Genomic DNA, 56,220 nt, shown 5'->3' on the forward strand with positions numbered 1-56,220 from the left:
CGGTCGTTGTCGCATCCGCGACTGCAGTCTTGGCGTCAGCCTTGGTTGCAGTGGTCTTCGTCGCGGGGGTGGTTGCGGCACTGGGGGTGGCTGCGGCCGCGGTGGCGGCTGCCGACAAGGTCAGCGACTTGGTCGAACTGGCCGGCAGCGCCGCCGCGGTCGAGGTCGGCTTGACCGCTGCTGCGGCTGCGGCTGCGGCACTGGAAGCACTGGTCTGGGCCAACGCCTGGGCGATGGTGGTGCGCACGTTGAGCAGGCCGGCGATGATTCCGTTGGGGCCGACCAACGTACCGATGACGGTCTTGGTGATGTTCACCGCGCTGTTCACCACGGCGTTGTAGACGTTGCCCAGGTTGCCGGACTTGATCGCGGCCCCGAGGGTGTCGATGCCGAGACCGACGGACTGCAATACGTTGGCAACCGGGCTGATCAGTCCGTTTGCCGCCACCTGAAGGATGACGCCCGGCAAGGCCTGGATGACGTTCGCTGCGGCGATGAACGGACCGGAGAGGATCTTGGTGAGCGTCAACTGTGGGCCGTAGAGATTGATGCCGAGGCCGACCAGCGGAGTCAGGATGTAGCCGAGTGCGGTTTCCCAATTGCCGGCCCTGGCGTACTGGACGAAGCTCTGGATAGAGCTCGGTATGTCTTGTGCCAGTCCGTTGAGGACCCCCGAGATCGCTGACTCGCCGGTGCTCAAGAGTTGCTTCACCGTGTTGATGGTCTGCGGGACGACCACACCGGCGATCGGGAACGGGTTGGCCGACAAGCCGCTGATGAGCTGTTGTACGTCGGTCACGGTGCTCTGCACGATCTGGCCGATGGCTGAGAACGGATTCACCAGGCTGGCCAGTTCAACCGAAGTGGTGACGCCGGGTAGGTCTGGCAGTGCGGGCATGTTGACGTGGTGCGGCGTCACCGTGACGGTGGTGGCGATGATCGCACTGGCGCCCAGTGCGGCAATGCCGGTGGTCAGTCGTGGCCGGACTGCAGTTTGCATTCGGTTCCCCTTGTTGCGGTGTGAGGCAGGACACGGCGGATATTACTCACGAGTAAGTGCAAATAGCGGCAAAGTCGGGATTACGCGTTAAATAATATATTTTCGCTATTTATGGCATCGCAGTGCCATAAATAGCTGGCACTCAATAAAACTTACTGGCGAGTAATTGCAGCAACCCAAACAACTAATTACTACTGTTTACCGGGCTCGGTGGTAGTGATCTTGTGGAGGCGCTGGAGCTGTGCTGATGGGCGGTCCTCGCTGGTGAAGCCATTGGCGGATCAGGCTCGTCGACGCCCCGGCGACGAGCCGCCTGTGGCTGTGGGCTAACTGTGGACTCCGTTTGCCGCAATTAACTCGTCGAGTTTCCGTACTGTTCGGCGGATCGATGCGCTCGGCGGTGCGATGGCTACTTGTCGCCGCGGCCGCCGCTGTTGCCTTTGTGATTGCCGGTGCTGTGACTGCCCTTGTCGGCCTTGTCGCTCTTGGTAGAGGTGTCGGTGGCCGGCGTCGAATTGCCGGCCGAGGATGACGACGCCGCGGTTGCCGACGAGGGATTTCCGCTCGCCGGCGTGCTGGCGGCCGCTTGCTTCTTGCCCCGGTCCTTTGTCGCCTTCGACGCGGTGATCGCGGTGGATTTTGCCGGGGGCGCCGCGGCGGTCGCTGCGGCCGCGGTTGCCGTGGTCGACAACGTCAGCGACTTGGCCGAGTTCGATGGGAGCGCTGCGGCGGCGGTGGGAGTTGGCTTGACTGCAGCGGTGGCTGCGGCGTGCGAAGTGCTGGTCTGGCTCAACGCCTGCGCGATGGTGAGCAACTGGCTGATGAGTCCGGTTTTACCGACCACTGAGGTGATGACCGTCTTCGTGATGCCCACCACCGCGTTGACGATATTGCCCAGATTGCCTGACTTCAGGGCGGTTTGGAGCGCGGTGACACCCGGAGCGACGGATTGCAACAGTTGGCTGACGGAGCCGATCAGTACCGCCTGCAGGATGACCGGTGGCACCGTCTTGATGGTGTTCGCCGTGGATAGGACGCTGTCCAGTGCGGACTGCCAGTTGCCCGCCTCTACCGATTGGAGGACGGTCTGAACTGCGCTCGAAAGGTCCTGATTGAGGCTGGTGCCAAGATCGGTGAGTGCGGACTGGCCGATGGTTACGAGTTGTTTCAGCGTGCTGACGGTTTGCGGGCCGACCAGAGCGGCGATCAACGGGTTGGACGTGAGTCCGGTGATGAATTGCCGTACGTCGGTCACGGTGGTCTGCAGGGTCTGGTCGATGGCCGATAGCGGGTTCACCAAGGCGGCCAGCTGAACAGAAGTCGTCACGCCGGGCAGTTGAGGGAATGCCGGTGCGGTGACGTGCTGGGGCATGGCGGAGACGGTGGTGGCAATGATCGCGCTGGCGCTCAGTGTGGCGATGCCGGAGGTGAGTCGCGGCCGGACGGTAATAGACATACTTTCCCCTTGCGACGGTGTGCGGCTGGACATGGCGGACATTACTCACGAGGGCGTCAATAAGGGTCAATTATTCAAGAATATTTTTTGCGATAAATATGTCATTGGATGTCACGAATAGCTGGCATCAAATAAAATGTGCAAATGCGTAAATATGGCAAATTACGCGACCAATTACTGGTGTTTGTCAAGTGGCGGTAGTGACTTGCGGAGGCCACCTGGGTCCGCTCGACGAGGGCATGTCCTGGGCGGATGCGAAGTGGGGACGCCTGCGGTGATCAACCGGGCCTGGCCGGTAGCTAACTGATGAACTTGGTGGCGATCGTTTAACTCGCCTCGCGTCGCCGTGCCCCTCGGGGCGCGGAATAACTAGTCGACCGTTTTGGTGGATAGCGCGCGGGCGGTGCTGTTCTGGGATTGCCGTCGGTCGATCAACAGCTGTATTCCATGGGCGGCGAAAGCCGACACCAGGAAAACCAACAGCAGCCATTCCGGGGGCCGGGCTATCTCCCAGGTGAACAATGTGGCGAAGGCCGGCGCTCGCTGGGTGACGGCCAGGACTCCCGCCGCGCACGTCAATGATGCCGCCGCTACCTCGACATGCGTGTGGGCAAAGCCGTTGACGATGATGGTGACTGCGGTCCCCGCTGCTGCTCCGGTGGCCAGTGCCGGCGTGATCATGCCGCCGACCGCACCGACCCGCAGGTACAACGCGGTGAGTAGGGGTTTGAGTGCGAACAGCGCCACGGCCGCGCCCAAGCCCACGTTATGGCCGGTGGTTTGGATCAGGATGCTGCGGCCGTTGCCCGGAAGCTCGGGGCGATAGATCGAACACAGTCCGATTGCCAAGCCGGCCAACGCAATTCCGGGGATCAGCAGCCAGGATTTGAGTTGAGGATTGGGTTTGGCCAACGCCATCAGCCGATTGAACGCCAGCCCGACCGCCGCTGCGCCCGGCGCGATCAACACCGCCAGTCCGATGAACAGGTACGACATCGACGCGTCCGGCCAGGTCAGTGGACGCTCGAAATGTGTGACCGGATGGGCCACCGCAACTGCCAGGCTGGAGGTGATCAGCGCGGTGCCGACCACCCGGGGGTGCCACGTCTTCAGCAGCACCCGGGCGGCGAAGAAGGCACCGCCCAACGGGACGCTGTACACCGCGCCCAGGCCGGCGCCCGCGGCGCAAGCCAAGAGAACTTCTCGGTCGCGGGCAGTCAACGAAAGCCGCCGCGTGGCCAGGTCGGTGAACGCGGCGGCCAACTGGCGTGGTGCGGTTTCCCGGCCCAACGATGCCCCGGAGCCGACCAGTGTCACCTGAAGCGCGGCATCGGCAATCTGCGAAAGATGAGCATGGCGGTCGGCCCGTCGTCGCAGTAGCCACCAGCCCGCGCCGACCAGTGCGCCGCCGAACACGGGAGCCAGCGCCCGCCGCATGGGCGTGGCGGCGCCCACACCGTCCAACAGGGTGCCGTCCAGATAGTGATAGGCGAGGTGTTCGACGGTATGCAGCAGTTCCGTGGTGATGATTCCGGCGACCCCGGCCAGCAGGCCCGCGAACAGCAGCGCGCAGCTGTACTCGATGGTGCGCCGCGTCACAGAGTGAATGTATGCCAGCCTTGGGTGTATGGAGACCCCACGGCTGTTGTTCGTTCATGCACATCCTGATGACGAGACGCTGACCAACGGCGCCACCATCGCGCACTACGCCTCGCTCGGTGCCGAGGTGCGGGTTCTGACCTGCACCATGGGCGAGGAGGGCGAGGTCATCGGATCGCAGTGGGCGCACCTGGTGGTCGATGAGGCAGATCAGCTGGGCGGTTACCGGATCGCCGAATTATCTTCGGCGCTAAGGGAATTGGGCATCGATCAGCCGCGCTACCTGGGTGGGGCCGGGTGCTGGCGGGACTCGGGCATGGTCGGGACGCCGGCGCGGCGCCAGCGGCGCTTCGCCGACGCCGACTGGGATGAGGTGGTCGGTCAGATGGTCGCGGTGCTGCGTGAGTTCCGCCCACATGTCGTCGTCACCTACGACCCCAACGGGGGCTATGGACACCCCGACCACATCCAGGCGCACCGGGTCACCACCGCCGGGGTGGCTGCGGCTGCCGGCGCGGATTACCCCGGCAAGCCGTGGCAGGTGCCCAAGTTCTATTGGACGGTGATGTCGCGCGACTCGCTGCTCGATGGCCTGAGAGTGTTGGCGGACATCGAGCTGCCGAACGGATGGCGCACGCTGCCGGTCGACAAGCTGGAATTCGAATTCGGGTACTCCGTCGACGCGATCGTGGAGGCGCCGGACAGCCTGTCGGCCAAGGTCGCCGCGATGCGGGCACATCGCACTCAGCTCACCGTCGAACCCGGTGGCCGGGCATTCGCGCTGTCGAACGGCATCGCCCTGCCGGTGGACGCCCTCGAGCATTACGTGTTGGCGGCCGGTAAGCGCGGGGCCGAGGGGATCGAGACAGACCTTCTGGCTGGGTTGGATCTGGCATTGCCACGTATCGAGGGGGAGTAGGGTGTCGCCCATGGACCCGGATCTCGACCCCAACTTGCAGCACTTGCAGGACCTCGGCGACAGCTACCAGTGGGTCGTCGGGTCCTTGGTCTCGCTGCTCGGCAGCATCCCCACCTGACGTCGCAGTTCACCGCGCCTACCGGATCACGGTGGGCGCGGTTTGTCGTACTGGGCGTGTTGGCCGTCGACGGCGTGTTCTCCGCAGTCGCCGGTGCGTTCTTTCTGCCGCTGTATCTCGGTCCGGTTCCGTTCCCGATCAGCGCAGTGCTCAGCGGGTTGGTGAATGCGGCCCTGGTCTGGGCGGCCATGCAGTGGACGTCATCGCCGCGGCAGGCGGCGCTGCCCTTGCTCGCCTGGTTGTTGACGGTGTTCTTGCTGGTTGTGGTCGGGCCATCGGTGGGATTGGTCATGGGCGGCTCGGGTGCCATGCAGGTCGCGCCGCTGCTGTTGATGGTCCTGGGCGCACTTCCGCCGGGACTGCTGTTGCGGCGGACGCGCTAGACCCTCGCGTCCAGCCGTCGAACCTTCGCCTGGACCTACAGTCGGCCGGCGACGAAATCGGCTGCCTGCGCGGCCTTTCCGGACTGCACGTAGGACAAGTGGGCGCCCATGTCCGCGCCGCCTTCCCAACAGATCGGGTCGCCCTCGTTGCACTGATCGATCGAGTTGGCGACCAACTGCGGCGCCAACACCGGCAATGGCCTTCCCGCGAGTGCGCCGGCGAAGCCGGTCCGCGGTGTACCGAACAGGGCGCTGGCCGCGACGTGGGTGGCGACCTGCGGTGTCACCGCGTTGGTCGCCCCTTCGATGATCGCCGCACCCTGGGAGTAGCCACCCAGGACGATCTTTGTGTTGGGGCAGTTGGCCGCGGTGGACTCGACCAGTGATCGTGCCGCGTCGATACCGGCAGGGACGCTGAACTGGAAGTCATTGCTGGCCGGGTAGTCGACCGCCGTGGCGTCGACGGTGCGTGGTGCTACCCGCGCACGCAGGTCATCGACAAAAGGACCGCCGACGCTGCCCAACCCTGGCGGCTCATTGGTGCCCCGGCCGAACACCACCTCGACATCGGAGCACGGCGTGGCGGCGGCCGGCGCAGCGGTAACTGTTGGAACGGCTGCGGTCAATGCTGCGAATACCAAGATCCATGCGGGCGTGCGGGTCATGGGAACCGATCGTAGGGCCACAAGTATTCGCAGGCGCGTGGCCACCAGCAGCTGATAAAGGACGCGGCGGTTCAGTCGAGTTCCACGACACGTCGGTCGCAGGCCGGATGACCTATTTAGCGGCGTGCCCGCCACTTCCGGTGCTCTTTTTCGCGCCGCCGCCCTTGCCGCTCTTGCTGGACTGCTTGGTTCCCTTGTCCGCCTTGACGTTGGCGTTGGCGTTGGCGTTGTTCGGCTGGGGATCGTCGCTCGACTGCGACGAGCCAGTTGCAGCGGTGGCGGTGGGCTTGGCCGCAGCCTTGGGCTGTTTCTTGGCCTTCGTCGTCTGGGTGTCGGTCGTGGTTTTGGGGTCGGTTGTGGTTTTGACGTCGGTTGTGGTCTTCGGGTCTGTGTTGGTTTTGGGGTCGGTTGTGGTTTTGACGTCAGTCGTTGACTTGGGGTCGCTCGTGGCTGGCGCTGCGCCCTTGGTCCCCGAGGCGGCGAGCGGCGCCTTTGTCTTGGTCGCGGCCGTCGGCTTGGCGGCTGCGGCTTTCGTCGCCGCGAACGGCAGCGGCGGCAAGGGCGGGAGGAAGCTGAGCGCCCAGTTCACCTCGGCCTGCACGAACCCTCGGATCGCGTTGCCGGTGTCGTTGATGAAATTGCTGATGCCGGCGCCGAGCCCGATCGTGCCGCCGATGACGTACGCCGTGTTGTAGACGCCGCTGGTGATCATGGGGCTGATCAGGGAGTAGTAGAAGATGCCGATCTGGTCGGATGCCACCCAGCCGACCCATGGCACCCAGCCGACGGCCCACTGTGCGGTTGAGACGCCCCAGTTGATCCACGGCAGGATGGTGTTGTAGCCGTTGATGATCGCGTTCTGAAGGTTCCCCCCGATGCTGCCGAGGGTCTGCGCGATCGATGCGGCCGCCGGCTCCGGGCTCGCCGTGGCGGCCAGGGCGCGCGGCGTGGTCTTCGTCGTAAGGGACGGAATCTGAGTTGCCGCAACGGGTGTTGGCGAGGGCGCGGTGGCGTGCTGCAACTGCTCGACGGCACCGAGCAGCCGCACCGCGAAAGCCCGTGCCGGGGCATCGGAGACCACTGCGACACGGTCGGCTGTAACCGCGCGCGGCGCTGACTGCGCGACGGCGGGCAATACGAGCGCTGTTGCCGCTGCTGCCGCCACCCCGGCGTTGAGGCGCGTACGAACTGAACTGGCCATTGCTGCTCCTACTGCCGATAGAGATGCGGGCAGCAGTTGAATCTACGCGCGTGTCAACGAACTCACCGGGAGGCCGGACCGGTGTCGGTCCGCGCTCTGACTGACTGTCGGGCGCCCAGTTACGACGCGGTGTTCGCCTTGGTGTTCTTGGCGGCGTGTTTCCCGGAGTGCTTGCCGTGATTGGTGTTCTCGGCGTCTTTGCCGGGCTGGGCGTTGTCCTTGGTGCTGCCGTTGTCGGAATTTTTTGGTGTGCGCTCGTCAGTGGCGTTGGTGGTCGGCTGCTGTTCGGCAGAGGCGGCTGCCTTGGCCGGCTTCTTGTTCTTCGTGACCTTTGCGTCCGAGTTGGTGATCGATGTGTTGGCCGCAGCTGCGGCCGGAGCCTTGGCCGCGGCCGCCTTCGCCGCGGCCGGTTTGGCGGCGGCGAGAATCGACAGTGGAGAGGTGATGAGTCCGGCGGCCCAGCTGATCTCGCCCTGGATGAAGCCGACCGCCGCGCCGACCGCTGTGTTGACGAAGCTCGCGAAGGAGGTGATCGGATCGCGCTGGAGGGCGACGACCATGGCGATGTTGTACACCGCGCCGCTGACGGTCTGCTCGATCGCGCCGGAGACCAAGCCGATCTGTGGTGCCAGTGCTTTGACGATGGGTATCGCGCCGAGGAGGTTAGGTTCTGCACCAACTGAATCCCGGCGGACACCACGCTCAGCACCCGGTAGTAGCCGTACAGGATGGCGGTGCCGGCAGCCGGGAAAATGTTGGGCACGCCGAAGGAGGCTGCGGCCGCGGGGACGGCAACGGCGGCCGGTGTGGTGGTGGCCGCCGCCGGGATTTGTTCGAGTGAGCTCAGCAGCCGTACCCCGAATGCCCGGGCCGGGGCATCGGAGACCATGGCGACGGTGTGGGTTGGCGGCAGGACCGGTCCAGCCGGCGTCACCGCTGGTAGCGCGATGGCGGTCGCGGCCAGGGCGGCCAGACCCGCCGTCGAATACGAGCGGACTGCGGTTCCCATATCGGCTCCCTCGAGGTCTGTAGTCCCCTTCTGCCTGGAACTTACTGTGCCGTCAATTGTCGGCGCCGGGTTTGAACAACTTTTGTGCAGGCGCGTCGTAAGGACACTTTGGGATGGCGACTACTGTGACCGGTATGCGTAGGTCGCGGCCGGTGTGGCGGATGAATTTCGTCTGTTCAGGGGTTATGCGGGAGTGGCTCTGAACCCCCAGCACGGCGTCGATCTGCCCAATCCGCTCATTCCGCCCATCCCTGTCGGCTCCGCCGCGATGCGACGGGTGCTGCGGCGTGCCCGCGACGGCGTGGCCCTGAACGTCGACGAGGCGGCCATCGCGATGACAGCCCGCGGCGACGATCTGGCTGATCTGTGTGCCAGCGCGGCACGGGTGCGCGATGCCGGGTTGGAAGCGGCCGGTCGCCGCGGCGCTAATGGGCGGCTGCCGGTCAGCTATTCGCGCAAGGTGTTCATCCCGGTCACCCATCTGTGCCGGGACACTTGCCACTACTGCACGTTCGTCACTGTGCCCGGCAAGCTGCGCGCCCGCGGCCTGGGCATGTACATGGAGCCCGACGAGATTCTCGACGTGGCCCGCCGCGGCGCCGAGTTGGGTTGCAAGGAGGCGCTTTTCACCCTGGGTGATCGGCCCGAGGCGCGTTGGGACGAGGCCCGGCAGTGGCTCGACGAACGTGGTTATGACTCCACCCTGGATTACGTGCGCGCCATGGCCATCCGGGTGCTCGAAGAGACCGGGCTGCTGCCGCACCTGAACCCCGGCGTCATGAGTTGGTCGGAGCTCTCACGGCTCAAGCCGGTGGCGCCGTCGATGGGCATGATGCTCGAGACGACATCGCGGCGACTGTTCGAGACCAAGGGCGAGGCGCATTACGGCAGCCCGGACAAGGACCCGGTGGTGCGGTTGCGCACCCTCGATGACGCAGGTCGGCTGTCGATCCCGTTCACCACCGGCCTGTTGGTGGGCATCGGCGAGACGCTGACCGAGCGTGCTGAGACCATGCACGCTATCCGCAAGTCGCACAAGGCGTTCGGGCACGTCCAGGAAGTCATCGTGCAGAACTTCCGGGCCAAGGACCACACCGCCATGGCCGCGGTGCCCGACACCGGTATCGCTGACTTCCTGGCGACTGTGGCCGTCACCCGTTTGGTGCTGGGGCCCAAGATGCGGGTGCAGGCACCGCCGAACCTGGTGTCGCGGGAAGAGTGCCTGGCGTTGATCGGTGCCGGTGTCGATGACTGGGGTGGGGTGTCGCCGCTGACTCCCGACCACGTCAACCCCGAGCGCCCGTGGCCGGCATTGGACGAATTGGCCGCCGTCACCGCCGAAGCCGGTTACGACCTGGTGCAACGCCTGACCGCGCAGCCGACCTATGTACAGGCCGGTGTGGCGTGGATCGACCCGCGGGTGCGCGGACACGTCGAAGCGCTGGCCGCCGACGACGGATTGGCACTGGATGTCAATCCCGTCGGCCGGCCCTGGCAGGAACCCGACGAGGCGTCGGAGTCGTTGGGGCGTACCGACCTGCACACCGCCATCGACTCCGAAGGCCGTCTCACCGAGACTCGCAGCGATCTGGGCAGTGCGTTCGGCGACTGGGAATCCATCCGCGAGAAGGTCTCCGAGCTTGCCGCTCGGGCGCCCGAGCGGATCGACACCGATGTGCTGGCGGCGTTGCGCTCGGCCGAGAAGAACCCGGCCGGCTGCTCTGACGACGAATACCTGGCACTGGCCACCGCAGACGGTCCAGCGCTGGAGGCCATTGCCGCTCTTGCCGATTCGCTGCGGCGCGAGGCTGTCGGTGACGACGTGACCTTCGTGGTGAATCGGAACATCAACTTCACCAACATCTGCTACACCGGCTGCCGGTTCTGCGCGTTCGCGCAGCGCAAGGGCGACGCCGATGCCTACTCGCTATCCACGGACGATGTCGCCGAGCGTGCGTGGGAGGCCCATGTCGCCGGCGCTACCGAGGTCTGCATGCAGGGCGGTATCGACCCCGAGCTGCCGGTCACCGGCTACGCCGATTTGGTACGCGCGGTCAAGGCCCGGGTGCCGTCGATGCATGTACACGCGTTCTCGCCGATGGAGATCGCCAACGGCGTCACTCGCAGCGGGCTGTCGGTGCGCGAGTGGCTGACGTCGCTGCGCGAGGCCGGGCTGGGCTCGATTCCCGGTACCGCCGCGGAGATCCTCGATGACGAGGTGCGCTGGGTGCTGACCAAGGGCAAGCTGCCGACCTCGGAATGGATCGACGTGGTGACCACTGCGCACGAGGTGGGGCTGCCGTCGAGCTCGACCATGATGTACGGGCATGTCGATACTCCGAAGCACTGGGTCGGGCACCTGAACGTGCTGCGGTCGATCCAGGACCGGACCGGTGGGTTCACCGAGTTCGTGCCGCTGCCGTTCGTGCACCAGTCCTCGCCGCTGTACCTGGCTGGTGGCGCGCGGCCGGGGCCGACCCACCGGGACAATCGCGCGGTGCACGCATTGGCGCGGATCATGTTGCACGGCAGGATCTCTCACATCCAGACGTCGTGGGTCAAGCTCGGCGTCGAGCGCACCCGGGTGATGCTGCGCGGCGGTGCCAATGACCTGGGCGGCACCTTGATGGAGGAGACCATCTCGCGGATGGCCGGCTCGGAGAACGGTTCGGCGAAGTCGGTCGAGGAACTGGTGGAGATCGCCTCCGGTATCGGCCGGCCGGCCCGCCAGCGCACCACCACCTACACCGAGCGTGCCGCCTAGCTTTCCTGCCCGTTTGGTGTGAGCGTGCGGGTCTGCGTGCGACACGCCGCACCGGTCGTGCGGTTTGTGCGCGCCCTCAGGTTCCGGGTGCCACGCTTGGACACATGAACACCATCGGTGACATCCCCGCGCACCCGTTCTTCGTCCACTTCATCGTGGTTTTGGCGCCGCTGACCGCGATTCTGCTGATTTTGTGCGCGGTCTGGACTGCCGCGCGCGAGCGTCTGGTGTGGTTGGTATTGGCACTGTCGGTGGTGCTGACGGTGCTGACGCCGCTGACCACCGAGGCCGGTGAATGGCTGGAGCATCAGCAGAAGGATCAGATTTCGCCGATCTTGCACCAGCACACCGAACTCGGCGACACTGCGATCTACTTCGTGCTCGGTCTGTTGCTGATGTCGTTGGCGCTGGCCTTCTTGCACCGCTGGGGCTCGCGGTTGGGGGAGCGACGGGGCTTGGCGGGCATCGTGGTGGCGGTGTTGACCGTGGTGATCGCTGTGGCGACGATCTATCAAGTCGTACAGATCGGTGACTCCGGTGCTCACGCGGTGTGGGGCACCGGGTCGTAGATCACCGAGATCGACGAAAGGGCCGCTTCTACTGGAAAGAAGGGGCCCTTTCGTCCGTTTGGACGGAGACCGGGATTACAGCTTGGTCGCCAATTCGGTGCCCTGGCGGATTGCCCGTTTGGCGTCCAACTCGGCGGCAATCGCGGCCCCGCCGATGACGTGCGGGGTGATCCCGGCTTCGACCAACGACAGTTCCAGGTCGCGCACCGACTCCTGGCCGGCACAGATCACCACGTTGTCGACTTCGAGCACCCGGGCGTCGGAGTGGTCCGGCCCGAAGCTGATGTGCAGTCCGGCATCGTCGATCTTCTCGTAGTTGACGCCGGAAAGCTGCTGTACCCCTTTGGCTTTCACCGATGCGCGGTGCACCCAGCCGGAGGTCTTGCCCAGGCCCCGGCCCTGAGCGCCCTTGGTGCGCTGCAGCAGATACACCTCGCGGGCTGCGGGCAGGACGATCGGCGGCTCCAGGAACCCACGCGTCTCGCCGGGCTCAGCAACACCCCACTCGGCCTTCCATTCCTTGAGGTTCAGGGTGGGGGACTCGTCGACGGTCAGGAACTCGCTGACGTCGAAACCGATGCCGCCGGCTCCGATCACCGCGACCCGCTTGCCGACCGGGGCGCCCTGCAGTGCTTGCGCGTATGACAGCACCATGGGGTGGTCGATGCCCGGAATGGACGGCATCCGCGGCGCCACCCCGGTGGCCAGCACCACCTCGTCGTACCCGGACAACTCCGGCGCACAAACCCGGGTGCCCAGGCGCACGTCCACCCGATACTTGGCCAGCATGGTGGTGTAGTAGCGCAACGTCTCGTTGAACTCTTCCTTGCCGGGAATCCTTCGGGCCAAATCGAATTGGCCACCGATCCGGTCGCCGGCCTCGAAGAGGGTCACAGAGTGCCCACGCTGGGCCGCGGTCACTGCGGCGGCCAGTCCGGCCGGTCCGGCGCCGACCACGGCGATCTGCCGGGCAGCCCGGGTCTTACCCAGCACCAGGGTGGTCTCGTGCCCGGCCCGCGGGTTCAGCAGACACGACACCGTCTTGTGCACGAAGGCGTGGTCGAGGCAGGCCTGATTGCACGCGATGCAGGTGTTGATCTCGTCGGCCGCGTCGTGCTGGGCCTTGCGTACCCAGTCCGGGTCGCTGAGCAGTGGGCGGGCCATCGAAATCAGTTGCACCGCACCGTCGGCCAGTATCTGTTCGGCCGACTGCGGCATGTTGATGCGGTTGGATGCCACCACCGGGATGCTGACGTGTTGGGCCACCGCATTGCTGATGTCGGCGAACGCGCTGTTGGGTACCGAGGTGACGATGGTCGGCACCCGCGCTTCGTGCCAGCCGATGCCGGTGTTGATGATCGTTGCCCCGGCGGCTTCGATTTCCGTTGCCAGATCAAGGATTTCAGACCAGGTCTGGCCGTCCTCGACATAGTCCGCCATGGACATCCGGTAGCAGATGATGAAGTCTGCGCCGACGGCCTCGCGGGTGCGCCGGACGATCTCCACCGGGAACCGGCGCCGTTTTTCTGCGGTGCCACCCCAGGCGTCGGTGCGCTTGTTGGTGCGCGGCGCGAGGAATTGGTTGAGCAGGTAGCCTTCGCTGCCCATGATCTCGACGCCGTCGTATCCGGCCTCGCGCGCGAGCAGCGCACACTTCACGAAATCGGAGATGGTGCCTTCGACGTCGCGCAGCGCCCGGGGGCGGAAGGGGTTGATCGGCGCCTTGATCGACGATGCGCTGACCGAAAGTGGGTGGTAGGCATAGCGTCCCGCGTGCAGCACCTGAAGGAGGATCTTGCCGCCCTCGGCGTGCACGGCGGAGGTGATCCGTCGATGCCGGCGCGCGTCGGCCGACGACAGCATCTCGGCGGCGAAGGGCAGCAGCCAGCCGGTGCGGTTCGGTGCGTAGCCGCCGGTGATGATCAGCCCGACCCGCCCGCGCGCCCGCTCGGCGAAGTACTCGGCCAGCTTGCCGGTGTCGCGGGCCCGGTCCTCCAGGCCGGTGTGCATCGAGCCCATGATCACCCGGTTGCGCAAGGTGGTGAAGCCAAGGTCCAACGGGGACAGCAGGTTCGGATACGGGGTGGTCATACCTGTGCTCCTAGTGTCAGCAGTACTTCGTCGAGCCAGTCCACCGAGCCCTGCTCGGCCCGGATGCCACCACGCAGCACCAGGTACTGGTGCAGCGCGCTACCGGTCAGGGCCGAGGGATCGGGGAACTGGTGTTTTTCGAAACCCAAATAGGTGTCCAGCAATTCGGCGCGCTCGGCGCGCAGCGCGACGACCTGAGCATGAACCGCAGACACGTCGCCGAACAAGGCGCCGCGGATCTTCACCGCCAGGTCGCGGGTGCGGGAGTCGGTCACCGAACTGCCGCGGCCGGACAGTGGCTGCGCGATCCACCGTCGCAGTTCATCGCGTCCGGCTGCGGTCACCGAGTAGACCTTCTTGTCCGGCCGGCCGTGCTGCTCGACGACGTCGGGGCACACCCATCCGTCGTCTTCCATGGCCCGCAGGGTGCGGTAGATCTGCTGGTGGGTGGCCGCCCAGAAATAACCGATCGACCGGTCGAAGCGGTGCGCCAGCTCATAACCCGAGCCGGTTTGTTCGCACAGCGCCACCAGGATCGCGTGGGGAAGGGCCACGGTGTGAGCGTAGGTGTAACCGGTGGTTCTATGCAACAAGTTGCAATGGGTGGAACAAAAGCCGGAAAAACTGAGGGTGGCAACTAGTCGGACGGTATGTGCGACGTTTAGTATCAGTAATCGCGCGCCACCCGGACCGGGCGGCGCGTGAAGTTAGGTCACACTGAGACGGACGTCTCGATATGGGCGCACCATACTGACGTCTGCTCGCCCCACCCTGACGAGCCAGCAGCCCACTGGACTAGGAGAACAACCGGTGACGTACGTCATTGCCGAACCCTGCGTCGACGTCAAAGACAAGGCATGTATCGAAGAGTGCCCGGTCGATTGCATCTACGAGGGTGCACGCATGCTGTACATCCACCCCGACGAGTGCGTGGACTGCGGCGCTTGCGAGCCGGTCTGCCCCGTCGAGGCCATCTACTACGAGGATGACGTTCCGGATCAGTGGAGCGGCTTCACCCAGAACAACGCGGATTTCTTCACCGAGCTCGGTTCGCCGGGTGGTGCGTCGAAGGTCGGTCAGACTGACAACGACCCCGACGCGGTGAAGAGCCTGCCCCCGCAGGGTGAGTGACCCCAGCGGCGCAGCGCGCGTCGCTGGGCCGATCTCGGGGCGACTACCCGTATTTCCGTGGGACACCCTGGCTGACGCAACCGCGACGGCGCGTGCTCACCCGGACGGCATCGTCGACCTGTCTGTCGGCACGCCGGTCGATGAGGTAGCTCCGGTCATCCGGGAAGCGCTCGCTGCGGCCGGTGGCTCTCCCGGCTACCCGGCGACCGCAGGCACGCCTGCCCTGCGCGCCTCGGCCGTCGCGGCGCTGCAACGTCGGTACGGCGTGACCGATCTGCCTGAGCACGCGGTGCTGCCGGTCATCGGAACCAAAGAGGTCATTGCCTGGCTGCCGACGCTGCTCGGGTTGGGCGATTCCGACACCGTCGTGGTGCCCGAGTTGGCCTACCCCACCTACGACGTCGGTGCCCGGCTCGTCGGTGCCCAGGTTGTTCGCGCCGACTCACTGACCCAGTTGGGTCCGGAGACCCCGGCGCTGGTGTTCATCAACTCGCCGAGCAATCCGACCGGAGCGGTCCTGGGCGTCGACCATCTGCGCAAGGTGGTCGGCTGGGCGCGCGAGCGTGGTGTGGTTGTCGCCTCCGACGAGTGCTACCTGGGTCTGGCCTGGGATGCGCAGCCGCTGTCGGTGTTGCATCCCGATGTCTGCGGCGGTGACCACACCGGCCTGCTGGCCGTGCATTCGCTGTCCAAGACGTCGTCGCTGGCGGGCTACCGCGCGGGCTTCGTCGCCGGCGATCCGGCGCTGGTCGCCGAACTGCTGGCGGTGCGTAAGCACGCCGGGATGATCGTGCCGACGCCGGTGCAGTCTGCCATGGTCGCTGCGCTCGACGACGACGAGCACGAACGGGTGCAGCGTTCGCGGTACGAGTCGCGCCGGACGGCGCTGCTCGCCGCGGTGCGGGGCGCCGGGTTCGCCGTCGAGCATTCCGAGGCGGGGCTGTATCTGTGGGCCACCCGCGGCGAGTCCGGACGTGCGACGGTCGCCTGGCTGGCCGAGCGCGGCATCTTGGTCGCCCCGGGCGAGTTCTACGGACCGCGCGGTGCGCAATTCGTGCGAATTGCGTTGACCGCCACCGACGAACGCATTGCCGCCGCGGTATCCCGGCTGGCTTAGTTTTCCTGTCTGCCGGCCGGCGGCTCCTAGACCCGTAGGACCAGCGCCAGCAGCAGCCGGGTGTCCGGATCGTTCAGCGAGATGTTCAGTAGCTTCTCGATCCGCCGCACCCGGTACCGCACCGTGTTCGGGTGGACATGCAATTGGCCGGCGGCCGAGGCGACGTCGCCGAAGCTGTCCAGGTAGACCCGCAACGTCTCGGCGAGCGCCGGTTCCTGGTCGCGCAACCGCGCGAGCGTCGGGTCGCGCAGCCGCGGGTCGGTACCGATCGTCGTGACGATCTCGTCGAGCAGCACCGTGGTGCGAACCTCGGCCAACGAGGTCACCGCAGCGATCGCCCCGGGGTGTCTGGTCGCGCTGTCCAACACCCGGTCCACCTCGGTGCGGGCCGCTGCGGCGCTACCCAAACCGACTGTGCCACCGGCGATTACTGCCCTCAGCTGCAGACCCATCTCGGCGCGCAGCGCCGCGACGGTGCCGCGCACCCACGACTTGACCGCCCGGCCGGCGTCGGGAAACACCACGTACACCCGGGCGTCGTGCGAGGTGACCTGAGCATCGTGGCGAAATGCGCTGGCGCTCAGCGCGAGTACCTCGTCCAGGCGTGCCGGAGCGGTCCCGGACGCGGCGAATCCCACCACCGTGACCCGACCGCCGTCGGCGATCCCGAGCTCACGCGCCACCTGGCCGATGTCGTCGTCAAAGTCTTTCAGCCCCAAGAGTTCTTGCACCCGCAGCGTATGTGTCGACGGCGTCGCGGCCAGCCGGGACATGATGCGCGCTGCCAGCACCGCGCCACCACGCAGTACCTGGTCGGCGTCGTCGGCCAGCGGCCGGGAACCCTGCTGAACCCAGATGGTGCCGGCGAAGCGAGGTATTCGACGCCCGTCGTGTTCGGGCAGATGGATGCCCACCGCGCGTCGCGGCCGCAGGCCCAACTCAGGCCGCTCGGCCACCGCGACCACGTCGCGCCCCGAGCGCAAGGCATCGAATATGCCCCACTGGCCGATCCACTCCAGGTGCTCGGGCGGTCCGGCCCGCCCGAGGATGGACAGCCGGCGCAGCTCGTCGGCCTCGTCGTTGGAAGCCGAATATGCCAGCACATGAGAGCCTTCATCCTCGATGCTGACCATACCGCGGGTGCGGTCGGCGATCGATTGGGCCAGGCTGAACAGGTCGGTGCCCGAGTCGTACCGGGCGTCGGTGCGGCCGACGTGATGCTCCAGCACGTGATTGATCAAGCGGTACAAGCGTTCCCAGCGGGCTCTAGGCTCCACGGCCACCACTGCGGCGCCGGCGCCGACAGCCCGCCTGACAAGTGCGTCGGCCGGCTCCTTGGCAAAGATGGCCGTCGGGACCCGTTGCACCAGTTGCCGATCCAGCCACACCTGGGCCTGCGCGTCATCGATGCCGAGCAGCAGGAACGCGTCGGCTGCGCCCGCGCCGGCGGCCAGGCCCAAGCGCACGTCATCGGAATCGATGAGGGCGGCGGTGGTGACCGGTAGATCCAGGCCGCGCGGAGCCTCGACCAGCGTCACCATGGTCGCATCCAGGGCCAGTAACAGCTGGCCGAGCCCGACACCCTGCATTGTCCGATCCTACTTCCGAGGTTGCCGAACCTTGTCGGATCGGCTAAAGGTGTGGCGCCCGTATCAGCGGATTCTTGGGAGATGGACGCCATCACCGATGTTCCGCTGCCGGCCAACGAGCCGGTCCGTGACTATGCCCCCGGCTCGGGGGAACGCAACCGCCTGCAGCGCGAGTTGACGACGCTCAGCCAGGGCCCGATCGACCTGCCGCACATCATCGGCGGCCGCCCGAGCATGGCCGGCGAGCAGCGCATCGAGGTCGTGCAGCCGCACCACCACCGCGCGGTGCTGGGCACCCTGGTCAACGCCGGTCATACCGAAGCCCGTGCCGCAGTGGATGCCGCGATGGCGGCCAAGGATGACTGGGCGGCAACATCATTCGACGATCGCGCAGCGGTGTTCCTGCGAGCTGCCGATCTGATGTCAGGACCGTGGCGCGAGAAGATCGCGGCGGCCACCATGCTGGGGCAGTCCAAGACCGCCTACCAGGCCGAGATCGACGCGCCTTGCGAGCTGGTCGACTTCTGGCGGTTCAACGTGGCCTTCGCCCGGCAGATCCTGGCGCAGCAGCCCATCAGCAGCCGCGGGGTGTGGAACCGGACCGACTACCGGCCGCTGGACGGCTTCGTTTACGCCGTCACCCCGTTCAACTTCACCGCCATCGCCGCCAATCTGCCCACCGCGCCGGCCTTGATGGGCAACACCGTGGTCTGGAAACCCTCTGTCACCCAGACCTTTTCGGCGTATCTGACCATGTTGGTGCTGCAGCAGGCCGGCCTGCCGCCCGGGGTGATCAACCTGGTGGCCGGCGACGGCTACGCGGTCTCGGATGTGGTGCTGGCCGATCCGAGGCTGTCCGGCATCCACTTCACCGGATCCACGGCGACCTTCCAGCAGCTCTGGAGAGAAGTCGGGACGAATATCGAGCGCTACCACAGCTATCCGCGTCTGGTCGGCGAGACCGGTGGCAAGGACTTCGTGCTGGCCCACGACTCCGCGGACCCGGATGTGTTGCGTACCGCGCTGATTCGCGGTGCCTTTGACTACCAGGGTCAGAAGTGCTCGGCCGCCTCCCGGGCCTTCATTGCCCGCTCGGTATGGGACAAGATGGGCGATGACTTCCTGTCGGCGACCGAGTCGCTGCGCTACGGCGACGTTGCCGATCTGACCAATTACGGCGGCGCGCTGATCGACGCCCGGGCCTACGCGCGCAATGTGACGGCGCTGGAGAGCGCCAAGAGCCGCCCGCATGTCACCATCGCGGTCGGTGGTCAATGTGATGACAGCACAGGCTATTTCGTCCGGCCCACGGTACTGCTGTCTGACGACCCGCACGACGAGGCCTTCAGCACCGAGTACTTCGGGCCGATCCTGGCGGTGCACGTGTACGACGACTGGGACGACGTCCTCGACATCGTCGACACCGGTGCCAAATACGCGTTGACCGGTGCGGTGATCGCCGATGACCGCACCGCTGTGCAGACCGCCGCTCAACGACTGCGCTTCGCGGCCGGCAACTTCTACATCAACGACAAGCCCACCGGAGCGGTGGTGGGACAGCAGCCGTTCGGTGGTTCCCGCGCGTCGGGCACCAACGACAAGGCCGGTTCGGCGCTGAACCTGCTGCGCTGGACCTCGGCCCGGTCGATCAAGGAAACCTTCGTCCCGCCGGTCGACCACCACTACCCACACATGGAGGTGTGACATGTCGGTCTTCACCGGGGTGGCTCGGCCCGTCATCCTGGCCGCCGGCCGCAGCCACCGGCTACGTCACACGATCGAACGGATCCCGGTGACCGACGCGGTGGTGCACCGGTTCGTGCCCGGAGAACAACTGACAGATGCGCTTGATTCTGTTGTGTTGCTGTCGAATTCGCAAAGATTCGTCACCATCGACTACCTGGGTGAGGACGTCGTCGATACCGACACGGCTGATCTGACGGTGTCGGCCTACCTCGGGTTGCTGGACGCGCTCGGACCGCAATCCGACGGCACGCCCCGGGCGCTTGAGGTGTCGCTGAAACTGTCCGCGCTGGGCCAGAAACTGCCGCGCGACGGCGAGAAGATCGCGCTGGAGAACGCGCACCTGATCTGTTCGAAGGCCCGTGATCTCGGCATCTGGGTCACCGTGGACGCCGAAGACCACACCACCACCGACTCGACGCTGTCGATCGTCCGTGCACTGCGCTCCGATTTCGAGTGGCTCGGTACGGTGCTGCAGGCCTATCTCAAGCGCACCCTCGGTGACTGCCGGGACCTGGCCGGCAGCCGAATCCGGTTGTGCAAGGGCGCTTACGACGAACCGGCCGCGGTGGCACTACGGGATCGTCGCCAGGTGAGCGAGAACTACCTGCGGTGCCTGCGGGTGCTGATGGCCGGCAGGGGATATCCGATGGTGGCCTCGCATGACCCGGAGATCATCGCCGCGGTCCCCGCCATGGTCGGCGAATTCGGGCGCAGTACAGACGAATTCGAATACCAGATGCTGTACGGCATCCGCGACGACGAACAGCGCCGCCTGGCTGCCGCCGGCAGTCACGTCCGGGTGTATGTGCCGTTCGGGTCGCAGTGGTACGGCTACTTCGTCCGTCGGCTGGCCGAACGGCCGGCCAACCTGACCTTCTTCCTACGGGCACTCGCCGAGCGCCGCTGACCGCAACCGCAGCTGCAGCCAGGCGGCCAACGATTGGGCGTCGGTGATCTCGCCTGCCCGGATCATCTCCTCGATCTGGTCCGCGGTGAACCAGTCGCTGCGCATGTCCTGCTCCTCGTGCTCGCGCTCGTGCTCACCCTCGGTGATGCCGGTGGCGTGGAACACCCAGCCGCGCTGGCTGCTCATGCCCGGCGCGACGTCCTGGCGGCTCAGCACGACCATCGACGCGGCGCGCAAACCGGTTTCCTCGCGCAGTTCACGGGCCGCGAGCTCCACCGGCGGCGGCTCGTCGCCGTCCAGGGTGCCGGGCGCGGTGCCTTGTGGAAACTCCCAGCGGCGCAATCCAATTGGATACCGGTATTGCTCCACCAGCCGGTACAAGTCGCCCTTCTGTGCGATCACCACCGCCATCGTCGGCTTGACGATCACACCGTAGATCCCGGCTGAGCCGTCCTGCCGGCGGATGTCGTCCTCCCGCACGATCATCCAGGGATTGCGGTACACCTCGCGAGAGCCGACGCGTTCGATCACCGTTCCAGTATCGCCGAGTGGGCCGGCGAGTAGCCTCGCAACCGTGTTGCTGACTTCCCTGGACCCAGCCGCCGTCGCCGCCGGAGCCGACATCGGCGACGCCGTCACCATCGACGGGGCGGTGCTGTCGCGCAGCGATCTGGTCGGCGCGGCCACCTCGGTGGCCGAACGCGTCGGGGGAGCGGCACGGGTGGCCGTGCTGGCCAAGCCCACCGCCACCACGGTGCTGGCCATCACCGGCTGCCTGATCGCCGGCGTGCCGGTGGTTCCGGTGCCTGCCGACGTCGGCGCCGCCGAACGCCGGCACATGATCACCGATTCGGGCGCCCAGGCGTGGCTGGGTGAAGTCCCGGACGAGACCGAAGGGCTGCCCCATATCCCGGTGCGCCTGCATGCCCGGTCCTGGCACCGGTACGCCGAACCGTCGCCGGAGGCCACCGCACTGATCATGTACACCTCGGGCACCACCGGGCTGCCCAAGGGCGTGCTGATCAGCCGCCGGGCCATCGCCGCCGACATCGACGCACTGGCCAAGGCTTGGGCCTGGACCCCGGACGACACCCTGGTGCACGGCCTGCCGCTGTTCCACGTGCACGGCCTGATCCTCGGGTTGCTGGGGTCGCTGCGGATCGGAAATCGCTTCGTACACACCGGAAAGCCCACACCCGCCGGGTATGCCGCGGCGGGCGGCTCACTGTATTTCGCGGTGCCGACGGTGTGGTCGCGGGTGGTCGCGGATGCCGCGGTAGCGGCGGAACTGTCGAAGGCCCGGCTGCTGGTGTCGGGCAGTGCGGCATTGCCGGTTCCGGTGTTCGACGATCTGGTGCGACTCACCGGCCACGCACCGGTCGAACGCTACGGCAGCACCGAGACTCTCATCACCCTGTCCACCCGGGTGGACGGCGACCGCCGGCCTGGTTGGGTGGGGCTGCCGCTCGATGGCGTGCAGACCAGGCTGGTCGGCGACGACGGCGCTCCGGTGCCGCACGATGGGGAAAGCATCGGGCGCCTGGAGGTGTTGTCGCCGACTCTGTTCAAGGGCTACCTGAATCGGCCGGAGGCCACCTTCGAGGTGCTGGGCGACGACGGCTGGTACCGCACCGGCGACGTGGCGGCGATCGACGCCGACGGGATGCATCGCATCGTCGGCCGGGAGTCGGTGGACCTGATCAAGTCAGGTGGCTTCCGGATCGGAGCCGGTGAGATCGAGACGGTGCTGCTGGGTCACCCCGGGGTGGACGAGGTGGCCGTGGTCGGTGTGCCCGACGATGACCTGGGGCAGCGGATCGTCGCGTTCGTGGTCGGATCAGCGTCGCCGCAGGAGCTCATCGATTTTGTGGCACAACAGCTTTCGGTGCACAAGCGGCCGCGGGAAGTGCGCATCGTCGATAGTCTGCCGCGCAACGCCATGGGCAAGGTGCAGAAGAAACTGCTGCTCTGACCGCGAGCGGGCGCCCGTGGCCCGGGAATGGAACCCAGCGCCGCCGGCTTGTAGATGCCATGCAACTGAACGACCAAGCCCGAGCCCTGATCGGGGCCGGTGTCAATGCAACCCTGGTGACACTGAATGCCGATGGCAGTCCGCAGGTATCGGTCGTGTGGGTGGAACTGCAGTCCACCCCAGACGGCGACGAATTGGTCAGCGCCCACTTGAACGAACACAAGAAGGTCCGCAACGCGCGGCGCGATCCCCGGGTGGCGCTGACCATCATCGGCGCCGACCGTGGCACCGAGTCGGTGGTGCCGTACCTGGCGATCACCGGTACCGCCCGGATCGTCGAAGGTGGCGCTCCCGCGGTGCTCACGCGGTTGACGGAGGTGATGGCGCCTGAGTTCAACGGCAAGTTTCCGCCACCGGACGCGCCACCTGGCTTCCTCACCCGCATCACCATCGACAAGGTGACGGGCATCGGCCCCTGGACCTGAAAAACTGCCGAGCGTGAGCTCGGGTGCCAGATTCCATCGAATTCACGCACCCGAGCACACGCTCGGCAGTGAAATCAGTTGGCGTGCAGCGCCTCGTTCAGCGTGATGCCGGTGCCGTCGCGCTTGACCACCTCGACCGCGCCGGACAGCGAATTACGCCGGAACAGAAGGTTATTCGCGCCGGACAGCTCGACGGCCTTGATCTTCTGGCCGTCGGCGGTGGTCACCTTGGTGCCGCCGGTGACGTAGAGACCGGCCTCGACGACGCAGTCGTCGCCAAGTGAAATGCCCAGCCCGGAGTTGGCGCCCAGCAGGCAGCGCTTGCCCACCGAGATGACCTCTTTGCCGCCGCCGGACAGTGTGCCCATGATCGAGGCGCCGCCGCCGACGTCGGAGCCGTCGTCGACCACCACACCGGCGGAAATGCGGCCCTCCACCATCGAGGTGCCCAGGGTTCCGGCGTTGAAGTTGACGAAACCCTCGTGCATGACAGTGGTGCCCGAAGCCAGGTGCGCGCCCAGCCGGACGCGGTCGGCGTCGGCGATCCGCACGCCGGTCGGCAGCACGTAGTCCACCATCCGCGGGAACTTGTCCACGCCGTACACCGTGACCTGGCCGCGGCGGCGCAACCGCGCCCGTACCGTCTCGAAGCCCTCGACCGCACATGGACCGAAGTTGGTCCACACTACGTTGGTCAGCAGGCCGAAGACACCGTCCATGTTGGCGCCGTGCGGCGCGATCAGTCGGTGCGACAGCAGGTGCAGCCGTAGGTAAGCGTCGTGCGCGTCGGCCGGCTTGTCGTCCAGTGAAGCGATGGTGGTGCGCACGATCTCGGTGCGCACGCCGCGATCGTCGTCGGCTCCGACCAGTGCTTCCAGCTCAGCGGGGACGGGGCCGGCCGCGGCGTCGGCAGACAGGGCGGGGGCGGGGAACCAGGTATCCAGGACCGTTCCGTCGGCGGTGATGGTCGCGATGCCGATGCCAGATGCAGAAGTCACGTTGCTTGAGGTTACTGCAGTGCCGCCCGGATCAGGACCTCAGCTGCGGCCCGTGCCCGGACCGCGGCCGAGGGATCCCGGTCCATTCGGGCGCTCAGGCCCGACCCGTCGTAGATCAGCTGCAGCTGGCTGCCCAACGTCTCGGGATCGGCCAAACCGGCGTCCCGGGCCAAATCGGTGAACAGGGCCCGGACGTCCGCGCGGAACTGGTCGGCGGCCTGCTGGATGACCCCGCCCTCGGGAGCTTCGGCGCTGGCGGAGACGAAGGCGCAACCGTGAAAGTCTGGCTGGCGGAACAACTCTGCCTGTACATCGAACGGAGCGAGCACCCGCTGCACGGGGTCGGTTCGGGCCGCGACCGCGGCGTTGAGCCGGTCGGTGGTACCGGCATGCCGGGACTGCAGGTACGCCCGGACCAGTTCGTCCTTGCTCCCGAACGTGTTGTACAGCGAGGCTTTTGCCACGCCCGCCCGCTCGATGATGCGATCGATGCCGACAGTCTGTACGCCCTCGGAATAGAAGAGTTCGTTTGCAGCGTCGAGCAGCCGGTCCCGCGCGCTCATCCGTTGTCCCCTTCCGGTACTGGTTCCAGCACGATGACCGGGATCTCGCGTTGCCCGGCTCTGGCCCGGTATTGCGGGAAGTGCGGCCAGAACCGTTCGGCGATCAGCCACGTCTGGGCCTTCTCGGCACCGTACGTCTCGCGGGCCCGAAACCGGTGCACGGTGGCGCCGTCCTGCAGCCAGACCTGTGGGTTGGCCACCAGATTCCGGTACCACGCCGGGTGGCTGGCCGCGCCCGCCGCCGAGGCCACGGCGATGTAGTTGTCGCCGTCCACGATCCGCATGATCGGATTCTTGCGGAGTTCACCGGACTTGGCGCCGACAGTGGTCAATATGACCACCGGCCGGTCTTCCAAGGTGCCGCCGTCGCGACCGTCGGTGGCTTCGTACAGTGCGACCTGCTCTGCTGGGGTGAGCCTGTCCGTGGTCATGTCACACCGCCGTCCGGCCGCCGTCGACGGGGATCACTGCGCCGGTGATGTAACCGGCCTTGGGGGAGACCAGGAAGGCGATCACCTCGGAGATTTCCTCGGGCTGGGCGCCACGGTTCAGCAGCGTTGTGGCGGCGAGGTTTTCGATGAGGTCGCGCTTGGATTCGTCGGTGAATACCGGCCCTGGCGCGACGGAGTTCACCCGTACACCGGACGGGCTGAACTCGGCTGCCCAGGCCCTTGTCATGGCGGTCAGTGATGCCTTGGTGGCGCTGTACGCGGCGCCGCCGGCGATCCCGATGTGACCTGCCATGCTGTCCACACTGACGATGCTGCCGTGTCCGCGCGAGGCCATCCCGGGCGCCAGGGCCGCCACGAGTTGGTAGGCGGCGCGCACGTTGCTGCCGAACAGTTCGTCGAAGGTGGCGACGTCGAGGTCGGCAGTAGGCCCGAACCAGGAAAATCCGCCGTTGTTGACCAGCACGTCGACGTCGCCTGCGGCGGTGGCCAGGGTGGCGACCGCCGTCGGGTCGTTGAGGTCGGCGGCGATGAACCTGGCTTGTCCGCCTCGCGCCTGGATTTCCCGGACGGTGTCGGCGCCTCGGGCGGCGTCGCGTCCGTGCACGATCACCGAATAGCCGTCGCGGGCCAGATCGAATGCGACAGCGCGCCCGATGCCCGACGTCGCACCGGTGACCAGGGCTATCTGCTGGGTGGATGAGTGGGCCATGTCAAAGCTCCTTATTGAGTAGACCTGTCTGTCTAGTTCGATGGACGTAACTGCGGGACCGCTCCGTCTATTCCGGGGTTGGTCAGACGGCCGATAGCCTGGTCAGGTGCTGGACCTACGCTCTGACCCGATTGCCCTGACCGCCGCCCTGGTCGACATCCCCAGCGAGTCGCGCCACGAACAGCGCATCGCCGACGAGATCGAGGTCGCGCTCAAGGAGCAGGCGCCGCACTTCGAGGTGATCCGCAACGGCAACGCGGTGCTGGCCCGGACCAACCTCGGCCGGCCGAGTCGGGTGCTATTGGCCGGTCATACCGACACCGTGCCCGCCGCCGACAATCTGCCCAGCAGCCTCGACGGCGACGAGTTGTGGGGTTGCGGCACCTCCGACATGAAGGCCGGCGACGCGGTGTTCCTGCACCTGGCCGCGACCATTGCCGAGCCCGCGCACGACATCACCCTGGTGATGTACGACTGCGAGGAAATCGAATCGTCCGCCAACGGACTGGGTCGCATCGAGCGGGAACTACCCGACTGGCTCACCGCTGACGTGGCGATCCTGGGCGAACCGTCCGGCGGCTACGTCGAGGCGGGCTGCCAGGGCACCCTGCGCGTCATCATCAGCGCCACCGGCACCCGCGCACACTCGGCCCGTTCGTGGCTGGGAGACAACGCCATTCACAAACTCGGTGCGGTCCTGGACCGGCTGACGGGCTACCAGGCCCGGCAGGTGGACATCGACGGTTGCGTCTACCGGGAGGGGCTGTCGGCAGTCCGGATCGACGGCGGCATCGCCGGCAACGTGATCCCGGATGCCGCGTCGGTCACCGTCAACTTCCGGTTCGCGCCCGACCGGAGCCCCGAGCAGGCCCTGGCCCACGTGCATGAGGTGTTCGACGGCCTGGACGTCGCCATCGTGCAGACCGACGCCGCGGCCGGTGCCTTGCCGGGCCTGACCCAGCCCGCGGCGGCTGCCTTGGTGGCGGCGGCCGGCGGACAGGTGCGCGCCAAGTACGGCTGGACCGATGTGGCTCGCTTTGCCGCCCTTGGCATTCCGGCGGTCAACTACGGCCCGGGCGATCCGAACCTGGCCCACAAGGTCGATGAGCGGGTGTCGGTAGCGGCGATCACCGCGACCACCGAGATGCTGCGGCGGTATCTGACGAGTTGAGCAGCGTTCGCGTCGACAGCTGGATCTGGGCCGTACGGATCACCAAGACGCGGTCCCTGGCCGCGGCTGCCTGCCGGGCCGGACATGTCCGGGTAAACGACGTCACCGCCAAGCCGGCGCAGTTGGTGGGTCCCGGCGATGAGGTCCGGGTACGGCTCGACGGGCGTGAGCGCATCGTGGAGGTCCTCCGGCCGATCGTCAAACGGGTGGGTGCGGCCGTCGCGTCGGAATGCCTGATCGACCGCAGCCCGCCGCCGCCGTCCAAGGTCAGCGTGCCCGCGGTTCCCCTTCGGGACCGGGGCGCGGGCCGGCCCACCAAACGTGAACGGCGACAGCTGGATCGGCTGCGCGGATATTCTGGGACCGAATAATCAGTTGCGTCGCCGGGTACCGTGATACTCGTAACTGCTGTCGACCGAGGTGGGCCGAAAACATGCTGGGAGACGACGACATCTCCGGGTAATCCCGAGAGTCGATCGGTTCCTGTTTTCAATGCGGTGCGTGCTGCCCGCGTCACCTTGGAGTACCAGCATGTCTATTACCTGTTCCCACCTGTCGTTTGCGTGGCCCGACACCACCACATTGTTCGATGATCTTTCGTTCTCCGTGCCCGGCGGCCGTACCGGGCTGGTGGCGCCCAACGGTGCGGGCAAGAGCACGTTGCTCAAACTCATTGCCGGACAACTTCAGCCGAGTGCGGGCACCGTTACCGTGGCAGGCCCGGTCGGCTACCTGCCGCAGACGTTGACGTTGTCCACGGCACTGACGGTCGCCGAACTGCTCGGCATCGCACCGGTTTTGGCCGCGCTCGATGCCCTGTCCTGTGGTGACGCGTCCGAAAAAGTGTTCGCCGCCATCGGCGAGGACTGGGACATCGAGGAACGCTCCACAGCGCAACTGGCCAGGCTTGGGCTCGATGTCGCGCTGGGCCGGAAGCTGGCCACCCTATCCGGGGGAGAGGTGGTCACTTTGGGCCTGGCTGCACAGTTGCTGCGACGGCCGACTGTCCTGCTGCTCGACGAACCTACGAATAATCTGGATTCCGATGCACGCCAACGCTTCTACGGCGAATTGGACCAATATCCGGGAACCTTGTTGGTGATCAGTCACGACCGCGCCCTGCTGGACCGAATGGACCGGATCGCCGAACTGCGAGACGGGGAAATCCAGTTCTACGGTGGTAACTTCACCGAGTATCGGGCCGTGGTCGCCGATGCCCAGCGGGTGGCCGAAGCCGATGTCCGCAATGCCGAGCTGCAACTCAAACGCCAGAAGCGCCAGATGCAGCAGGCCCGGGAACGTGCCGCCCGCCGGGCCGGTACCGCCGCCCGCAACCTCAAGAACGCCGGTCTGCCGAAAATCATTGCCGGGCAACTCAAGCGCAACGCGCAAGAATCAGCTGCCCGCGCCGACGACATGCATGCCAGGCGCGTGGACAGCGCACGAAGCCGTCTCGATGATGCCGAACGCGCGCTGCGCGACGACGACACCATCGTCCTGGACCTGCCGGAGACCGAGGTGCCTGCCGGTCGCACCCTGCTGCACGCCGCCGGCCTCAACGTCCGCCGTGGCGATCGGATGCTGTTCGCCGACAAGGGAATCGACCTCGACATCCGCGGTCCCGAGCGGATCGCCCTGACCGGCCGCAACGGTGTCGGCAAATCGACCTTGCTGCGGATGATCAGCGGCGACCTATCGCCCGACACCGGCGGGGTGATCCACGGCGGCGCGCGCAGCGCCTACCTGTCGCAACGCCTGGATCTACTCGACGAGCGGCGCAGCGTGTTCGACAACCTGACGGCCTGGGCCCCGGCCTTGGATATCACCCGAAAAATGCACTTGCTGGCGCAGTTCCTGTTCCACGGCAACAGGATTCAGCTGCCGGTCCAAGCGCTGTCCGGCGGTGAACGGTTGCGGGCAACGTTGGTCTGCGTACTCAACGCCCAGCCGGCCCCGCACCTGCTGCTTCTCGACGAACCCACCAACAATCTCGACCTGGTCAGCGTCGCGCAGCTGGAAGCGGCACTGAACGCCTATCGAGGTGCGTTCATCGTCGTCAGCCACGATCAACGTTTCCTTGACGCCATCGGCATCGAACGGCGCATCGCGCTGTCGGGTTAGTCCTGCGGTCGGGTCTGGGCAGGACGTCGTGCCGGGGCATCCTGCTTGAGTTCGATCGCCGCAGCCGCCGATTCCCCGACGGGCTTGTTGTGCGGCACGCCTGCGTCCTCGGCACGCTCATCGGACTTCTCGGGCTGATCGTGGCTCTTGTCATGGGCGTGGGTGGCATCGGATCCGTCGGAGTGGCCGCCACCGGCCGCGTCATGAGCCGTCGGTATCGAGCTGTCCGACGGCGCCACGTTGCCGAGCCCGGCCGCTCCGCCGATGCCGCCCGCGCCGCCGAGGAGCTGCGCCGGCAACTGTCCCAACGCTTGTGCCAGTCCCTGGATCGGTTGGGTGATCGACTGCACCACCTGGCCCACCTGGCCGAGCACCTGGCCCAACTGTCCCGCACCGGAAGCGCTCGGCGCGGAGACAGCCGGCGCGGAAGCAGTCGGAGTGGGGACAGCCGTCGCGGCGGACCCCACGCTCGGCGATCCCTGCATCGACTCGGCGGCGGCCATCAGCCGGTGCGCGCTCTCTTCGTCGCCGGCCCGGTAAGCCTCGGCGGCACCCCGCAACAACGTCGAGATCTGCTGGCCCGACGCTGAAGTGGAACGTAAGGCGTTGCCACGGCTGGCCAGGACTCCGTCCAGTACCGAGCTGACAGTGGAGGCGACCAAGCCGTGCGTGGCACCGGTCGGTGGCCCGGCGGTGTCCAAGGCCCCCAGCGATTCGGATACCGCGGCATGCAGATTCGAGATGCCCAGCATGCGTTCGACGTCGACGTCCAACCGATCAGTCATTCCAACCCCTCAAGATGACCTGTTGGTGTCAATCCTATGGCCGGTCAGGCGCCGCACCCGGCAGCATTTTGCATCTCGTCTACGGTTGCGCTGTGTCAGAGACCAACCCCACCCGAGCCATCTGTGTCTACTGTGCGTCCGGGCCGCGACACCCCGAATTGCTCGCCTTGGCCGGCGACGTCGGCCGGGCCATCGCGCAGCGTGGCTGGACCCTGGTGTCCGGCGGAGGCAACGTGTCGGCCATGGGTGCGGTCGCCGACGGCGCCCGGGCACACCACGGCCGCACCGTCGGAGTCATCCCGAAAAAGCTGGTGCACCGCGAACTCGCCGACACCGCCGCCGACGAGCTGATCGTCACCGACACCATGCGCGAACGAAAGCAGATCATGGAGGACCGCTCTGATGCCTTCGTCGTGCTGCCCGGCGGCGTCGGCACCCTTGAAGAGTTCTTCGAGGCCTGGACGGCCGGCTACCTCGGCATGCACGACAAGCCGCTGGTGATGCTCGATCCATCCGGCCATTACGACGGTCTGCTGACCTGGTTGCACTCGCTGGTTCCCGCGGGGTATGTGTCGCAGGCGGCGCTGGACCGATTGGTGGTGACCAAGGACGTCGACACGGCGATGGCTGCGTGTGAGGCCGGTGTGTCGGCTCACTAGGGTTGACCGGCATGAGTGACGACACTTCACGTGCCGGGGTTGGCCTGCTCGATATCGCCACCCGTTTGCCGGCGTTCCTGGCTGATGCGCCCGCGATGGTCCGCGGCGTGGTCACCGGATTCGCGGCTCGCCCCGACAGCCACACCTCGATCGGGAAGGTGTTCCAGGAGCGGGCCGCCCGCTACGGCGATCGGGTCTTCATCAAGTTCGAGGATCGCCAGATCACCTATTTCCAGGCCAACGCGGCGGTCAATCGGTACGCCGCGGTACTGGCCGGGCGCGGCGTCGGGCGCGGCGACGTCGTCGGCATCATGCTGCGCAATTCGCCTGACGCGGTGCTGCTCATGCTGGCCACGGTCAAGTGCGGCGCGGTGGCCGGCATGCTCAACTACAACCAGCGCGGCAATGTGCTGGCCCACAGCATCGGTCTGCTCAGTGCCAAGGTGCTGGTCGCCGAGGCCGATCTGGTCGATGAGATCACCGGCAGTGGCGCCGATACCAGCGCCTTGATCAGCGTCGATGAGCTGCGCCAGTTCTCTGTCGGAGCATCTGCCGCCAACCCGGCGGTGACCGACCAGGTGCAGGCCAAGGACAAGGCGTTCTACATCTTCACCTCGGGCACCACCGGCCTGCCCAAGGCCAGTGTGATGACGCATTTCCGCTGGTTGCGGGCTCTCGGTGGGTTCGGCGGCCTGGGTCTGCGGCTCAAGGGCGAGGACACCCTGTACTGCTGTCTGCCGCTGTACCACAACAACGCGCTGACGGTCGCGGTGTCGTCGGTGCTGAACTCCGGTTCCACGCTGGCACTGGGCAAGCAGTTCTCTGCGTCTCGGTTCTGGGACGACATCATCAAGCACGACGCCACCGCCTTCATCTACATCGGCGAGATCTGCGGCTACCTGCTCAACCAGCCGCCCAAGCCCACCGATCGGGCGCACAAGGTTCGCGTCATCGCCGGCAACGGACTGCGTCCGGCGATCTGGGACGAGTTCACCGAGCGTTTCGGCATCAAGCGGGTGTGTGAGTTCTACGCCTCCAGTGAAGGCAACAGCGCCTTCCTCAACGTCTTGAACATCGACAAATCCACCGGCATCTGCCCGTCCCCGGTGGCCTACGTCGAGTACGACCTGGAGACCGGGGAACCGGCCCGGGCCGCCGACGGCCGGCTGCGCCGGGTCAAGCGCGGCGAGCCGGGCCTGTTGCTCTCCAAAGTCAACAGCCTGCAGCCGTTCGACGGCTACACCGACAAGTCGGCCAGCGAAAAGAAGTTGGTACGCAACGCTTTCAAGGACGGCGACGTCTGGTTCAACACCGGCGATCTGATGCGGGCCCAGGGCTTCGCGCACGCCGCGTTCGCCGACCGCCTTGGCGACACGTTCCGGTGGAAGGGCGAGAACGTCGCCACCACCGAGGTCGAGGCGGCGCTGGGCACCGACAGTCAGATCGAGGAGTGCACGGTCTACGGTGTCGAGGTGCCCGGCTGCGGTGGCCGCGCCGGCATGGTCGCGGTGCAGCTGCGCGCGGGCGCGGAGTTCGACGGGGCGGCGCTGGCGCGTGCTGCGTACAGCAACCTGCCCGCCTACGCGGTGCCGTTGTTCGTCCGTGTGGTGGAGACCTTGGCACATACCTCGACCTTCAAGAGCCAGAAGGTCGATCTGCGCAAGCAGGGCTATGGAGCCGAGGTGACCGACCCGCTCTACGTGCTGTCCGGCCGGGACGAGGGTTACCTGCCCTTCTATGCCGAGTACGCCGAAGAGGTCAAGGACGGTAAGAAGCCACGGTAGTGGTGGTTCGCTAGCCTGGGGGTCGTGCAGTCGACGTTCCCAGGCCAGTTTCTCGGCCGTCCGGTGGCGGGGGATCGTGCCCTCATCATGGCGATTGTCAACCGCACCCCTGACTCGTTTTACGACCGCGGCGCCACCTTCAGCGACGAAGCCGCCAAAGCGGCTGCGCATCAGAAGATCGCCGACGGCGCCGACGTCATCGATATCGGCGGGGTCAAGGCCGGTCCCGGTGACACCGTGGACGCCGAGGAGGAAATCGCCCGGGTGGTGCCGTTCATCGAATGGCTCCGTGGCGCATATCCCGATCAGCTGATCAGCGTGGACACCTGGCGGGCCAGCGTGGCCAAGCAGGCCTGCGCGGCCGGGGCCGACCTGATCAACGACACCTGGGCCGGCGCCGACCCGGGCCTGCCCGAGGTGGCGGCCGAGTTCGGGGCTGGGTTGGTTTGCTCGCACACCGGCGGCGCCGCGCCGCGCACCCGGCCGTTCCGGGTCAACTACGGCATCACCGAACGCGGGGTGGTCGACGACGTCATCGCCGAGGTCACCTCAGCGGCAGAGAAGGCGGTGGCGGCCGGCGTCCGAAAGGACGCCGTCCTGATCGACCCGACCCACGATTTCGGCAAAAACACTTATCACGGCCTTAGTTTGTTGCGCCACGTAAAAGATCTTGTAAATACCGGATGGCCAGTGCTGATGGCCCTGAGTAACAAGGATTTCGTCGGGGAGACTCTTGGTGTGGGACTGACCGAACGCCTGGAAGGCACGCTCGCAGCGACGGCACTGGCCGCCGCTGAGGGTGCTGCCATGTTCCGGGTCCATGAGGTCGGGCCGACTCGACGGGTCCTGGAGATGGTCGCGTCGATTCAAGGTCGGCGTCCACCCACCCGAACAGTGAGGGGGCTGGCATGAGTACCAGCAAGAAGCCGAAGGCGGATTGCCCATGTCACTGATGTCCGAGTTGTCTGCCGAAGCGATCGCCCGTCATGCCTGGCTGGCTGATCGCAGCTGGAGCCGTCCGTCCTGGAGCATCGCCGAACTGGAGGCTGCCAAGGCCGGTCGCACCGTCTCGGTGGTGTTGCCCGCGCTCAACGAGGAAGACACCGTCGCCGCCGTCATCGACAGCATCAGCCCGCTGCTGGGCGGGCTCGTCGACGAACTGGTGGTGCTCGATTCCGGTTCCACCGACGAGACCGAGATCCGTGCCATCGAGGCCGGCGCCCGGGTGGTCAGCCGCGAAGAGGCCTTGCCCGACGTCCCGATTCAGCCGGGTAAGGGCGAGGCGTTGTGGCGTTCCTTGGCCGCCACGACCGGCGACGTCATCGTGTTCGTCGATTCGGACCTGCTCGACCCCGATCCGATGTTCGTGCCCAAACTTCTCGGCCCGATGCTGGTCGCCGACGGCGTGCACCTGGTCAAGGGGTTCTACCGGCGCCCGCTGAAGATCAGCGGCGCCGAAGACGCCAACGGTGGCGGCCGGGTCACCGAGCTGGTGGCCCGCCCCCTGCTCGCCGCGTTGCGGCCCGAGCTGACCTGTCTGCTGCAGCCGCTCGGCGGCGAGTACGCGGGTACCCGTGAACTGCTGACCTCGGTCGGTTTCGCACCCGGCTACGGCGTGGAGATCGGCCTGCTGATCGACACCTACGACAAGCTCGGGCTCGATGCCATCGCCCAGGTCAACTTGGGTGTGCGGACCCACCGCAACCGGCCGCTGACCGAGCTGGCCAGCATGAGCCGTCAGGTCATCGCCACCCTGCTGTCACGTTGCGGCGTGGCGGACTCCGGCGTCGGCCTCACCCAGTTCTTCGCCGACGGCAACGACTTCACCCCGCGGACCTCGGAGGTGTCCCTGCTCGACCGGCCGGCCATGAACACCCTGCGCTGACGCGCGCCTGTCCCACCTGTCGGGGGCATCGGGCAGGATCGTTGGCGTGACGCTGATTCTGATCTACCTGGCGGTGCTGATCCTGGTTGCCGTGGTGCTGTTCGCGTTGGGCAGCGCCCTGTTCGGCCGGGGTGAGCAGCTGCCCCCGCTGCCCCGTGGGACCACCGTCACCGTGCTGCCGGCCTCCGGCGTGACCGGTGAGGACGTCGATGCGGTGAAGTTCACCCAGACCCTGCGCGGTTACAAGACCCGCGAGGTCGACTGGGTGCTGGATCGGTTGGCCCGGGAGCTGGACTCGTTGCGTGGCGAGCTGTCGGCGTTGCGGGTGGCCTACGGCGCCGACGAACCCGAGGCCGCCGACGGCGCCGCAGCCACCGAGAGTGCGCGTCCGTGACAGTGGACGACGGCCGGATCCGGTGCGGCTGGGTCAGCGAGGCCGAGATCTACCAGGACTACCACGACACCGAGTGGGGTCGGCCGCTGCACGGTACTCAGGCGCTGTTCGAGCGGGTTTCACTCGAAGCATTTCAGAGCGGGCTGTCCTGGCTGGTGATCCTGCGCAAGCGGGACAACTTCCGAAAGGCCTTTCGTGGCTTCGACATCGACAAGGTCGCGCGTTTCGGGGAGAAGGACATCGACCGGTTGTTGAATGACGTGGGCATTGTGCGCAATCGGGCCAAGATCGAGGCGACCATCGCCAATGCCCGCGCCATCGCGGACGCCGAATTGGACCTCGACGCGCTGCTCTGGTCGTTCGCGCCGACGTCGCGGCCGCGCCCGACAGACCTGTCGCAGGTTCCGGCGACCAGCCCGGAATCGGTGGCCATGGCCAAAGAACTCAAGCGCCGTGGATTGCGATTTGTCGGCCCGACGACGGCGTACGCGCTGATGCAGGCGACCGGGATGGTCGACGATCACATCGCTGACTGCTGGGTGCCCGCGGCGGAATGAACGGGCGCGTCAGGCGGGTCTTTGCACACCTGCTGCTACCGATAGGGAACAATAGAGCTAGTTCAGATGCAGTTCAGTGCCGGACGTCAACTACCGCGTGACGAATTCCGGCGCGAGACCGGAACCGCGGACGCGGCCCGGCCCCATGTGGAGGGAGCAGTTGATGGCGGCGATGAAGCCCCGGACCGGCGACGGTCCACTGGAAGCAACCAAGGAGGGGCGCGGCATCGTGATGCGAGTACCACTGGAAGGCGGGGGCCGCCTCGTGGTTGAGCTGACGCCCGATGAGGCCGCAGCTCTCGGCGACGAACTCAAGAACGTCACCAGCTAGTCATCCGCAGACCTTCTGGTAGATCTGGAGGGTCTGTTCGGCTATCTGGCCCCAGGAAAATTCTTCGACACAGCGGCGGCGACCGGCGCGCCCGTACTGCCGGGCCCGGTCGGGGTCCGCGATCAGCGCATTGACCGCCGCTGCCAGATCCGTTTCGAAGGCTCTGGTATCGGCGGGGTCGTAGTGCACCAGCGTGCCGGTGTCGCCGTCGGCGACCACCTCGGGAATGCCACCGACGTCGGAACCGACCACTGCCGTCGCGCACGCCATGGCCTCGAGGTTGACGATGCCCAACGGTTCGTATACCGACGGACATACGAAAACTGTTGCAGCCGAGAGTATTTCGCGAATCTGTGCGGTGGGCAACATTTCCTGTACCCAGAACACGCCGTTGCGTGCCGTGCTGAGCCGAGCCACCGCCGCAGAGACCTCGGCGGCGATCTGCGGGGTGTCGGGTGCACCGGCGCACAGCACCAGCTGCACCGAGGGGTCGAACTGATGGGCCGCGGCGACCAGATGCCCGACACCTTTCTGCCGGGTGATCCGGCCGACGAACGCCACGATCGGTCGGTCCGGGTCGACGCCCAGGCCGGCCAGCACCGGGCCCGGCTCCACCGGACACCACGTCGTCGTATCGATCCCGTTGTGCACCACGTGCACTCGCTGCGGATCCAATTCGGGATAGGTGGACAGCACGTCGCGTCGCATCCCGGAACTCACCGCGATCACCGCGTCCGCGGCCGTCACGGCAGTGCGCTCGATCCACGACGACACCCGGTAGCCACCGCCGAGCTGTTCGGCCTTCCACGGCCGGGACGGCTCCAGTGAATGTGCGGTCAGCACGTGCGGGATGCCGTGCAGCAGCGCGGTCAGATGCCCGGCCATCCCGGCGTACCAGGTGTGTGAGTGCACCACGGCGGGCGCCCGGTCCGGGCCAAAGGCGTTGTTGACCATCGCCAGATCTGCCGACATCGTGGTGAGGGCGGCGTTGGCGCCCGCCAGCGCCGGGTCGGGCTGGGCCACCAGAGCGCTCTCGCGGGGAACGCCCATGCAATGCACGTCGACTGCGCACAGTGTGCGCAGGTTCGATACGAGCTCGGTTACGTGAACGCCTGCACCGCCGTAGACCTCGGGCGGGTACTCCCGAGTCATCATCGCCACCCGCATGGCGATGACCGTACCGGTGGCACCTAAGTCGCGTACGGCTAGCCGCTTGGGTTGGCTGCGGATAAGTTGGCACCATGAGGGAACTGCCCCACGTCCTGGGAATCGTCCTAGCCGGTGGTGAGGGCAAGCGGCTGTACCCGCTGACCGCGGACCGGGCCAAGCCGGCAGTTCCGTTCGGTGGCGCGTATCGACTGATCGACTTCGTGCTGTCCAATCTGGTCAACGCGCGGTACCTGCGTATCTGCGTTCTGACGCAATACAAGTCGCATTCGCTGGACCGGCACATCTCGCAGAATTGGCGGCTGTCCGGATTGGCCGGTGAGTACATCACCCCGGTCCCGGCCCAGCAGCGGCTCGGCCCGCGCTGGTACACCGGATCGGCCGATGCCATCCATCAGTCGCTGAACCTGGTTTACGACGAAGATCCGGACTACATCGTGATTTTCGGGGCCGACCACGTGTACCGGATGGACCCCGAGCAGATGGTGCGATTCCACATCGAGAGCGGAGCCGGCGCCACCGTCGCGGGCATCCGGGTGCCGCGGGCCGAGGCGAGTGCGTTCGGTTGCATCGACGCCGACGAGTCCGGCCGGATCCGCAGCTTCGTCGAAAAGCCGGCGAATCCGCCGTCCTGTGCCGACGACCCGGAGCAGACATTCGTCTCGATGGGCAACTACGTGTTCACCACCAAGGCGTTGATCGACGCGATCCGGGCCGACGCCGAGGACGGCGACTCCGATCACGATATGGGCGGCAACATCATTCCGCGGATGGTCTCCGACGGCATGGCCGCCGTCTATGACTTCAACGACAATGAGGTGCCCGGTGCCACCGAACGCGACCACGGCTACTGGCGCGACGTCGGGACCCTGGACGCCTTCTACGACGCCCATATGGATCTGGTGTCGGTGCACCCGGTGTTCAACCTCTACAACCGGCGCTGGCCGATCCACGGCGAGTCCGAGAATCTCGCGCCGGCGAAGTTCGTCAACGGCGGTTCGGCTCAGGAGTCGGTGGTCGGCGCGGGCAGCATTGTTTCGGCTGCCTCGGTACGCAATTCGGTGCTCTCGTCCAACGTGGTGATCGATGACGGTGCCATCGTCGAGGGCAGTGTGCTGATGCCGGGTGTGCGGATCGGGCGCGGCGCGGTGGTGCGGCACGCCATCTTGGACAAGAACGTGGTGGTCGGTCCCGGCGAGATGGTCGGGGTCGACCTGGAGCGTGACCGCGAGCGCTTCTCGGTCAGTGCCGGGGGAGTGGTGGCCGTCGGCAAGGGTGTCTGGATCTAGAGCGCCGCGCGGCGTTTGCGCCGCCGGATCAGCACCACCGTCGCCCAGATCAGTGCGGCCAGCACCACCACGACCAGCGCCGGCACCAGGATCGCGATGATCACCAGGGCAACACTGGTGATGTCCTCCACGGTGCTCAGGATCGGGGCGGCGACGCCGCCGGTCGCGACGTTCGCGACCGGACGGACAGTGGACTTGGTCAGCGATACGGCCAGTGCGGTCAGGGCGCCGATCGCCACCGGAATCCACTGCCCGGAATGGACGAACGCCCCCGGGTCGGTGACCGTGGCGGTCTGCGCCGAGGTGCCGGATCCGAACACGATGCCGCCGGAGGTGGGGCGCACGAAGGTCTGGATGGTGTCGTTGACGGTGTCCAGGGCGGGCACTTTGTCGGCGACGATCTCGACGATCAGCAGCACTGCCACGATGCCGATGACCCAACCGTTGGTCAGCCATGCCCACGGATGCGGTAGGTGCACCAGATTGGTGAAGCGCCCGAGCAACCCCATGGCGAGCAATGGAATGTAGGCATTCAGTCCCGATGCGGTGGCCAGGCCGAAACCGGTGAACAGTTCCACGGGACCCAGTATGTGCCTTTTTGGTTGACCCGCAGCGGGTTTGGCGCTACCAGATGTACGGCACCAGGCGATGCCGCACGGTGTGGGTGTACTCGATGTAGCCGGGTAGCTCGGTGCGCAGCATCTTCTCCTCGTCGAAGATGCGCACCATCAGGATCGGGACGCTGGCGATCACCGGGATCAACCCCCAGTAGGAGCCGAGCGCGGGTGGGGTGGCGACCATCATGATCAGCGCGCAGATGTACATGGGGTGACGCACGATGCCGTACAGCCCGGTCGAGATCACCGGTTGTTCGGCTTCCACCGATATGCTCGCCCCGGCGAAGTTGTTCTGGAGCACCACCAACTGCGCCGCCAGCAGTGAGACACCGACCACGACGTTGCCCAGCACCGTGACCACGGTGGGCACGTGCGACCAGCCGAACCGCCAATCCAGTGCACTGACCACAGCGGTGGCCACCACCGAGGCCAAGATGCCCCACATCACCAACTTCTGTACCGGACGGGTTTCCTTTCCTGGTCCGCCGTTCATGCGCCGGGCCAGTGCGTCGGGCTGCTTGACTGCCAGATACATGCTGGGGCCGATGGTCGCAACCATGAACACGGCAATGAAAACCCAAGCCTGCCAATAGTGCAACGTGCCGGCCGGTCCGCAGAGCAGGATGATGAAAAAGGCGATGCCGAGTGCCGCCGAGGCCATGGTTTGCAGTGCGAGTTTCATGTCGTCCGCCTAGCGTAGGTCGCGGCGCCGGAATGCCATGGCGCCCACTGCTATCAGTGCGGAGTCGAGAACCAGGAGCCAGATCAGTGGGGCGGCGGTGAAAGCACCGACTCGGGGAATGTGGATGAAGGGTTCCAAGTCCAGCAGCCAGTGCGACGAATTCGACAGCGAACCAAGCAGATACACCGCGATGAAGGTGACCAGCACGCCCCAGGCCACCGGGCTGAACCGCGGTGCCACCCCGAACAGCAAGGTGCTCACCCCGATCAGTAGCCACACCGCCGGCAGCTGTACCGCGGCGGACCCCAGGGCCGCCGACCCGTAGCTCAGGCTTGCCAGCAGTCCTGCGGTCAGCATCGCCACCGTGGTGCCCAACACGGCGATAACCAGATGACTTGCCAGCCAACGTATCCGGCTCACCGATCCGGCCAACAGGGTCTCCGCGCGGTGTTCGGACTCCTCTTGGTGCGCTCGCAACGTCAGTGATACCGCGAACGCCGCGACGACCATGCCCAGCATGTTGAAGGCGATCGTGATGAAGGCCTGTTCGAGGGCGCCGGTGCCGCCGAGTCGGGTGACGATCTGCTGTGCAGCCCCTCCGCCGAGCTCGTCGCCGATGCCGTGTACGACGTTGCCGACCAACAGCCCGTAGAGGCCGAGTCCGATCGTCCACGCCAGTATCGAGCCGCGGCTCAACCGCCAGGCCAAGCCCAACGGCCCGCTCAAAGCCTTTGCAGCGCGGGGCTGTCCGCGGCGTTCGGCGAACAATCCGGCGCCGACGTCGCGCCCTGCCTGTAGCTGATAGGCCAGCACGATCAATGTCGCGGTGAGCGCCAGGTGCAGCAGCAGGACCCAGAATCGGTCACCGGCGTAGGGCTGGACCAGCAGCGACCACCCCAATGGCGACGCCCAGGACAGGTGGCTGCCGCCGGCATCGCCGATGGCCCGCACCGTGAATGCGGCGCCGAGAACGGCGAAGGCCGCGCCGCGGGCGACGCGCGCACTGGGTGACAACTGCGCGGCGACCCCGGCGACTGCTGTGAAGACCAGCCCCGAGCATGCCAGCGCTGCGCTGAACGCCAGTGAACCCATAACGGGCACATCAGTTTTCAGTAGACCCAGAAAGCCGATGAATCCGGTGAGCAGCGACGCGCCGCCAGCCAGTAGCAGCGCCGCGGTGAGGCCGGCATTGCGGCCGACGGCGGTCGAGTCCACGAGCTCACTGCGGCCGGTCTCCTCGTCCGCGCGGGTGTGCCGGATCACGGTGAGGATGGTGGCGATGGCGATCAGCACATGGAACATCCCGGCCTTCCAGATACCGGTCGCCCCGAGGCTGTTGTTCAGAATGTTGCCGTACAGCGCGCGTTGGGCGGGACTGGCCATGATGGTCGCGGCGAAGCCGGCGCGGGCGGCGGCCGTGGGGTACACGGCCGCGATGCTGCCGATGTACACCGTCGAAATCGGCAGCGACAGCAGCAACACCCACAACGGCAGGATGATCCGGTCTGTGCGCAGGTAAAGACGAAGCAGCCCAAGGGTTCCGGTGAAGCTGGATCCGTGCCGACCGGCTGCCGGGGCCGGCCGATCCAGTACGGCGGTCATGCGTGCACCTGCTCAAGATTGTGATGGTCTCGCTCGCCGGTCGTGTCGTAGTGCCGCAGGAACAGGTCCTCGAGCGTCGGCGGCTGACTGACCAACGACCGCACCCCGGCGTCGCCGAGCGCCTTGATCACCGCGCCGAGGCTCTCGCTTTCCACTCGGGCATGCAGTGTCTGGCCGTCGAAGGAGATGTCGCTGACGCCCGGCAGGCGATCGATGCGTCCCGGGTTGTTGATCATTTCGGCTTTGATGGTGGTGCTCGACAGATGGCGCATCGCCTCCAGCGTGCCGCTCTCGACGGTGCGGCCCGCGCGGATGATCGTCACGCGCTGACACAGCCTCTCGGTCTCGGCCAGGATGTGGCTGGACAACAGAACGGTCGTGCCTCGGCCGGCGGCCTCGGCGATGCATTGCTGAAAGATGTTCTCCATCAACGGGTCCAAGCCGCTACTCGGTTCGTCGAGCAACAGCAGCCGGGCGCGTGAGGAGAACGCGGAGATCAGGGATATCTTCTGCCGGTTGCCCTTCGAGTAGGTGCGGGTTTTCTTCGTCGGGTCGAGGTCGAAGCGTTCGATCAACTCGGCCCGTCGCGTGGTGTCGATGCCTCCGCGCATCCGGGCCAGCAGGTCGATCGTCTCACCGCCGGTGAGCGTCGGCCATAACGTGACATCACCTGGTACATAAGCGATTTCGCGATGCAGGTCGACGGCGTCCGTCCAGGGGTCACCGCCGAGAAGGCGGACGGTACCGGAGTCGGCCCGCACCAGGCCAAGCAGCACCCGGATGGTGGTCGACTTTCCGGCGCCGTTGGGGCCCAGGAACCCGTGCACCTCGCCCGCGGCCACCTGCAGGTTCAACCCGTCCAGTGCCCGGACCGATCCGAAATTCTTTGTCAGGTTCTCGATCTCGATTGCGTTCATGGTTTCTCCTGTTCGTGTTGCGCCAGAAATCCCTGATAGATGGTGGGGTCGGTGAGCAGGCCTTCGGTGTACAACTCCAGCGAGGGCAGCATCATGTCCTCGGCGTAGTCATGTAGGACCTTGCGCAAATCGTTTGGTGTGTCGTGCATTTGCAGATACATGAGCAATCCGCCGCCGCCGGTGATCGCCAGGTACCGGGCCCGAGCCCGGGGATCGCGGCTGGGCTTGAGGGTGCCGGCTCTGACGCCCTCTTCGATATAGCCCTCGGCATTGTCGATCATGGTGTGCAGCAACGTCTTGGCCAATTCGCCGCCTTCGCGCAGCGCCCGCATCAGATATGCCGTCAGCGGCGCGAAGCTCTCGATGTCGGCCAGTTGTGCCAACCATGCGGCCGGGCTGGCGTTCTGCATTGACTCGCTCTTGGCGGCCCGGATGGATTCGGCGACGTAGGCGTCACAGGCCTGTCGCAGGCCCTCTTTGGATCCGAAGTGGTGGATGACCAAGGCAGCGCTGACCCCGGCGGCTTGCGCGATGCTGCGCAGTCCGACGGTGAAGCCGTGCTCTCCGAACTGCTCGATGGCCGCGTCGCGGATCCGGGCGACGGCGGTCAGATCATCGACTGAACGCATGTTCAATAGGCTAAACGCGCGTTCAGTCGACAGTCAAGGGTCGACCAGGTCAAGTTTTCGTAAGGATTTGGCGGTCAGCGACAACGCTGCGGGTGCCCCGGGCCGGGGCCCGCGGCACGTGAGGCGAGAGGGCTAGTCGCGGACGGCGGCCAGCAGTCCGTCGCCCAGCGGCACCAGAACGGGCGTCAGTTGTTCGTTCTCGGCGATGGCCCGGGCAGCCTCGCGCACCGCGACGACATCGCGATCATTGGCGCCGGCATCGCCCGCACGTCCGCCGAGGGCGGCGCGGTGCACCACGATCACGCCGCCGGGGCGCAGCAGCCGGATGCCCTCGGCGACGAATTGCGGTTGATCAGCCGGCTCGCCGTCGATGAACACCAGGTCATACGAACCGTCGGCCAATCGCGTGAGCACTTCCTGAGCCCGGCCGATGATCAGTCGGGTGCGCGACGGGCCGATGCCGCCGGCAACGAACGTCTGTTTGGCCAGGCGCTGATGCTCGGGCTCGATATCGATCGTGGTCAGCACACCGTCGTCGCGCATCCCCGAGAGCAACCAGAGGCCGCTGACCCCAGCGCCGGTGCCGACCTCGACCACGGCTTTGGCCGACGCGATCTTGGCCAGCACGCTGAGCAGGGCGCCGACGGCCGGGGTCACCGGGTTGGCTCCGATCTCCTCGGCGCGCTCCCGGGCGGCCGCGGTGATCGGGTCCTCGGAGATCGACTGTTCGGCGTGGCTGACGATGGCCTCGGCGCGGCCCGGCTGGGCCGACGGCTCGTCGGTGCTGGTCATGCCCGCAGCCTAAGCGAAACCGTGCGGCCAACCCCGGTCAATGCCGTCGACACGGCCGACACGCCCGCTGCCGAGTAGTGATTTGGCGCCAATGTGGTCCCATTCGCGCAGGTCGGGTCTGAGGCGCCGAGTTTCTAAGCAAAAGTTCAGATTGCTCATATGTCAAGCTCACCGGGGTGCGAGACGGTAGTCGCCATGAACGACGGACAGCGCTTGCAGTCTTCGCGGGTTGGTGCGAACGGGAATATCGGGCTGACCGCCCGGGTTGCCGGGGACGTAACGCCGTCGTGTCTCGCCGACAGCGGCCCTACCGACATGGAGAATCCAACGAGCACCAACACCGTCCTGACCGCCCCTGCCCACATGTCGCACGCCACGGCTGCGCCCGAGCACACCGACTGGGTGGAATCCAGCGATGAGCTGTCCGGGACCGCGGTGTTCGACGCCACCGGCGACATGGCTGCCATGCCGACGTGGGACGAGCTGGTGCGTCAGCACGCCGACCGGGTGTACCGGCTGGCCTACCGGTTGTCGGGTAGTCAGCAGGACGCCGAGGACCTGACCCAGGAGACCTTCATCCGGGTGTTCCGCTCGGTGCAGAACTACCAACCAGGCACCTTCGAGGGCTGGTTGCACCGCATCACCACCAACCTGTTCCTGGACATGGTTCGTCGCCGCTCCCGTATCCGGATGGAGGCGCTGCCCGAGGACTATGACCGGGTGCCTGCCGAGGACCCCAACCCCGAGCAGATCTACCACGACTCTCGATTGGGCCCTGACCTGCAGGCCGCGCTGGACTCGCTGCCGCCGGAATTCCGTGCCGCAGTGGTCCTGTGCGACATCGAGGGATTGTCCTACGAGGAGATCGGCGCCACCCTGGGCGTCAAGCTCGGCACCGTCCGCAGCCGGATCCACCGTGGTCGGCAGGCATTGCGGGATTACCTGGCCAGCCACCCCGGCGACTACACCCAGGCCGCTTCTGGCTCGCTGGCCAAATCCTCCTGAGCGTTCCGGTGAGTAAGTCACAGGGCGCCGCGCTACATTCAAGGCACGCGTCAATTCGTATTCGACGCATCAGGCCTGGGAGGAGTGCGGTGATGGTCGAACCGGGACATGTGTTCCGTCGGGCGTTCTCGTGGCTGCCGTCTCAGTTCGCGTCGCAGAGCGACGGCCCCGTCGGCCCGCGGCGGTTCGGCTCCACCGAGCATCTGTCGGTCGAGGCGATCGCGGCCTTCGTCGACGGCGAGCTGCGGATGTCGGCCCACCTGCGGGCCGCCCACCATCTCTCGTTGTGCGCGGAGTGCGCTGCCGAGGTCGATGCCCAAGGACAGGCCCGCAGCGCGCTGCGGGATTCCTGCCCGGTGGCCATCCCGAATTCGTTGCTGGGTGCGCTGTCTCAGATTCCTCATCACGTCTCGGACCAGCTGACCGACGCGCAGTCGGCGGAAGCCGGTGATCAGCATGTGACCGGCGGGCTGACACGGGATCGTCGCAAGCGCCGGTAGGGTTAACAGCCGAAGACTGCGCACGCCCTGGATGGCGGCGCTGCAGATGGAGAGCGGAACAAACGGGTGACCAATCAGGATTCGTCGGGCAGTAACCCGCGCATGCAGCCGCGCCCGGTTTCGCGCCCACCTGTTGACCCCGCGTCTGCGCGCGCATTCGGCCGGCCCTCCGGTGTGACCGGAGCGTTCCTCGCCGAAGACAAAATGCGCGATCAGGGTGAGTTCACCCCGACCAACCAGGCCCCTGACCGGGTGCTGGCCGAGGCGTTCGGTCGCCCCGGCGGCGCCAGGGATTCGCTGCAGCGCCACCCGGCCGACGCCGGCGCCCTGGATGCCGAGCGCACCGCGGGCGAGTCCGACATCCCGGCCGACCCGTGGCGCGACCCGCAGGCCGTTCCGTCACTCGGTGCCCCGGCGCTCGATCGTCCGGCGCCGGTGATGGTGGCCGCCCCGGTCGGCAAGCTCGGGGTTCGCGACGTGCTGTTCGGCCGTCGGGTCTCGACGGTGGCGCTGGTGATCCTGATCCTGATCGCGCTGGTCATCGGCGCCCTCGGTGGTGTGATCGGACGTAAGACCGCCGAGGTCGTGGAGGCGTTCACCACCTCCAAAGTGACGCTCAAGACCGCGGACGACGGTGACCTGCCTGCCGGACGTTTTGCCAAAGTTGCGGCAGCAGTTGAAGATTCGGTGGTCACCATCGAAGCCATCAGCGACAGCGAGGGTTCTCAGGGCTCTGGCGTGGTGGTGGACGGCCGTGGCTACATCGTCACCAACAACCACGTCATCTCCGAAGCGGCCAACAACCCGAGCCAGTACAAGATCTCGGTGGTCTTCAACGACGGCAAGCAGGTTCCGGCCAACTTGGTCGGCCGTGATCCCAAGACCGACCTCGCGGTGCTGAAGGTCGACAACGTCGACAACCTGCGGGTGGCCCGGCTGGGCGATTCGGAGAAGCTCAGGGTCGGTGACGAAGTGATCGCCGCCGGTGCCCCGCTGGGCCTGCGCAGCACCGTCACGCACGGCATCATCAGTGCGCTGCACCGACCGGTGCCGTTGTCCGGTGAGGGTTCGGATACCGACACCGTGATCGACGGTGTGCAGACCGACGCGTCGATCAACCACGGCAACTCCGGTGGTCCGCTGATCAACATGCAGTCCGAGGTCATCGGGATCGATACCGCCGGAAAGTCGTTGTCCGACAGCGCGAGTGGTCTGGGCTTCGCGATTCCGGTGAACGAGGTCAAGGCCACCGTGGACGTGCTGATCCGGGACGGCAAGATCTCGCATCCGACGCTGGGGCTGACTGCGAAGTCGGCCAGCAATGACGTCGCCTCGGGCGCGGCCGTCGCCAATGTGATCGCCGGTGGTCCGGCCGACAAGGGCGGCGTCCTGGAAAACGACGTCGTGGTCAAGGTCGGTAGTCGCAAGGTGGCCGACGCCGACGAGTTCGTGGTCGCGGTACGTCAGCTGCAGATCGGCCAGCCGGCGCCCATCGAAGTGGTTCGCGATGGTCGGCACGTGACATTGACCGTGGTTCCGGCCGCCGACACTCCCAAGACCTAGCGGGCGACGATGTTCAACATCGGTTGGGGCGAGATGCTGGTGCTGGTGATCGCCGGCCTGGTGATCCTCGGTCCCGAGCGGTTGCCGGGAGCCATCCGGTGGACCGCGTCAGCGTTGAAGCAGGCGCGTGAATACCTCAGTGGCGCAACGAGTCAGCTCAAGGAAGATCTCGGCCCCGAGTTCGAGGACCTGCGTCAGCCGCTGTCTGAATTGCAGAAGTTCCGAGGTATGACGCCGCGCGCCGCGCTGACCAAGCATCTGCTCGACGGTGATGACTCGTTCATCACCGGGGCGTTCGAGCCGAATTCATCGGCTCAGCCCGAGCCGCCCAAGCCGGTCACGCCGCCGACTTCGGAACCGGGCGTCACGCCGTTCGATCCCGACGCTACCTAGAGCTGAATTCTGGTCCGTAGCAGTCTCGCCGGGTCGCGGTAGCGCTCGCGTTCAGCGGCGATTTCCGGTGCCGGCGGCAGGATTTCGTCTGCATCCAGGTAGACGCCACCGGCGCGCAGCGCGTCGTCGAGCATCAACCAGATCCATCGGGCCAGGTCGGTGATCAGTGCATCCTGGCCGCGGCGGTCCGGCTGTTCCAGCCAGTGCCCGGCGGCGGTTTCGACCAGGCCGACGATCCCGTAGGACAAGCGCTCGGCGTCGGCGGCCACGCCGAACGCGTTGACGTACACCTCGAGCACATTGCACAGCAGGTTGGCGATGGTGATCTTGATGTCGGCGAAAGCGCTGAACCCCTCGTCGATCGAGCAGCGTTGTAGGTAGCGATAGAGATTCGGATGTTGGGTCAGAAAGTGGACGTGCGCGCTGACCCCGGCCGTTACGATCTGGGCCATGCTGCCTTCGGGCTGCCACACCGGAGCGAGTTCGGCCGTGATCATCAGGCTGGCCCGCTGGGCGACTTCGCGCTGCAGATCGGCGGCGTCGACGAAATGCCGATACAGCTTGGTGCGGCTGACGCCGACGTGTGCGGCGATCTGCTCGGTCGAGGTTTGTGGTCCGTGCTGCTCGATCACGACGAGGGCGGCGTCGATGAACTCTGCACGTCTGCGCTCGCGTTGGCCGGCCCAGCGACCAGTGGTGGCATTCGCCATGGATCCCTGTCTACCGCATGCACCGGATCGACCGGTACTGCATGTACCCAATCAGCGGGAATCTGGTCATCTAGTGGTACGTCACGTACCATCTGCGTGTTGCGCCATGCGGATGGCGCCGGAATGTTCAAAGGGGAACGACCATGGACGCGGTGTCCATTTTTCGCCGGGTCGCCGGTCTGCCGGCCGCTGACGCGGAGCTCAAGCCCGCGGTCGACTACGGGTTCTTCGGGCCGGGCTCGATGACCTGGCAGGTCTGGAGCTATCCCACATCGCTGTTGCTCGGCTTCGCCCGCGCCGTGACCATCGAGCACCTCGACCCGTACCTGGCGGCTGCGGTGGACGCCAGCGGCCAGGTGTATGCCCGCACCCGGCTGCGTTACGACCGCACCATGCAGTACTTCGCGCTGGTCGCGTTCGGTGACGCCGAAGCGGTACTGGATGCTTCTGAAATCCTGGTGAAGATCCATGGCAAGGCCGTCGGCACCGAGCCGATCACCAAGAAGCCGTTCGACGCCAACGATCCCGACTCGCAATTGTGGATCCATCTGACGGCGTGGCACTCGATCCTCTACACCTACGAGACGTTCGGCCCGGGCAAGCTCACCGAGGCGCAGGAGCTGCAGTACTGGGAGGAGTGCGCCCGGGCTGCGGAGTTCCAGACCATCAACCCTGACGACGTGCCGCGTACCCGCGAGGGCATCCAGCAGTACTTCGAGCAGTACCGGCCGCAGATGGCCGGCTCCGAGGTGGCCCAGAACATGATGAATTACCTCGTCGATCTGGGCTATCACATCTTGCCGGAGCGAGTGCCGAGCTGGATGCGCCGAGTGTTCAACTGGCCGATGCGCCGAGCCATCATCGCCACCATGCCGAAGTGGATGCGTACGCTGGGCGGCATCCCGCAGAACTACTCCGATGACGTCATCGCCAAGCTGGTGGCACGCCCGTTCCTGCGGGCGGTCTCCGGTATCCCGCGCCTGGAGTTGGCGCTCCTGGATTTCACCACACCGCACACCACCCCGATCGTCGGTCCGACGCTGATGAAGATCCCCGCGCTGAACCCGGTGACCTACACTCCGGCGCAGGCTCGGGAAAAATTCGGGCGGACCACCCCGTTGCAGCAATACCAGGCGATCGTCAGCAAGCGGACGCTCGGCCAGGGTCCCGCGCCGTATGAGCACAACCACCAGGACGCCCTGCTGGAGTTCGAAGCCCACGCCGGCTGACCCGACGAAACCAGGAGATTCTCTGATATGTCCGACACCGCGTACACGACTGCAGTCGACGAGGCACTGAATGATCTCGCTGAAGGCGAGAAGACCTGGGCTGCAACCTCTCTGGATCATCGCCGGGAGCTGCTCGACGAGGTGCAGCAGCTGGCCGTGCAGCACGGCGCCGACTGGGTCGACGCAGCCGTCCGGATCAAGCAACTCGATCCCGAGTCACCGCTGGTCGGTGAGGAGTGGATCTCCGGCCCGTATCCGGTGGCCACCGGTGCCGCTGCGATGTCGGCGAGCCTGGCCAAGCTGTCGGCTGGGAAGAGTCCGTTGGACGGGGCCACTTTCGGTTCTGCCGGTGGCCGCACCACGGTTAATGTATTGCCGCTCAATATCTTCGACCGGCTGCTGCTGTCCGGGTTCAGTGCGCAGGTCTGGCTGCAACCCGGCGTCAGTGCCGACGAGGCGCTGCGCACCGCCGGGCTGGCGCAACGAGATCCCGCCAAGACCAATGGAATCGGTGCCGTCCTGGGTGCCGGCAATATCATGTCGATCGCGCCCCTGGACACCTTGTACGAGCTGATCGCCAACAACCGGGTGGTGGCGCTCAAGCTCAATCCGGTCACCGATCTGCTGTTGCCGGTGCTGACCACGGTGCTGGCGCCGTTCATCGCAATCGGCGCGGTCCGGATCCTCACCGGTGGCGCCGATGTGGGTACCTACCTGGTGCAGCACGAGTTGGTGGATCACGTGCACATGACGGGCAGCGCGCTGACCCATGACGCCATCGTGTTCGGGGTCGGCGAAGAGGGCGCCCGGCGGAAGGCCGCGAACGAGCCGGTCCTGACCAAGGACATCACCAGCGAGCTCGGCGGCGTGTCGCCGACCATCGTGGTGCCCGGCAGTTGGAGCCGTGCGGACATCGAATTCCAGGCCAATCACATTGCCACGCAACGGCTGCACAACAACGGCTACAACTGCGTGGCCTCGCAGGTCGTGGTGCTGTCCTCGAAGTGGGCTCAGCGTGACGAGTTCGTTGCGGCCCTGACCAAGGCGATCGGCGCGGCACCCGAGCGTGCCGCCTACTACCCGGGTTCCGATTCTCGGGTGGCCGGCGCCGAGGCGACCTATCCGACGGCTCAGCGGATCGGCGATCGACTCTTGGTCGTGGATCCCGAGGACCGCACCGCCCTGCTGAACACCGAGTACTTCTCGCCGGTGTACGGGGTGATCGACTTGGACAGCGACGGCGTCGAATTCGTCCGCGAAGCCACCCGACTGGCCAACGAGCAGTTCGTGGGCACGCTCGGCGTCAACGTCGTCGCGGCACCCGACACCATCAAGTCCCTGGACAAGGCGTTCGACGCCATGATCGAGGCGCTGCATTACGGCACGGTGGCGATCAACGCCTGGACCGGCGTCGGTTACCTGACCGCGCACGCCACCTGGGGCGCCTTCCCCGGGCACACGCGCAATGACGTACAGAGCGGAATCGGTGTGGTGCACAACGGCTTTCTCATCGAGAAGCCGGAGCGCACGGTGGTCCGCGGACCGTTCCGTCCGTCGCCGCGTTCGCTGCTCAGCGGCGAGCTGTCGATTTCGCCGAAGCCGCCCTGGTTCGTCAACAACCGGACCGCGGCCTCGACTGGTCGGCTGCTGGCCGGATTCGCCGGCAAGCCGAGTTGGGTGAAGCTGCCGGCGATCTTCGCCTCGGCGTTGCGGGGCTGACGCGCTATCCGGGCAGCCGGATCACCTGAGCGGCGTAGGCCAGCCCCGCGCCGTAGCCGAGTAACAGGGCCAGGGAGCCGGGCTTGACCGCACCGGTGGTCAGCAGGGTGTCCATGGCCAACGGGATCGACGCGGCCGAGGTGTTACCGGTGTCTTGAATATCTTGGGCGACAACGGTTTCCGGTTTGAGTTCCAGCCCCTTGGTCAGCAACTCGTTGATGCGGCCGTTGGCCTGGTGCGGTATGAAGGCGGCGATGTCCTCGACGGCCACCCCGGCTGCTTCCATGGCTCGCCGACCCACGTCCACCATCTGGAAAGCCGCCCACCGGAACACCGTCTGGCCCTCCATGCGCAGGAAAGGCCTTGGCCCGGACGGGTTCTCGGTGTAGTCGATCCAGCTGAGGTCCTGCACGATGGCGCCGGACTGCTCGCCGTCACTGCCGGAAACGGTGGGTCCGATGCCCTGCTCGGGCGTCGGTCCGACTACGACCGCGGCGGCGCCGTCGGCGAAGATGAAGGCATTGCTGCGGTCGGTCATGTCGATGGCATCGGACAGCTTCTCCGAACCGACCACCAGGATACGGCCGGCGCTACCGCCCCGGATCATGTCCGCGGCCACCCCGAGCGCGTAGCCGAACCCCGCACAACCCGCGGCGATGTCGAAGGCCGGCACGCCATGCGCGCCGATCGCCGTCGCCACCTGGGGCGCGCATGGCGGAGTATTGCGAAAGTTGGTGCTGGTGGCCACGATCACGGCGTCCACAGCGAGTAGCGGAGCGGATAGCGGATCAGCGCTGTCGGTGCTTCGTAGTCCGGCCGCAGCGCAGGCGCGGCGGCCCGCTTCGCAGGCCATCGACACCGCGGATTCGTCGTGGCCGGCGAACCGCCGGGTCTTGATTCCGGTCCTGGAGTAGATCCATTCGTCCGACGAATCGATGGTGCGGCAGATCTCGTCATTGGTGACGATGCGGCCGGGGCGGTACGCCGCGACGCTCAGCAGACCGACGTGCTGTGCGCCGCCGCGGGTATGGATATGTGTCACTTGCTCATTCCAGTTATCAGCGGCCGGCCGGGTCCAACCCCAGCGACATGCCGGCCAGACCGCGCTTGCGGCTGGACAGCTTGTCGGCGATGTCGCACAAGGCTTTTCCGGCGGCCGACTCGGGATCCGACAGTGCCAGCGGCACACCGGAGTCGCCGGCCGACACCAGTCGCGGATCCAACGGCACCTGGCCGAGCAGCGGAACCTCGGCACCCACTGTGCGCGTGAGGCTTTCGGCAACCCGGGCACCGCCACCCTCGCCGAACAACTGCATCGTGGTGCCGTCGGGCAGGGTCAGCCCGGACATGTTCTCCACCACGCCGACGATGCGCTGACGAGTCTGTACCGCGATGGCGCCGGCCCGCTCGGCGACCTCGGCCGCGGCTATCTGCGGCGTCGTGACCACCAGGATCTCAGCGCCGGGGATCAGCTGTGCCACCGAGATGGCGATATCGCCGGTGCCGGGCGGCAGGTCGAGCAGCAGCACGTCGAGATCGCCCCAGTACACGTCGGCCAGGAACTGCTGCAGTGCCCGGTGCAGCATCGGTCCACGCCACACCACCGGGGTGTTGCCCTGGGTGAACATGGCGATCGAGATGACCTTCACCTCGTGGGCAATCGGCGGCAGGATCATCGAATCCACTTGGGTGGGGCGGTCTTCCACGCCCATCATGCGTGGCACCGAGTGGCCGTAGATATCGGCGTCCAGCAGGCCGACCGACAAGCCCTTGGCGGCCAGCGCCGCGGCCAGGTTCACCGTCACACTGGATTTGCCGACGCCGCCCTTGCCGGAGGCCACTGCGTACACCCGGGTCAGCGAATTCGGCTGGGCGAACGGGATGACCGGCTCGCGGGAGTCACCGCGCAGCAGCGTGCGCAATTCGGCGCGCTGCTCGTCGTTCATCACATCGAGCGTCACCTTGACCGAGCCGGTGCCGGGCACGTCGGTGACGGCGGCGGTGACGCGGTCGGTGATCTCGGCTTTCTTGGGGCAGGCCGAGGTGGTCAGGTAGATCTCGACGTGCACGCCGCCGTCGGATTCGACGGTGACGTTCTTGACCATGCCGACCTCGGTGATCGGACGGCGCAGTTCAGGGTCGACGACTTTGGCCAGCGCGGCACGCACTGCGGAGTTCAGGTCAGCGGACATCAGCGGGAGTCTATGCCTGTGGGGTGTTGCTAAGGCCCGGGAGGTGCACCCTGAGCTGCTGGCATCGGGTCAGCCGGAGGCAGTGCGGGAGGCGCGGCCACGGGAGCGGCGGGGCCGGGTGCTGCGCCCCCATGTGCTGTTCCCACCGCGACCGCAGTGATCGGAACCGGAACTTGCGGCCCCGGGCCAACCGGAGCCGGGCCAACCGGAGCCGGGACAGCGGGAGCTGGGGCAGCAGGAGCCGGCGCGACCGGACCTGGCGGAGCGAGGGGCGCCGGCGGTGCGAACAGCGGGGGCTGGAACGGTGCCGGGGCATCCGGGGCAGGAGGCAGCCCGAACGGCAATGGCGGGGGCGGAACCGGCGCGTCAGGAGCGAACGGAGCGCCGGGCAGTGCACCGGGAACCGCGACCGGCGGCGCCGGGGCAGGTGTCGCCTGCAGGCAGAACACCGCGCAGTTCTGCTGGGGGACTTGGCCGGGGATACCGGGTGCCCCCGGGAACGCGCGGTTGACGTCCATGACGTTGGTCAGGGCCATCGGGTCGTCGGCCGGCAGCCCCATGGCGTTGAGCGGCAGGCCGGGGCCGATGCCCTCGGCGTGATCCAGATGCTGATCGCCGATGGCCGGCGGCGGCCCGACGATCGGCGGCAGGTCGACCGGGGCGATACCGGTGACGTAGGCCTTGGCCCAACCCAGCACGTTCGCCGCGTAGGCCATCGAGTTGTTGTAACGCAGGATCGCGGTCAGCACCTGGTCCGAGTCGCGCAGGTTGAGTCCGCCGCTGCACAGGTAACGGGCCGCGGCCAGCGATGCGTCGAAGACGTTCTGTACGTCCGGCTTGCCGTCACCGATCGCGTCGGAGGCGTATCGCGCCCAGGTACCGGGCAGGAACTGCATCGGTCCCAACGCTCGCGCGTAATAGACCCGGCCTGCCGCGACGCTCTGGACGATTACCTCGTTGCCGGCCAGCGAGCCGTCCAGCACCGGACCATAGATCGGGTACATCGCCGTGCCGCGGGCGTCGGTGGCCCCGTTGTTGGCGTGTCCGGACTCGATGCGGCCGATGCCGGCCAGCAGGTTCCAGCTGATGCCGCAGCCGGGCGCCTGGGTGGCCATGATCTTTTCCGCGGTGCGGTAAGCGTTCAGGGCGATCGGCGGAATGTGTACGCCGCCCGGCGCCATCACGATCGATGCCGGAGGCGGAGAGGCGACGGTCGCCACGTCGATGCGCAGTGCCCGCGGAATCTTGGTGTTTGCCACCACGGTCACGCCAGAGTTGTTCGGCGACGAGCTGGATACCGCGGCCAGCGGGGTGATGCCGTTGTCGTGCATCGCGATGGTGCGCGACGGATCCGCCGCACCGGCGGCCAGCAATCCCACCACGGGCACGATCACCGCGATGGCACCGGCGGGGGAGTGCAGGAAGCGCGAAACACGGCTGCGCGGCTTGGTTTGCGCAGCCGTGGATTCGGCAGCTGCCGCGGACGTCTCCGCGGTGTCGCCCCCCATGTGCACTAATCCGTCCTAGATCGATCTTGAGCCGGCTGGCAACCGCTGGCAGGTGGTGTGGACCAGGTCACAATACCTAGTCCGTGGGCGGTTGTTGAGCCAATGCCTCAACCTGCACAGATTCCGCAGAATTCTCAGAATTCACTGTACTGCGGGCTTTGCCCGACTTGCGTTTCCCGCTGCCGGATTTGCCGTTGCCTTGTGCCGCCAGCAACTCGCGCAGCTCGTCGAGTTCTCGGCGCAGGTAGTCGCGGGTAGCCACCTCACCGACGGCCAACCGCAACGCGGCCAGCTCACGGGCCAGGAACTCGGTGTCCGCCTTGGTCTGGGCGGCGCGACGGCGATCCTCCTCCAGCGCCACCCGGTCGCGGTTCTCCTGCCGGTTCTGCGCCAGCAGGATCAACGGTGCGGCATAGGCGGCCTGCGTGGAGAACGCCAGGTTGAGCAGGATGAACGGGTACGGGTCGAACCGCAGGCTGACGGCGGCCAGATTGATGGCGATCCAGATGATCACGAAGACCGTCTGGATTATCAGGTATTTGCCGGTGCCCAGGAACCGGGCGATCGACTCGCTGACCCGGCCGACGGCTTCCACATCCATCCGTGGAGTCAGCCGCAGCCGCGATATCCGCGGCGTATCGAGACGCTGGCGGACGGTGCTCTCGCTCATTGTGCGCTCCCAACGCCGGCATCGCCGGGCTCAAGGTTTGGTTCGTCGGCCAGTCGCCAGTCCTGCGGCAGCAGATGGTCCAGCAGGTCGTCGACCGTTACCGCGCCGAGCAGATGGTTCTGGTCGTCCACCACCGGACCGCACACCAGGTTGTACGCCGCGAAGTAGCGGGTGGCCGCGGCGATGGAGCTGGTCGGCCCCAGCTGCGGCAGGGCGGTGTCGATGATGCCGCCGACCAGGGCCGCCGGCGGTTCGCGCAGCAGTCGCTGGGTGTGCACGCAGCCCAGGTACTTCCCGGTCGGCGTCGCGGTCGGCGGGCGCGTCACGAAGACCAGCGAGGACAGCGCCGGGGTCAGCTCGGGGTCGCGTACCCGCGCCAGCGCTTCGGCGACGGTGGTGTCGGCGGTCAGCACCACCGGCTCCGGCGTCATCAGACCACCCGCGGTGTCCGGGGAGTGCTGCAGCAGACGTCGGACCGGTTCGGAGTCCTCGGGATCCATCCGGGCCAGCAGCAGCTCGGCGCGCGACGCGTCGAGCTCGGCGAGCAGGTCGGCAGCGTCGTCCGGGTCCATCTCCTCGAGCACATCGGCGGCTCGATCGGTGCTCAGCTGCTCGAGGAGTTCGGCCTGTTCGGACTCGGACAGCTCCTGCAGCACATCGGCCAGGCGTTCGTCGTCGAGCGCCTTGGCCACCTCGTGGCGGCGCTTGGGCGGCAGGTCGCGCAGTGCGTCGGCAACCTCCACGGGGCGCTGGCCCTGGAACTGGGCCAGCAGTTGGGCCACGCCCTGGTCCGGCATGGCCAGCGCGGACCGGGTCAAACCCGTGACGTTCTGCCAATCGACGACGTGCACGGTGGTGCGCCGGCCCAATCGGCGTTGGCTGCGAACCGCCACCCGGGTCACCATCCAGTCGCGGGTGCGCGCCTGTTCGACCGCCAGGTCCACCACGATCATGTCGACGTCGGACAGTTCCGGTTGCTCGGGATCGTTGATCCGGACGCGGGTGTCGAGCAGCTCACCCAGCACCAGCACCTCGCCCGGGCGCTGGGTGAAGCGGCGCAGCGAGACGTTGGCCGTGGTGAGGGTGACCGAGTTGGCCTCGATTGCGGTGACCCGCAGGATGGGTACGAATATCCTTCGCCGCGTCAGCATTTCGATGACCAACCCGAGCACTCGGGGTTGTTGACGCAGGACGCCGATGCTCACCACGACGTCGCGCACCCGGCCGATCGACTCGCCGTCCGGGCCGAGTACCACCAGCCCCGCAAGCCGTGCCGCGTAGACCCGATTAACCGCCACCATGAGACAACAGGGTAGAGAGTGAGGACGTGGAAAATCTCTATCGGCCCCGACGTACCTGTCTTTCGGTTCCGGGGAGCAGCGACAAGATGATCGCGAAGGCCAAGTCACTGCCGGCCGACGAGGTGTTCCTGGACCTGGAAGACGCGGTGGCGGCCGACGCCAAGGTGGCGGCTCGCAGCCGGGTCGCTGCGGCGCTGGCCGAACCCGGGTGGGCTGGCCAGTTGCGCGGGATCCGGGTCAACGACTGGACGACTCCGTGGACCTACGGCGACGTCATCGACGTGGTGTCCGTCTCCGGAGAACATCTGGACCTCATCGTGCTGCCGAAGGTCACCGACGTCTCGCACGTCCAGGCCCTGGATCTGCTGCTCACCCAACTGGAGCGCACGCACGGCCTGCCGCTCGGCAAGATCGGTATCGAAGCGCAGATCGAAGATGCTCGCGGGCTGACCAACGCGAATGCCATTGCCGCCGGACCGCGGGTACAGGCGCTCATCTTCGGCCCGGGCGACCTGATGGCGAGCTTGAACATGCGGACTCTGGTGGTCGGTGAGCAGCCACCGGGCTATGGAGTGGGCGATGCCTACCACCACGTCTTGATGACC

56 protein-coding genes (2 of these 56 only partly in view) are annotated in these 56,220 nt (G+C 66.6%); 28 read left to right on the top strand and 28 right to left on the bottom strand.

The genetic code is table 11. From position 1 onward, the window contains the following. The 3 genes from ABIA30_RS13355 to ABIA30_RS13365 all read right to left on the bottom strand — a co-directional run. Positions 1-1,000 carry the 5' portion of a hypothetical protein gene (locus ABIA30_RS13355; protein WP_370065996.1) on the bottom strand. It extends 269 nt beyond the left edge of the window, so only the first 1,000 of its 1,269 coding nucleotides appear in the window; its start codon is at positions 998-1,000; the stop codon falls past the left edge of the window. Between the two features lie 409 nt (positions 1,001-1,409). Next, on the bottom strand, positions 1,410-2,456 hold the full coding sequence (locus ABIA30_RS13360) for a hypothetical protein (protein ID WP_370065998.1): 1,047 nt from the start codon (positions 2,454-2,456) through the stop codon (positions 1,410-1,412). Between the two features lie 369 nt (positions 2,457-2,825). Further along, positions 2,826-4,055, bottom strand: coding sequence for a chloride channel protein (locus ABIA30_RS13365; protein WP_370066000.1), 1,230 nt, complete (start codon positions 4,053-4,055; stop codon positions 2,826-2,828). A gap of 28 nt (positions 4,056-4,083) precedes the next feature. Between ABIA30_RS13365 and mshB the strand changes: the two genes are divergently transcribed. Both mshB and ABIA30_RS13375 read left to right on the top strand, forming a co-directional pair. Next, positions 4,084-4,974, top strand: coding sequence for an N-acetyl-1-D-myo-inositol-2-amino-2-deoxy-alpha-D-glucopyranoside deacetylase (gene mshB / locus ABIA30_RS13370; protein ID WP_370066002.1), 891 nt, complete (start codon positions 4,084-4,086; stop codon positions 4,972-4,974). Between the two features lie 69 nt (positions 4,975-5,043). Continuing rightward, positions 5,044-5,475, top strand: a complete 432-nt coding sequence (locus ABIA30_RS13375) for a hypothetical protein (protein ID WP_370066004.1) — start codon at positions 5,044-5,046, stop codon at positions 5,473-5,475. 35 nt (positions 5,476-5,510) lie between these two features. Here ABIA30_RS13375 and ABIA30_RS13380 read toward each other — a convergent pair whose 3' ends face one another. The 3 genes from ABIA30_RS13380 to ABIA30_RS13390 all read right to left on the bottom strand — a co-directional run bounded on the left by ABIA30_RS13380 (position 5,511) and on the right by ABIA30_RS13390 (position 7,955). Continuing rightward, positions 5,511-6,140 (bottom strand): cutinase family protein, encoded by a 630-nt coding sequence (locus ABIA30_RS13380; protein ID WP_370066006.1) that lies wholly within the window; start codon positions 6,138-6,140, stop codon positions 5,511-5,513. A gap of 112 nt (positions 6,141-6,252) precedes the next feature. After that, a complete protein-coding gene (locus ABIA30_RS13385; RefSeq protein WP_370066008.1) occupies positions 6,253-7,341 on the bottom strand; it encodes a hypothetical protein in 1,089 nt (362 codons plus the stop codon). A 119-nt stretch (positions 7,342-7,460) separates the two neighbouring features. After that, positions 7,461-7,955, bottom strand: coding sequence for a hypothetical protein (locus ABIA30_RS13390; protein WP_370066010.1), 495 nt, complete (start codon positions 7,953-7,955; stop codon positions 7,461-7,463). Positions 7,956-8,618: 663 nt separating this feature from the next. Here ABIA30_RS13390 and ABIA30_RS13395 point away from each other — a divergent pair. Both ABIA30_RS13395 and ABIA30_RS13400 read left to right on the top strand, forming a co-directional pair. Beyond that, entirely contained in the window at positions 8,619-11,114 is a 2,496-nt protein-coding gene (locus ABIA30_RS13395) for a bifunctional FO biosynthesis protein CofGH (protein ID WP_370066324.1), read from the top strand. A 104-nt stretch (positions 11,115-11,218) separates the two neighbouring features. Further along, entirely contained in the window at positions 11,219-11,683 is a 465-nt protein-coding gene (locus ABIA30_RS13400; protein ID WP_370066012.1) for a DUF2231 domain-containing protein, read from the top strand. 75 nt (positions 11,684-11,758) lie between these two features. Here ABIA30_RS13400 and ABIA30_RS13405 read toward each other — a convergent pair whose 3' ends face one another. Then, positions 11,759-13,774 carry an FAD-dependent oxidoreductase gene (locus ABIA30_RS13405; RefSeq protein WP_370066014.1) on the bottom strand — a complete coding sequence of 672 codons (2,016 nt, stop codon included), beginning with the start codon at positions 13,772-13,774 and terminating at the stop codon, positions 11,759-11,761. Continuing rightward, positions 13,771-14,328 (bottom strand): PadR family transcriptional regulator, encoded by a 558-nt coding sequence (locus ABIA30_RS13410; RefSeq protein WP_370066016.1) that lies wholly within the window; start codon positions 14,326-14,328, stop codon positions 13,771-13,773. The genes ABIA30_RS13405 and ABIA30_RS13410 overlap by 4 nt, the downstream gene beginning before the upstream one ends. A 256-nt stretch (positions 14,329-14,584) precedes the next feature. Here ABIA30_RS13410 and fdxA point away from each other — a divergent pair, with 256 nt between their 5' ends. Together fdxA and dapC are read left to right on the top strand one after the other, a co-directional pair. Beyond that, positions 14,585-14,905, top strand: coding sequence for a ferredoxin (gene fdxA / locus ABIA30_RS13415; RefSeq protein ID WP_370066018.1), 321 nt, complete (start codon positions 14,585-14,587; stop codon positions 14,903-14,905). Positions 14,906-14,936: 31 nt separating this feature from the next. Then, positions 14,937-16,022 (top strand): succinyldiaminopimelate transaminase, encoded by a 1,086-nt coding sequence (gene dapC / locus ABIA30_RS13420; protein WP_370066326.1) that lies wholly within the window; start codon positions 14,937-14,939, stop codon positions 16,020-16,022. A 26-nt stretch (positions 16,023-16,048) separates the two neighbouring features. On the opposite strand, the gene ABIA30_RS13425 is transcribed toward dapC, so the two are convergent. Beyond that, the gene (locus tag ABIA30_RS13425) at positions 16,049-17,611 is read right to left on the bottom strand and encodes a PucR family transcriptional regulator (RefSeq protein ID WP_370066020.1); all 1,563 of its coding nucleotides are present in this window, start codon (positions 17,609-17,611) and stop codon (positions 16,049-16,051) included. Positions 17,612-17,692: 81 nt separating this feature from the next. On the opposite strand from ABIA30_RS13425, the gene pruA reads away from it, so the two are divergent. After that, positions 17,693-19,315 (top strand): L-glutamate gamma-semialdehyde dehydrogenase, encoded by a 1,623-nt coding sequence (pruA, locus tag ABIA30_RS13430; RefSeq protein WP_370066022.1) that lies wholly within the window; start codon positions 17,693-17,695, stop codon positions 19,313-19,315. Position 19,316: 1 nt separating this feature from the next. Then, entirely contained in the window at positions 19,317-20,264 is a 948-nt protein-coding gene (locus tag ABIA30_RS13435) for a proline dehydrogenase family protein (protein WP_370066024.1), read from the top strand. Here ABIA30_RS13435 and ABIA30_RS13440 read toward each other — a convergent pair. Continuing rightward, complete coding sequence (locus ABIA30_RS13440; protein ID WP_370066328.1) at positions 20,238-20,750, bottom strand: NUDIX domain-containing protein; 513 nt, start codon at positions 20,748-20,750, stop codon at positions 20,238-20,240. The genes ABIA30_RS13435 and ABIA30_RS13440 overlap by 27 nt on opposite strands. Before the next feature lie 88 nt (positions 20,751-20,838). Between ABIA30_RS13440 and ABIA30_RS13445 the strand changes: the two genes are divergently transcribed. Together ABIA30_RS13445 and ABIA30_RS13450 are read left to right on the top strand one after the other, a co-directional pair. After that, the gene (locus tag ABIA30_RS13445) at positions 20,839-22,236 is read left to right on the top strand and encodes an acyl-CoA synthetase (RefSeq protein ID WP_370066026.1); all 1,398 of its coding nucleotides are present in this window, start codon (positions 20,839-20,841) and stop codon (positions 22,234-22,236) included. A 59-nt stretch (positions 22,237-22,295) separates the two neighbouring features. Further along, the gene (locus ABIA30_RS13450) at positions 22,296-22,721 is read left to right on the top strand and encodes a PPOX class F420-dependent oxidoreductase (protein WP_370066028.1); all 426 of its coding nucleotides are present in this window, start codon (positions 22,296-22,298) and stop codon (positions 22,719-22,721) included. A 74-nt stretch (positions 22,722-22,795) separates the two neighbouring features. On the opposite strand, the gene dapD is transcribed toward ABIA30_RS13450, so the two are convergent. The 4 genes from dapD to ABIA30_RS13470 are packed head-to-tail and all read right to left on the bottom strand — an operon-like array spanning position 22,796 to position 25,443. Beyond that, positions 22,796-23,719 (bottom strand): 2,3,4,5-tetrahydropyridine-2,6-dicarboxylate N-succinyltransferase, encoded by a 924-nt coding sequence (dapD, locus tag ABIA30_RS13455; RefSeq protein WP_370066030.1) that lies wholly within the window; start codon positions 23,717-23,719, stop codon positions 22,796-22,798. An 11-nt stretch (positions 23,720-23,730) separates the two neighbouring features. Further along, positions 23,731-24,282: a TetR/AcrR family transcriptional regulator gene (locus tag ABIA30_RS13460; RefSeq protein WP_370066032.1), complete on the bottom strand. Its 552-nt coding sequence runs from the start codon at positions 24,280-24,282 to the stop codon at positions 23,731-23,733. Next, on the bottom strand, positions 24,279-24,713 hold the full coding sequence (locus ABIA30_RS13465) for a nitroreductase/quinone reductase family protein (RefSeq protein ID WP_370066034.1): 435 nt from the start codon (positions 24,711-24,713) through the stop codon (positions 24,279-24,281). Before ABIA30_RS13465 ends, ABIA30_RS13460 begins: the two co-directional genes overlap by 4 nt. Before the next feature lies 1 nt (position 24,714). Continuing rightward, positions 24,715-25,443, bottom strand: a complete 729-nt coding sequence (locus ABIA30_RS13470; RefSeq protein WP_370066036.1) for an SDR family NAD(P)-dependent oxidoreductase — start codon at positions 25,441-25,443, stop codon at positions 24,715-24,717. Positions 25,444-25,549: 106 nt separating this feature from the next. Between ABIA30_RS13470 and dapE the strand changes: the two genes are divergently transcribed. From dapE to ABIA30_RS13485, 3 genes are all read left to right on the top strand, one after another. Continuing rightward, positions 25,550-26,614 (top strand): succinyl-diaminopimelate desuccinylase, encoded by a 1,065-nt coding sequence (gene dapE / locus ABIA30_RS13475; protein ID WP_370066038.1) that lies wholly within the window; start codon positions 25,550-25,552, stop codon positions 26,612-26,614. Beyond that, positions 26,611-26,985, top strand: coding sequence for an RNA-binding S4 domain-containing protein (locus ABIA30_RS13480; RefSeq protein ID WP_370066040.1), 375 nt, complete (start codon positions 26,611-26,613; stop codon positions 26,983-26,985). The genes dapE and ABIA30_RS13480 overlap by 4 nt, the downstream gene beginning before the upstream one ends. Positions 26,986-27,145: 160 nt before the next feature. Further along, positions 27,146-28,735 (top strand): ABC-F family ATP-binding cassette domain-containing protein, encoded by a 1,590-nt coding sequence (locus tag ABIA30_RS13485; RefSeq protein ID WP_370066042.1) that lies wholly within the window; start codon positions 27,146-27,148, stop codon positions 28,733-28,735. Here ABIA30_RS13485 and ABIA30_RS13490 read toward each other — a convergent pair. Next, positions 28,732-29,520 (bottom strand): type VII secretion target, encoded by a 789-nt coding sequence (locus tag ABIA30_RS13490; RefSeq protein ID WP_370066044.1) that lies wholly within the window; start codon positions 29,518-29,520, stop codon positions 28,732-28,734. The two genes, ABIA30_RS13485 and ABIA30_RS13490, sit on opposite strands and share 4 nt — an antisense overlap. A 92-nt stretch (positions 29,521-29,612) precedes the next feature. Between ABIA30_RS13490 and ABIA30_RS13495 the strand changes: the two genes are divergently transcribed. From ABIA30_RS13495 to ABIA30_RS13525, 7 genes are all read left to right on the top strand, one after another. After that, entirely contained in the window at positions 29,613-30,179 is a 567-nt protein-coding gene (locus ABIA30_RS13495) for a TIGR00730 family Rossman fold protein (protein WP_370066046.1), read from the top strand. An 11-nt stretch (positions 30,180-30,190) separates the two neighbouring features. Beyond that, positions 30,191-31,963 carry a long-chain-acyl-CoA synthetase FadD6 gene (gene fadD6 / locus ABIA30_RS13500; RefSeq protein WP_370066048.1) on the top strand — a complete coding sequence of 591 codons (1,773 nt, stop codon included), beginning with the start codon at positions 30,191-30,193 and terminating at the stop codon, positions 31,961-31,963. Between the two features lie 87 nt (positions 31,964-32,050). Continuing rightward, positions 32,051-32,875, top strand: a complete 825-nt coding sequence (gene folP / locus ABIA30_RS13505) for a dihydropteroate synthase (RefSeq protein ID WP_370066330.1) — start codon at positions 32,051-32,053, stop codon at positions 32,873-32,875. A gap of 40 nt (positions 32,876-32,915) precedes the next feature. Then, complete coding sequence (locus ABIA30_RS13510) at positions 32,916-33,848, top strand: glucosyl-3-phosphoglycerate synthase (protein ID WP_370066332.1); 933 nt, start codon at positions 32,916-32,918, stop codon at positions 33,846-33,848. Between the two features lie 46 nt (positions 33,849-33,894). Then, on the top strand, positions 33,895-34,242 hold the full coding sequence (locus tag ABIA30_RS13515; protein ID WP_370066050.1) for a DivIVA domain-containing protein: 348 nt from the start codon (positions 33,895-33,897) through the stop codon (positions 34,240-34,242). Further along, positions 34,239-34,799, top strand: coding sequence for a DNA-3-methyladenine glycosylase I (locus tag ABIA30_RS13520; protein ID WP_370066052.1), 561 nt, complete (start codon positions 34,239-34,241; stop codon positions 34,797-34,799). Before ABIA30_RS13515 ends, ABIA30_RS13520 begins: the two co-directional genes overlap by 4 nt. Positions 34,800-34,962: 163 nt before the next feature. Next, on the top strand, positions 34,963-35,130 hold the full coding sequence (locus tag ABIA30_RS13525; RefSeq protein ID WP_005059648.1) for a DUF3117 domain-containing protein: 168 nt from the start codon (positions 34,963-34,965) through the stop codon (positions 35,128-35,130). Here ABIA30_RS13525 and glgA read toward each other — a convergent pair whose 3' ends face one another. Beyond that, a complete protein-coding gene (gene glgA / locus ABIA30_RS13530; RefSeq protein ID WP_370066055.1) occupies positions 35,131-36,297 on the bottom strand; it encodes a glycogen synthase in 1,167 nt (388 codons plus the stop codon). It lies immediately after the preceding gene. 74 nt (positions 36,298-36,371) lie between these two features. On the opposite strand from glgA, the gene glgC reads away from it, so the two are divergent. Next, positions 36,372-37,586 carry a glucose-1-phosphate adenylyltransferase gene (gene glgC / locus ABIA30_RS13535; protein ID WP_370066057.1) on the top strand — a complete coding sequence of 405 codons (1,215 nt, stop codon included), beginning with the start codon at positions 36,372-36,374 and terminating at the stop codon, positions 37,584-37,586. Here the strand turns inward: glgC and ABIA30_RS13540 are convergent. The 6 genes from ABIA30_RS13540 to ABIA30_RS13565 form a co-directional block, all read right to left on the bottom strand. After that, positions 37,583-38,164, bottom strand: coding sequence for a DUF4126 domain-containing protein (locus ABIA30_RS13540; protein WP_370066059.1), 582 nt, complete (start codon positions 38,162-38,164; stop codon positions 37,583-37,585). The genes glgC and ABIA30_RS13540 overlap by 4 nt on opposite strands. Positions 38,165-38,210: 46 nt before the next feature. Further along, complete coding sequence (locus ABIA30_RS13545) at positions 38,211-38,885, bottom strand: isoprenylcysteine carboxylmethyltransferase family protein (RefSeq protein ID WP_370066061.1); 675 nt, start codon at positions 38,883-38,885, stop codon at positions 38,211-38,213. A 9-nt stretch (positions 38,886-38,894) separates the two neighbouring features. Next, positions 38,895-40,487: an ABC transporter permease gene (locus ABIA30_RS13550; RefSeq protein ID WP_370066063.1), complete on the bottom strand. Its 1,593-nt coding sequence runs from the start codon at positions 40,485-40,487 to the stop codon at positions 38,895-38,897. Beyond that, positions 40,484-41,404, bottom strand: a complete 921-nt coding sequence (locus ABIA30_RS13555; protein ID WP_370066065.1) for an ATP-binding cassette domain-containing protein — start codon at positions 41,402-41,404, stop codon at positions 40,484-40,486. Before ABIA30_RS13555 ends, ABIA30_RS13550 begins: the two co-directional genes overlap by 4 nt. After that, the gene (locus ABIA30_RS13560; protein ID WP_370066067.1) at positions 41,401-42,033 is read right to left on the bottom strand and encodes a TetR family transcriptional regulator; all 633 of its coding nucleotides are present in this window, start codon (positions 42,031-42,033) and stop codon (positions 41,401-41,403) included. The genes ABIA30_RS13555 and ABIA30_RS13560 overlap by 4 nt, the downstream gene beginning before the upstream one ends. Positions 42,034-42,165: 132 nt before the next feature. Next, complete coding sequence (locus ABIA30_RS13565) at positions 42,166-42,825, bottom strand: O-methyltransferase (protein ID WP_370066069.1); 660 nt, start codon at positions 42,823-42,825, stop codon at positions 42,166-42,168. A gap of 195 nt (positions 42,826-43,020) precedes the next feature. Between ABIA30_RS13565 and sigE the strand changes: the two genes are divergently transcribed. The 4 genes from sigE (at position 43,021) to tatB (ending at position 46,286) form a co-directional block, all read left to right on the top strand. Beyond that, entirely contained in the window at positions 43,021-43,830 is an 810-nt protein-coding gene (gene sigE, locus ABIA30_RS13570) for an RNA polymerase sigma factor SigE (protein WP_370066071.1), read from the top strand. Positions 43,831-43,922: 92 nt separating this feature from the next. Next, on the top strand, positions 43,923-44,330 hold the full coding sequence (gene rseA / locus ABIA30_RS13575) for an anti-sigma E factor RseA (RefSeq protein ID WP_370066073.1): 408 nt from the start codon (positions 43,923-43,925) through the stop codon (positions 44,328-44,330). Between the two features lie 66 nt (positions 44,331-44,396). Continuing rightward, on the top strand, positions 44,397-45,893 hold the full coding sequence (locus ABIA30_RS13580) for a S1C family serine protease (RefSeq protein WP_370066075.1): 1,497 nt from the start codon (positions 44,397-44,399) through the stop codon (positions 45,891-45,893). A 9-nt stretch (positions 45,894-45,902) separates the two neighbouring features. Continuing rightward, positions 45,903-46,286: a Sec-independent protein translocase protein TatB gene (tatB, locus tag ABIA30_RS13585; RefSeq protein ID WP_370066077.1), complete on the top strand. Its 384-nt coding sequence runs from the start codon at positions 45,903-45,905 to the stop codon at positions 46,284-46,286. Here the strand turns inward: tatB and ABIA30_RS13590 are convergent. Continuing rightward, the gene (locus ABIA30_RS13590; RefSeq protein WP_370066079.1) at positions 46,283-46,996 is read right to left on the bottom strand and encodes a TetR/AcrR family transcriptional regulator; all 714 of its coding nucleotides are present in this window, start codon (positions 46,994-46,996) and stop codon (positions 46,283-46,285) included. The two genes, tatB and ABIA30_RS13590, sit on opposite strands and share 4 nt — an antisense overlap. 143 nt (positions 46,997-47,139) lie before the next feature. Here ABIA30_RS13590 and ABIA30_RS13595 point away from each other — a divergent pair, with 143 nt between their 5' ends. Beyond that, positions 47,140-48,225: an oxygenase MpaB family protein gene (locus ABIA30_RS13595; protein ID WP_370066081.1), complete on the top strand. Its 1,086-nt coding sequence runs from the start codon at positions 47,140-47,142 to the stop codon at positions 48,223-48,225. Positions 48,226-48,252: 27 nt separating this feature from the next. Next, positions 48,253-49,944, top strand: coding sequence for an aldehyde dehydrogenase family protein (locus ABIA30_RS13600; protein ID WP_370066083.1), 1,692 nt, complete (start codon positions 48,253-48,255; stop codon positions 49,942-49,944). A gap of 4 nt (positions 49,945-49,948) precedes the next feature. Here ABIA30_RS13600 and ABIA30_RS13605 read toward each other — a convergent pair whose 3' ends face one another. From ABIA30_RS13605 to ABIA30_RS13625, 5 genes are all read right to left on the bottom strand, one after another. Then, on the bottom strand, positions 49,949-50,986 hold the full coding sequence (locus tag ABIA30_RS13605; RefSeq protein ID WP_370066085.1) for a beta-ketoacyl-ACP synthase III: 1,038 nt from the start codon (positions 50,984-50,986) through the stop codon (positions 49,949-49,951). Between the two features lie 16 nt (positions 50,987-51,002). After that, complete coding sequence (locus ABIA30_RS13610) at positions 51,003-52,136, bottom strand: Mrp/NBP35 family ATP-binding protein (protein WP_370066087.1); 1,134 nt, start codon at positions 52,134-52,136, stop codon at positions 51,003-51,005. A 29-nt stretch (positions 52,137-52,165) separates the two neighbouring features. Beyond that, the gene (locus ABIA30_RS13615) at positions 52,166-53,650 is read right to left on the bottom strand and encodes a lytic transglycosylase domain-containing protein (RefSeq protein ID WP_370066089.1); all 1,485 of its coding nucleotides are present in this window, start codon (positions 53,648-53,650) and stop codon (positions 52,166-52,168) included. 70 nt (positions 53,651-53,720) lie between these two features. Beyond that, positions 53,721-54,314, bottom strand: a complete 594-nt coding sequence (locus tag ABIA30_RS13620) for a DUF1003 domain-containing protein (RefSeq protein ID WP_370066091.1) — start codon at positions 54,312-54,314, stop codon at positions 53,721-53,723. Continuing rightward, positions 54,311-55,615 carry a magnesium transporter MgtE N-terminal domain-containing protein gene (locus ABIA30_RS13625; protein WP_370066093.1) on the bottom strand — a complete coding sequence of 435 codons (1,305 nt, stop codon included), beginning with the start codon at positions 55,613-55,615 and terminating at the stop codon, positions 54,311-54,313. The genes ABIA30_RS13620 and ABIA30_RS13625 overlap by 4 nt, the downstream gene beginning before the upstream one ends. Positions 55,616-55,641: 26 nt before the next feature. Here ABIA30_RS13625 and ABIA30_RS13630 point away from each other — a divergent pair, with 26 nt between their 5' ends. Then, positions 55,642-56,220, top strand: the 5' portion of a protein-coding gene (locus tag ABIA30_RS13630) for a CoA ester lyase (RefSeq protein ID WP_370066095.1). 378 nt of this gene lie beyond the right edge of the window; only the first 579 of its 957 coding nucleotides appear in the window; its start codon is at positions 55,642-55,644; the stop codon falls past the right edge of the window.

Source organism: Mycobacterium sp. MAA66, from assembly GCF_041261665.1.
Classification (GTDB): Bacteria; Actinomycetota; Actinomycetes; order Mycobacteriales; family Mycobacteriaceae; genus Mycobacterium.

Excerpts from the sequence above, each read along its gene's own strand:
- ABIA30_RS13595 (WP_370066081.1), top strand. The coding sequence starts at position 47,140 with ATGGACGCGGTGTCCATTTTTCGCCGGGTCGCCGGTCTGCCGGCCGCT.
- ABIA30_RS13395 (WP_370066324.1), top strand. The coding sequence starts at position 8,619 with ATGCGACGGGTGCTGCGGCGTGCCCGCGACGGCGTGGCCCTGAACGTC.
- ABIA30_RS13400 (WP_370066012.1), top strand. The coding sequence starts at position 11,219 with ATGAACACCATCGGTGACATCCCCGCGCACCCGTTCTTCGTCCACTTC.
- glgA (WP_370066055.1), bottom strand. The coding sequence starts at position 36,297 with ATGCGGGTGGCGATGATGACTCGGGAGTACCCGCCCGAGGTCTACGGC.
- ABIA30_RS13555 (WP_370066065.1), bottom strand. The coding sequence starts at position 41,404 with ATGAACGCAATCGAGATCGAGAACCTGACAAAGAATTTCGGATCGGTC.
- fadD6 (WP_370066048.1), top strand. The coding sequence starts at position 30,191 with ATGAGTGACGACACTTCACGTGCCGGGGTTGGCCTGCTCGATATCGCC.
- ABIA30_RS13460 (WP_370066032.1), bottom strand. The coding sequence starts at position 24,282 with ATGAGCGCGCGGGACCGGCTGCTCGACGCTGCAAACGAACTCTTCTAT.
- ABIA30_RS13470 (WP_370066036.1), bottom strand. The coding sequence starts at position 25,443 with ATGGCCCACTCATCCACCCAGCAGATAGCCCTGGTCACCGGTGCGACG.
- ABIA30_RS13450 (WP_370066028.1), top strand. The coding sequence starts at position 22,296 with ATGCAACTGAACGACCAAGCCCGAGCCCTGATCGGGGCCGGTGTCAAT.
- ABIA30_RS13610 (WP_370066087.1), bottom strand. The coding sequence starts at position 52,136 with ATGTCCGCTGACCTGAACTCCGCAGTGCGTGCCGCGCTGGCCAAAGTC.
- sigE (WP_370066071.1), top strand. The coding sequence starts at position 43,021 with ATGAACGACGGACAGCGCTTGCAGTCTTCGCGGGTTGGTGCGAACGGG.
- ABIA30_RS13360 (WP_370065998.1), bottom strand. The coding sequence starts at position 2,456 with ATGTCTATTACCGTCCGGCCGCGACTCACCTCCGGCATCGCCACACTG.
- ABIA30_RS13600 (WP_370066083.1), top strand. The coding sequence starts at position 48,253 with ATGTCCGACACCGCGTACACGACTGCAGTCGACGAGGCACTGAATGAT.
- ABIA30_RS13385 (WP_370066008.1), bottom strand. The coding sequence starts at position 7,341 with ATGGCCAGTTCAGTTCGTACGCGCCTCAACGCCGGGGTGGCGGCAGCA.
- ABIA30_RS13405 (WP_370066014.1), bottom strand. The coding sequence starts at position 13,774 with ATGACCACCCCGTATCCGAACCTGCTGTCCCCGTTGGACCTTGGCTTC.
- ABIA30_RS13590 (WP_370066079.1), bottom strand. The coding sequence starts at position 46,996 with ATGGCGAATGCCACCACTGGTCGCTGGGCCGGCCAACGCGAGCGCAGA.
- ABIA30_RS13440 (WP_370066328.1), bottom strand. The coding sequence starts at position 20,750 with ATGATCGTGCGGGAGGACGACATCCGCCGGCAGGACGGCTCAGCCGGG.
- ABIA30_RS13560 (WP_370066067.1), bottom strand. The coding sequence starts at position 42,033 with ATGCGTTCAGTCGATGATCTGACCGCCGTCGCCCGGATCCGCGACGCG.
- ABIA30_RS13465 (WP_370066034.1), bottom strand. The coding sequence starts at position 24,713 with ATGACCACGGACAGGCTCACCCCAGCAGAGCAGGTCGCACTGTACGAA.
- ABIA30_RS13425 (WP_370066020.1), bottom strand. The coding sequence starts at position 17,611 with ATGCAGGGTGTCGGGCTCGGCCAGCTGTTACTGGCCCTGGATGCGACC.
- ABIA30_RS13490 (WP_370066044.1), bottom strand. The coding sequence starts at position 29,520 with ATGACTGATCGGTTGGACGTCGACGTCGAACGCATGCTGGGCATCTCG.
- mshB (WP_370066002.1), top strand. The coding sequence starts at position 4,084 with ATGGAGACCCCACGGCTGTTGTTCGTTCATGCACATCCTGATGACGAG.
- pruA (WP_370066022.1), top strand. The coding sequence starts at position 17,693 with ATGGACGCCATCACCGATGTTCCGCTGCCGGCCAACGAGCCGGTCCGT.
- ABIA30_RS13380 (WP_370066006.1), bottom strand. The coding sequence starts at position 6,140 with ATGACCCGCACGCCCGCATGGATCTTGGTATTCGCAGCATTGACCGCA.
- ABIA30_RS13510 (WP_370066332.1), top strand. The coding sequence starts at position 32,916 with ATGTCCGAGTTGTCTGCCGAAGCGATCGCCCGTCATGCCTGGCTGGCT.
- ABIA30_RS13620 (WP_370066091.1), bottom strand. The coding sequence starts at position 54,314 with ATGAGCGAGAGCACCGTCCGCCAGCGTCTCGATACGCCGCGGATATCG.
- ABIA30_RS13550 (WP_370066063.1), bottom strand. The coding sequence starts at position 40,487 with ATGACCGCCGTACTGGATCGGCCGGCCCCGGCAGCCGGTCGGCACGGA.
- tatB (WP_370066077.1), top strand. The coding sequence starts at position 45,903 with ATGTTCAACATCGGTTGGGGCGAGATGCTGGTGCTGGTGATCGCCGGC.
- ABIA30_RS13525 (WP_005059648.1), top strand. The coding sequence starts at position 34,963 with ATGGCGGCGATGAAGCCCCGGACCGGCGACGGTCCACTGGAAGCAACC.
- ABIA30_RS13565 (WP_370066069.1), bottom strand. The coding sequence starts at position 42,825 with ATGACCAGCACCGACGAGCCGTCGGCCCAGCCGGGCCGCGCCGAGGCC.
- rseA (WP_370066073.1), top strand. The coding sequence starts at position 43,923 with ATGGTCGAACCGGGACATGTGTTCCGTCGGGCGTTCTCGTGGCTGCCG.
- ABIA30_RS13625 (WP_370066093.1), bottom strand. The coding sequence starts at position 55,615 with ATGGTGGCGGTTAATCGGGTCTACGCGGCACGGCTTGCGGGGCTGGTG.
- ABIA30_RS13545 (WP_370066061.1), bottom strand. The coding sequence starts at position 38,885 with ATGAAACTCGCACTGCAAACCATGGCCTCGGCGGCACTCGGCATCGCC.
- ABIA30_RS13435 (WP_370066024.1), top strand. The coding sequence starts at position 19,317 with ATGTCGGTCTTCACCGGGGTGGCTCGGCCCGTCATCCTGGCCGCCGGC.
- folP (WP_370066330.1), top strand. The coding sequence starts at position 32,051 with ATGGCGATTGTCAACCGCACCCCTGACTCGTTTTACGACCGCGGCGCC.
- ABIA30_RS13485 (WP_370066042.1), top strand. The coding sequence starts at position 27,146 with ATGTCTATTACCTGTTCCCACCTGTCGTTTGCGTGGCCCGACACCACC.
- glgC (WP_370066057.1), top strand. The coding sequence starts at position 36,372 with ATGAGGGAACTGCCCCACGTCCTGGGAATCGTCCTAGCCGGTGGTGAG.